The sequence below is a fragment of the Kitasatospora sp. NPDC002543 genome (assembly GCF_053594915.1).
Window position 1 is genome coordinate 1 of the sequence record NZ_JBSFWR010000062.1, and the last position, 50,025, is coordinate 50,025.

The 50,025-nt window shown below is 73.0% G+C and carries 47 protein-coding genes; 12 read left to right on the forward strand and 35 right to left on the reverse strand.

The features are described 5' to 3' along the window. Positions 1-72 precede the first annotated feature (72 nt). Entirely contained in the window at positions 73-1,503 is a 1,431-nt protein-coding gene (gene pyk / locus ACWD4P_RS23965) for a pyruvate kinase (protein ID WP_449780991.1), read from the reverse strand. Between the two features lie 334 nt (positions 1,504-1,837). Between pyk and ACWD4P_RS23970 the strand changes: the two genes are divergently transcribed. From ACWD4P_RS23970 to ACWD4P_RS23990, 5 genes are all read left to right on the forward strand, one after another. Continuing rightward, entirely contained in the window at positions 1,838-2,932 is a 1,095-nt protein-coding gene (locus ACWD4P_RS23970) for a hypothetical protein (RefSeq protein WP_449780992.1), read from the forward strand. Continuing rightward, the gene (locus ACWD4P_RS23975; RefSeq protein ID WP_449780993.1) at positions 2,929-4,581 is read left to right on the forward strand and encodes a VWA domain-containing protein; all 1,653 of its coding nucleotides are present in this window, start codon (positions 2,929-2,931) and stop codon (positions 4,579-4,581) included. The genes ACWD4P_RS23970 and ACWD4P_RS23975 overlap by 4 nt, the downstream gene beginning before the upstream one ends. Then, entirely contained in the window at positions 4,568-5,185 is a 618-nt protein-coding gene (locus ACWD4P_RS23980) for a hypothetical protein (RefSeq protein ID WP_449780994.1), read from the forward strand. The genes ACWD4P_RS23975 and ACWD4P_RS23980 overlap by 14 nt, the downstream gene beginning before the upstream one ends. Positions 5,186-5,415: 230 nt before the next feature. After that, positions 5,416-7,251 (forward strand): bifunctional metallophosphatase/5'-nucleotidase, encoded by a 1,836-nt coding sequence (locus ACWD4P_RS23985; protein ID WP_359818999.1) that lies wholly within the window; start codon positions 5,416-5,418, stop codon positions 7,249-7,251. A 77-nt stretch (positions 7,252-7,328) separates the two neighbouring features. Continuing rightward, positions 7,329-7,898: a Uma2 family endonuclease gene (locus ACWD4P_RS23990; RefSeq protein WP_449780995.1), complete on the forward strand. Its 570-nt coding sequence runs from the start codon at positions 7,329-7,331 to the stop codon at positions 7,896-7,898. Between the two features lie 56 nt (positions 7,899-7,954). Here ACWD4P_RS23990 and ACWD4P_RS23995 read toward each other — a convergent pair whose 3' ends face one another. From ACWD4P_RS23995 to ACWD4P_RS24090, 20 genes are all read right to left on the reverse strand, one after another. Continuing rightward, entirely contained in the window at positions 7,955-9,412 is a 1,458-nt protein-coding gene (locus ACWD4P_RS23995) for an aldehyde dehydrogenase family protein (RefSeq protein WP_359818991.1), read from the reverse strand. Positions 9,413-9,461: 49 nt separating this feature from the next. Beyond that, the gene (locus tag ACWD4P_RS24000; protein WP_359818989.1) at positions 9,462-10,328 is read right to left on the reverse strand and encodes a helix-turn-helix domain-containing protein; all 867 of its coding nucleotides are present in this window, start codon (positions 10,326-10,328) and stop codon (positions 9,462-9,464) included. A gap of 334 nt (positions 10,329-10,662) precedes the next feature. Beyond that, a complete protein-coding gene (locus tag ACWD4P_RS24005; RefSeq protein ID WP_359818987.1) occupies positions 10,663-12,123 on the reverse strand; it encodes a glutamate synthase subunit beta in 1,461 nt (486 codons plus the stop codon). Beyond that, positions 12,116-16,717, reverse strand: coding sequence for a glutamate synthase large subunit (gltB, locus tag ACWD4P_RS24010; RefSeq protein WP_449781015.1), 4,602 nt, complete (start codon positions 16,715-16,717; stop codon positions 12,116-12,118). The genes ACWD4P_RS24005 and gltB overlap by 8 nt, the downstream gene beginning before the upstream one ends. Before the next feature lie 436 nt (positions 16,718-17,153). Further along, positions 17,154-17,891, reverse strand: coding sequence for a VIT1/CCC1 transporter family protein (locus ACWD4P_RS24015; RefSeq protein WP_359818984.1), 738 nt, complete (start codon positions 17,889-17,891; stop codon positions 17,154-17,156). Positions 17,892-18,040: 149 nt separating this feature from the next. Beyond that, positions 18,041-19,069, reverse strand: coding sequence for a prolipoprotein diacylglyceryl transferase (lgt, locus tag ACWD4P_RS24020; protein ID WP_449780996.1), 1,029 nt, complete (start codon positions 19,067-19,069; stop codon positions 18,041-18,043). Between the two features lie 119 nt (positions 19,070-19,188). Then, complete coding sequence (locus ACWD4P_RS24025; protein ID WP_359818979.1) at positions 19,189-20,052, reverse strand: DsbA family protein; 864 nt, start codon at positions 20,050-20,052, stop codon at positions 19,189-19,191. Positions 20,053-20,209: 157 nt separating this feature from the next. Beyond that, on the reverse strand, positions 20,210-20,719 hold the full coding sequence (locus ACWD4P_RS24030) for a MauE/DoxX family redox-associated membrane protein (RefSeq protein WP_449780997.1): 510 nt from the start codon (positions 20,717-20,719) through the stop codon (positions 20,210-20,212). 128 nt (positions 20,720-20,847) lie between these two features. Then, the gene (locus ACWD4P_RS24035; protein ID WP_359818974.1) at positions 20,848-21,051 is read right to left on the reverse strand and encodes a hypothetical protein; all 204 of its coding nucleotides are present in this window, start codon (positions 21,049-21,051) and stop codon (positions 20,848-20,850) included. 253 nt (positions 21,052-21,304) lie between these two features. Further along, the gene (gene trpA / locus ACWD4P_RS24040) at positions 21,305-22,114 is read right to left on the reverse strand and encodes a tryptophan synthase subunit alpha (protein ID WP_359818972.1); all 810 of its coding nucleotides are present in this window, start codon (positions 22,112-22,114) and stop codon (positions 21,305-21,307) included. Positions 22,115-22,116: 2 nt separating this feature from the next. Next, entirely contained in the window at positions 22,117-23,385 is a 1,269-nt protein-coding gene (gene trpB, locus ACWD4P_RS24045; protein ID WP_359818969.1) for a tryptophan synthase subunit beta, read from the reverse strand. A 71-nt stretch (positions 23,386-23,456) separates the two neighbouring features. Next, complete coding sequence (trpM, locus tag ACWD4P_RS24050) at positions 23,457-23,606, reverse strand: tryptophan biosynthesis modulator TrpM (protein ID WP_188296911.1); 150 nt, start codon at positions 23,604-23,606, stop codon at positions 23,457-23,459. 9 nt (positions 23,607-23,615) lie between these two features. Continuing rightward, complete coding sequence (gene trpC / locus ACWD4P_RS24055) at positions 23,616-24,422, reverse strand: indole-3-glycerol phosphate synthase TrpC (protein WP_359818967.1); 807 nt, start codon at positions 24,420-24,422, stop codon at positions 23,616-23,618. A 240-nt stretch (positions 24,423-24,662) separates the two neighbouring features. Next, complete coding sequence (locus ACWD4P_RS24060; RefSeq protein ID WP_449780998.1) at positions 24,663-25,112, reverse strand: DUF2752 domain-containing protein; 450 nt, start codon at positions 25,110-25,112, stop codon at positions 24,663-24,665. Between the two features lie 102 nt (positions 25,113-25,214). Beyond that, the gene (locus tag ACWD4P_RS24065) at positions 25,215-25,478 is read right to left on the reverse strand and encodes an HGxxPAAW family protein (protein ID WP_359818961.1); all 264 of its coding nucleotides are present in this window, start codon (positions 25,476-25,478) and stop codon (positions 25,215-25,217) included. Between the two features lie 136 nt (positions 25,479-25,614). Beyond that, complete coding sequence (locus ACWD4P_RS24070; protein WP_449780999.1) at positions 25,615-26,202, reverse strand: TIGR02234 family membrane protein; 588 nt, start codon at positions 26,200-26,202, stop codon at positions 25,615-25,617. Continuing rightward, complete coding sequence (locus ACWD4P_RS24075; RefSeq protein ID WP_449781000.1) at positions 26,199-26,834, reverse strand: Uma2 family endonuclease; 636 nt, start codon at positions 26,832-26,834, stop codon at positions 26,199-26,201. The genes ACWD4P_RS24070 and ACWD4P_RS24075 overlap by 4 nt, the downstream gene beginning before the upstream one ends. Positions 26,835-26,872: 38 nt before the next feature. Beyond that, on the reverse strand, positions 26,873-28,396 hold the full coding sequence (locus ACWD4P_RS24080; protein ID WP_359830983.1) for an anthranilate synthase component I: 1,524 nt from the start codon (positions 28,394-28,396) through the stop codon (positions 26,873-26,875). 37 nt (positions 28,397-28,433) lie between these two features. Beyond that, complete coding sequence (gene hisI / locus ACWD4P_RS24085) at positions 28,434-28,805, reverse strand: phosphoribosyl-AMP cyclohydrolase (RefSeq protein ID WP_359830985.1); 372 nt, start codon at positions 28,803-28,805, stop codon at positions 28,434-28,436. 164 nt (positions 28,806-28,969) lie between these two features. Beyond that, positions 28,970-29,539 (reverse strand): hypothetical protein, encoded by a 570-nt coding sequence (locus ACWD4P_RS24090; RefSeq protein ID WP_449781001.1) that lies wholly within the window; start codon positions 29,537-29,539, stop codon positions 28,970-28,972. An 800-nt stretch (positions 29,540-30,339) separates the two neighbouring features. Between ACWD4P_RS24090 and ACWD4P_RS24095 the strand changes: the two genes are divergently transcribed. The 3 genes from ACWD4P_RS24095 to ACWD4P_RS24105 all read left to right on the forward strand — a co-directional run bounded on the left by ACWD4P_RS24095 (position 30,340) and on the right by ACWD4P_RS24105 (position 33,448). Next, complete coding sequence (locus ACWD4P_RS24095) at positions 30,340-30,984, forward strand: TIGR03085 family metal-binding protein (protein ID WP_359828265.1); 645 nt, start codon at positions 30,340-30,342, stop codon at positions 30,982-30,984. A 136-nt stretch (positions 30,985-31,120) separates the two neighbouring features. Next, on the forward strand, positions 31,121-32,500 hold the full coding sequence (locus ACWD4P_RS24100; protein ID WP_449781002.1) for a hypothetical protein: 1,380 nt from the start codon (positions 31,121-31,123) through the stop codon (positions 32,498-32,500). 168 nt (positions 32,501-32,668) lie between these two features. After that, on the forward strand, positions 32,669-33,448 hold the full coding sequence (locus tag ACWD4P_RS24105) for a VOC family protein (protein ID WP_449781003.1): 780 nt from the start codon (positions 32,669-32,671) through the stop codon (positions 33,446-33,448). A 62-nt stretch (positions 33,449-33,510) separates the two neighbouring features. Here ACWD4P_RS24105 and hisF read toward each other — a convergent pair whose 3' ends face one another. From hisF to hisD, 8 genes are read right to left on the reverse strand one after another with little or no spacing between them, the layout of a single operon-like run. Then, on the reverse strand, positions 33,511-34,281 hold the full coding sequence (gene hisF / locus ACWD4P_RS24110) for an imidazole glycerol phosphate synthase subunit HisF (RefSeq protein WP_449781004.1): 771 nt from the start codon (positions 34,279-34,281) through the stop codon (positions 33,511-33,513). Then, positions 34,278-34,751, reverse strand: coding sequence for a RidA family protein (locus tag ACWD4P_RS24115; RefSeq protein WP_359828260.1), 474 nt, complete (start codon positions 34,749-34,751; stop codon positions 34,278-34,280). The genes hisF and ACWD4P_RS24115 overlap by 4 nt, the downstream gene beginning before the upstream one ends. Then, a complete protein-coding gene (gene priA / locus ACWD4P_RS24120) occupies positions 34,748-35,470 on the reverse strand; it encodes a bifunctional 1-(5-phosphoribosyl)-5-((5-phosphoribosylamino)methylideneamino)imidazole-4-carboxamide isomerase/phosphoribosylanthranilate isomerase PriA (protein WP_449781005.1) in 723 nt (240 codons plus the stop codon). The genes ACWD4P_RS24115 and priA overlap by 4 nt, the downstream gene beginning before the upstream one ends. A gap of 20 nt (positions 35,471-35,490) precedes the next feature. Then, positions 35,491-36,126 carry an imidazole glycerol phosphate synthase subunit HisH gene (gene hisH / locus ACWD4P_RS24125; protein WP_359828258.1) on the reverse strand — a complete coding sequence of 212 codons (636 nt, stop codon included), beginning with the start codon at positions 36,124-36,126 and terminating at the stop codon, positions 35,491-35,493. 54 nt (positions 36,127-36,180) lie between these two features. After that, positions 36,181-36,333: a hypothetical protein gene (locus ACWD4P_RS24130; protein WP_359828256.1), complete on the reverse strand. Its 153-nt coding sequence runs from the start codon at positions 36,331-36,333 to the stop codon at positions 36,181-36,183. Next, positions 36,330-36,923 carry an imidazoleglycerol-phosphate dehydratase HisB gene (gene hisB, locus ACWD4P_RS24135; RefSeq protein ID WP_049650368.1) on the reverse strand — a complete coding sequence of 198 codons (594 nt, stop codon included), beginning with the start codon at positions 36,921-36,923 and terminating at the stop codon, positions 36,330-36,332. Before hisB ends, ACWD4P_RS24130 begins: the two co-directional genes overlap by 4 nt. A gap of 4 nt (positions 36,924-36,927) precedes the next feature. Further along, on the reverse strand, positions 36,928-38,028 hold the full coding sequence (locus ACWD4P_RS24140) for a histidinol-phosphate transaminase (RefSeq protein ID WP_449781006.1): 1,101 nt from the start codon (positions 38,026-38,028) through the stop codon (positions 36,928-36,930). A gap of 41 nt (positions 38,029-38,069) precedes the next feature. Further along, a complete protein-coding gene (gene hisD, locus ACWD4P_RS24145; protein ID WP_359828252.1) occupies positions 38,070-39,377 on the reverse strand; it encodes a histidinol dehydrogenase in 1,308 nt (435 codons plus the stop codon). Between the two features lie 90 nt (positions 39,378-39,467). Between hisD and ACWD4P_RS24150 the strand changes: the two genes are divergently transcribed. From ACWD4P_RS24150 to ybaK, 3 genes are all read left to right on the forward strand, one after another. After that, complete coding sequence (locus tag ACWD4P_RS24150) at positions 39,468-41,048, forward strand: oxidoreductase (RefSeq protein WP_449781007.1); 1,581 nt, start codon at positions 39,468-39,470, stop codon at positions 41,046-41,048. A gap of 120 nt (positions 41,049-41,168) precedes the next feature. Further along, positions 41,169-41,897: an LON peptidase substrate-binding domain-containing protein gene (locus tag ACWD4P_RS24155; protein WP_449781008.1), complete on the forward strand. Its 729-nt coding sequence runs from the start codon at positions 41,169-41,171 to the stop codon at positions 41,895-41,897. Positions 41,898-41,910: 13 nt separating this feature from the next. Further along, on the forward strand, positions 41,911-42,405 hold the full coding sequence (gene ybaK / locus ACWD4P_RS24160; RefSeq protein ID WP_449781009.1) for a Cys-tRNA(Pro) deacylase: 495 nt from the start codon (positions 41,911-41,913) through the stop codon (positions 42,403-42,405). Between the two features lie 114 nt (positions 42,406-42,519). Here ybaK and ACWD4P_RS24165 read toward each other — a convergent pair whose 3' ends face one another. From ACWD4P_RS24165 to ACWD4P_RS24190, 6 genes are all read right to left on the reverse strand, one after another. Continuing rightward, a complete protein-coding gene (locus ACWD4P_RS24165; protein WP_449781010.1) occupies positions 42,520-43,260 on the reverse strand; it encodes a hypothetical protein in 741 nt (246 codons plus the stop codon). A gap of 63 nt (positions 43,261-43,323) precedes the next feature. Then, positions 43,324-44,133: an ABC transporter permease gene (locus tag ACWD4P_RS24170; protein ID WP_359828242.1), complete on the reverse strand. Its 810-nt coding sequence runs from the start codon at positions 44,131-44,133 to the stop codon at positions 43,324-43,326. Continuing rightward, positions 44,130-45,128, reverse strand: coding sequence for an ABC transporter ATP-binding protein (locus tag ACWD4P_RS24175; protein ID WP_449781011.1), 999 nt, complete (start codon positions 45,126-45,128; stop codon positions 44,130-44,132). The genes ACWD4P_RS24170 and ACWD4P_RS24175 overlap by 4 nt, the downstream gene beginning before the upstream one ends. Positions 45,129-45,215: 87 nt before the next feature. Further along, positions 45,216-46,544, reverse strand: a complete 1,329-nt coding sequence (locus tag ACWD4P_RS24180; RefSeq protein ID WP_449781012.1) for an NYN domain-containing protein — start codon at positions 46,542-46,544, stop codon at positions 45,216-45,218. 310 nt (positions 46,545-46,854) lie between these two features. Beyond that, complete coding sequence (locus ACWD4P_RS24185) at positions 46,855-47,883, reverse strand: aspartate-semialdehyde dehydrogenase (protein WP_449781013.1); 1,029 nt, start codon at positions 47,881-47,883, stop codon at positions 46,855-46,857. A gap of 103 nt (positions 47,884-47,986) precedes the next feature. Then, positions 47,987-48,874: a dihydrodipicolinate synthase family protein gene (locus ACWD4P_RS24190; protein WP_359830412.1), complete on the reverse strand. Its 888-nt coding sequence runs from the start codon at positions 48,872-48,874 to the stop codon at positions 47,987-47,989. 106 nt (positions 48,875-48,980) lie between these two features. On the opposite strand from ACWD4P_RS24190, the gene ACWD4P_RS24195 reads away from it, so the two are divergent. Beyond that, positions 48,981-49,868 (forward strand): LysR family transcriptional regulator, encoded by an 888-nt coding sequence (locus ACWD4P_RS24195; RefSeq protein ID WP_449781014.1) that lies wholly within the window; start codon positions 48,981-48,983, stop codon positions 49,866-49,868. Positions 49,869-50,025 lie beyond the last annotated feature (157 nt).

The following is a 50,025-nucleotide window of genomic DNA, read 5'->3' on the forward strand; positions in this document are numbered from 1 at the left end:
GCTCCCCCGCCGGCCCCCCTCTGCGCGGGGGGGGGGGCCCGCGGGGGGGCCGCGCCGCCGAGCAGTGGTCGCTCAGACGTCCAGCGTCCCCACGTGGTGGACGCGGACGAGGTTGGTGGAGCCGGCCAGGCCGGGCGGGGAGCCCGCCGTGATGACGACGATGTCGCCCTTCTGGCAGCGGCCGAGCGAGAGCAGGGCCGCGTCGACCTGTTCGACCATCTGGTCCGTCGTCGACGCGAACGGGCCGAGGAAGGTCTCCACGCCCCAGGTGAGGGCGAGTTGGGAGCGCACGGCCGGCTCGTAGGTGAAGGCGAGCACGGGGATGGGCGAGCGGTAGCGGGTGAGCCGGCGGGCGGTGTCGCCGGACTGGGTGAACGCGATCAGGTACTTGGCGTGCAGGAAGTCGCCGATCTCGGCGGCCGCGCGGGCGACGGCGCCGCCCTGGGTCCGCGGCTTGCTGCCGGTGATCAGCGGAGGCAGCCCGGCCGCCAGGATGTCGGTCTCGGCGGCCTCCACGATCCGGGCCATGGTCTTGACCGTCTCGACCGGGTACTTGCCGACCGAGGTCTCCCCGGAGAGCATCACCGCGTCCGTCCCGTCGAGGACGGCGTTGGCGACGTCGGAGGCCTCGGCGCGGGTCGGCCGGGAGGTGTTGATCATCGAGTCGAGCATCTGGGTCGCCACGATGACCGGCTTGGCGTTGCGGCGGGCGAGCTTGATGGCGCGCTTCTGGACCAGCGGGACCTGTTCGAGGGGCATCTCCACGCCCAGGTCGCCGCGGGCCACCATGATCCCGTCGAAGGCGTCGACGACGGACTCCAGGTTCTCCACCGCCTGCGGCTTCTCGATCTTGGCGATGACGGGGACGCGGCGCCCCTCCTCCGCCATGATCCGGTGGACGTCCTCGGCGTCCCGCCCGCTGCGGACGAAGGAGAGCGCGACGAGGTCGGCTCCGGTCCGCAGCGCCCACCGCAGGTCGGCGACGTCCTTGTCGCTGAGCGCGGGGACGGAGACGGCGACACCGGGGAGGTTGAGGCCCTTGTGGTCGGAGACCAGGCCGCCCTCGATGACCAGGCACCGCACGTGCGGCCCGTCGACGGCGACGACCTCCAGGGTGACCCGGCCGTCGTCGACGAGGATGCGCTCGCCGCGGCCGACGTCCCCGGCGAGGCCCGAGTAGGTGGTTCCGCAGCGGTCCTTGTCCCCCACGACGCCCTTGTCGGTGGAGATGGTGAACTCGTCGCCGCGTTCGAGGAGTACGGGGCCGTGGGCGAAGGTGTCGAGCCGGATCTTCGGGCCTTGAAGGTCGGCGAGGACGCCGACGCTGCGGCCGGTCTCGTCGGCGGCCTTGCGGACGCGGCGGTAGCGTTCCTCGTGCTCGGCGTGCGTTCCGTGGCTGAGGTTCAGTCGGGCGATGTCCATCCCGGCGTCGACCAGGGATTTGATCTGGTCGTACGAGTCGGTGGCGGGCCCGAGGGTACAGACGATTTTTGCTCGGCGCATAGTGCTGAGACTAGGCATTACCGACGCGTAACCACGACGCGGGTCCGGACTGCGGGATGACCGTTTCTGTAAGGCGAGTTGAACAATCTGACACATCCTCGGGCGGCCGCGTGAACACCCCCCGGCGCGCGCCTCCCGAACCCTAGTCGCGCCCCGCCGCACACCTCCCGTGCCGCCCGTCGATGCGATTCCGTGAAGGGGTGTTCACCCGTGGTTCACCGCCGCTTCCGCCCCCGCTCCCCACCCGGCGGGACGCTCGTCACCCCCGGGTGGATGCCGGGGCGCCCCGGGCGACCACCCGGACGAAGTAGCGGACGAGGGGGAGGCGTTCGGCATGCGACGCGCACTGGGGGTGGTTGCGGCCCTGGCCCTGTTGGGCGGGGTCGCCTTCGCGCTGATCCCCGACGACAAGAAGAAGGACGACACGGCGACGGTCACCGTCACCGGACTGATCGGCTCGGAGAAGCGCGCCTTCTTCGAGGACGAGGCGGTCAAGGCGGAGTTGGCGAAGAAGGGCCTGGTGGTCCGCGCGGACTCCACCGGTTCCTGGACGATGAGCGACCAGGCGGCCAAGACCCCGGGGCTGGACTTCGCCTTCCCGGCCAGTTCGGCGCCGGCACGGGAGATCCAGCGCATCTGGAAGCTGCAGGACTCCCCGCTGGTGCCGTTCTACTCACCGCTGGTGATCGTGGCCCACGAGCCGGTGGCCAACGTCCTGAGGGACAACAAACTGGCCGATCTGGACCCAGTCACCGGCGTCTGGACGTTCCGGATGGACGAGTACGTCAACGCCCTGAAGGGCAACCGCCGGTGGGAGGAGCTGTCCGGCGCCGCCACCCACCCGGAGCTGTCCGGCCAGCTGTTCGTGACCACCACCGACCCGGAGAGCTCGTCCTCCGGCGCGATGTACCTCGCGCTGCTCTCCTACATCGTCAACGGCCACCAGGTGGTGTCGGACGAAGCCGGTGTCGCCAACGTCAAGGACGTCCTGCACAAGGCGAACGCCCTGCAGGGCATCCAGAAGAGCAGCAGCGACGAACCGTTCCGGGACTTCGGCGCGGGCATCGGCAGCCCGCTGATCTTCGCGTACGAGTCGCAGGCCGCCGCCCTGCCGCTCCAGGGCAAGCCCACCGGGGACATGGTGGTGATGTACCCGGACACCACGGTCTACTCGGACCACACCGTCGTGGCCCACACCGACAACGGCCGCACGCTCGCCGACGTCCTCCAGAACGACGACGTGCTGCGCGGCCTGGAGGCCAAGTACGGGCTCCGGCCGCAGGCCAAGCCGGAGGCCTTCGCGAACCTGATGCGGGAGAAGAAGCCGACTTTCGCACCCGATCTGACCGCCGCCAGGATCAAGCAGGCGACGTTGCCCTCGCTGGACAACCTGCGCGAGCTGACCGCCGCGGCGAAGGGGACCAAGTGACCATCCCGATGAAGCGCCGCGGCCTGCTCGCCGCCGCGCTGGCCGCCGTGCTCGCCGCGGCGAGCGCCTGCACCTCCACCGGAGGGAAGCCCGTACCCGACCCCGACGGCTCGCCCGCCGCGACCGCCAAGCCGGGTGTGCTGCGCGTCCTGGCCGGCAGCGAACTCCAGGACCTGGCACCGGTGTTGGAGGAGGCCAAGAAGGCCACCGGGGTGACCGTGCAGTTCTCCTGGACGGGCACCCTGGACGGCGCGGACGCCGTCTCCTCGGGGCGGGCCGACGGCAAGTACGACGCCGTGTGGTTCCCGTCCAACCAGTACCTGCGGCTCGATCCGACCGGCAAGTCCAAACTGGTCTCCGAGACCCCGGTGATGGTCTCGCCGGTGGCGATCGGGGTGCGCTCCTCGGCGCTCGGCGACCTCGGCTGGGGCGACGGCTCCAAGGTGACCTGGGCACAGGTCGGCGAGGCGGCCTCGGCCGGCAAGCTGCCGTACGGGATGGCCGACCCGTCCCGTTCCAACTCGGGCTTCTCCACCCTCGTCGCGGTGGCCTCGGCCTTCTCCGGCGCGGGCGCGGCGCTGACCGACGCGGACGTGCAGAAGGCCAACCCGCAGCTGAAGCAGTTCTTCAAGGGCCAGAAGCTGACCTCCGGCTCCTCGGGCTGGCTGGCGCAGGCCTACGGCCGGGCCGAGTCGGGCACGGTGAGCGCGCTGGTGAACTACGAGTCGGTGCTGCTGTCGTTGAACAGGACGCTGTCGCCGGCCCAGCAACTGACCGTGGTGCGGCCGGTGGACGGCGTGGTGTCGGCGGACTACCCGCTCTCGCTGATGGCCTCCGCCGCGCAGGAGCAACGCGACTCCTTCCAGCGGCTGACCGCGTACCTGCTCAAGGAGGACGTGCAGAAGCGCATCTCCGAGACGACGCTGCGCCGCCCGGTGACGGCCGGCGCGGCCCCGGCCGCCGGGCTGCCCACGGACCGCCGCAGGGAGCTGCCGTTCCCGGGCACCCGGGCGGTCGCGGACGGCCTGCTGGCCGCGTACCAGAACGAGCTGCGCCGCCCGTCCCGGACGGTGTACGTGCTGGACACCTCGGGCTCGATGGAGGGCCCCCGGATCGCCGCGCTGAAGAGCGCGCTGGGCCGGCTGACCGGGGCGGACGACACCCGCGGGGTGCGCCGCTTCCGGGACCGCGAGGAGATCACGCTGCTCTCCTTCGCCTCCGAGGTGAAGTGGACCAGGACCCACGTGGTGCCGGCCACCGGCGGCCAGCCGGGCCCGCAGGCGGAGTTGGCGAAGATCGACGCGGACGTGCAGTCGCTGGCCGCCTCGGGCGGGACGGCGGTGTACTCCTCCCTGGAGGAGGCGTACCGGGTGATCGAGCGCCAGCAGGCCGCGGCCGCCGACGACCGGTTCACGTCGATCGTGCTGATGACCGACGGGGAGAGCAACGCCGGGGCGACGGACGGCGACTTCAAGCGCTTCCACGACGCCCTGCCGCCCGGGGAGAAGGCGATCCCGGTGTTCCCGATCAAGTTCGGGGAGGCGGCGGTGGGCCAGCTCCAGGGGATCGCGGACCTGAGCGGCGGCAAGCTGTTCGACGGGACGGGCTCGCTGGACGGGGTGTTCGAGGAGATCCGTGGCTACCAGTGACGGGTTCGGCCGCCGGGCCCTGCGCTACCTGGAGTCGGCGCGGAACCTGGTCGGCTGCGCGGGCGGCGCGGTCGGCCTGGGGCTGCACTTCGCCGGGCTGGGCGGGGTCTGGTGGCCGGGGGTCGTGGCCGGGCTGTACGGGGTGGGCGCGCTGCTGACGCCCGGCCCGCGGCCCGGCCCGGGCGCGGGCAGCGGCAGCGGCAGCGGCAGCGGCACGGGTCCGGAAGTCGAAGCGGGTAGGCCCCCGGGTGCGGCCGGGGCGCCGACCGCGCTCCCGACCGGCTACCCCACCGGCTCCGGAACGCACGAACCGGAGCCCGTCCCGACCCCGCCCCCCGCGCCCGACCCGGAGCTGGTGGCGCTGGCCGCCTACCTGGACACCGTGCCGCTGCCTCCCTCGGCCGGGGTGGAGGGCCTGCTGACGGCCCTGCACGCGGCCGGGCCGGGCCCGGTGGCGGAGCGGATCGTCCGGGACCGGCTGCCCGTCGCGGTGGCCGGCTACCTGCGGGCGCGGACCTGGCAGCCGTGGGCGGGGCCGGACGACCCTGACCCGGCGGTCCGGCTGGGCCGCGAGGTCGAGCGGCTGGTGGCCGAGCTGTCCTGACCGGCGGCGGAACGGCCCGCCCTACCACTCCGCACTCCCCCGTTCCCGTCACGAACGAGTCGCCAAGATCTCACCTCTTGGACAGGTCCGGGGGCTATTCAGCACCCCGGCCCGCACGGCACACTTCTACGCGCGTCCCTCTACGCGCGTCGACGCGTGGACGCACACTTTTGCCAACGAATGCCAGTTGACGGTCCATCCGCCGTCGGTCCCACTCGGGAGAGTCGTCCATGCCCCTGAACCGCCGTGACTTCGTCACCCGGTCCGCCGCCACCGCCGCCGGCGCCGCCCTGGCCGGTGGCGCCACCCTGGCCGCCGCCCCCTCCGCCGCGGCCGCCCAGCCGGAGCCGGCGGCCGCCAAGGGCGGGCGTCAGCCGCAGCACAAGCAGGCCTTCACCGTCATGGGCACCACCGACCTGCACGGCCGGGTGCTCAACTGGGACTACTTCACCGACGCCGAGTACACCGACAAGGGCCACAACGCGGTCGGCCTCGCCAAGATCTCCACCCTGGCCAACCAGGTGCGCGAGGAGAAGGGCTGGGACCGCTGCCTGCTGATCGACTCCGGTGACACCATCCAGGGCACCCAGCTGTCCTACTACTACGCCCGGATCGAGTCGATCGACACCGAGGCCAACACGGTGCCGGACCACCCGATGGCCGTCGCCATGAACCTCATGGAGTACGACGCCGCCGCGCTCGGCAACCACGAGTTCAACTACGGCATCCCGCTCCTGAAGGCCTACCAGGACCAGCTGGAGTTCCCGCTGCTGGGCGCCAACGCGCTGAACGCCAAGAACGAGAAGCCGGCCTTCAAGCCGTACGTGATCAAGGAGCTGCGGCTGGGCGGGGGCCGCCCGGTGCGGGTCGGCATCCTCGGCCTCACCAACCCGGGCATCGCGATCTGGGACAAGGCCAACGTGAGCGGCAAGATGGTCTTCCCGGGCATCGTCGAGACCGCCGCCGTCTGGGTCCCGAAGATGAAGGCCGCGGGCGCGGACGTCATCGTGGTCTCCGCCCACTCGGGCTGCGACGAGGCGACCACCTGGGGCGACCAGCTGCCCTGGGCCGAGAACGCCTCGGTCGCGCTGGCGGAGACCGTCCCGGACATCGACGCGGTGCTGGTGGGCCACGCCCACAAGGAGATCCCGCAGCGCCTGGTCGTCAACAAGAAGACCGGCCGGACGGTCGTGCTCTCCGAGCCGCTCTGCTACGGCCAGCGGCTGACCTGCTTCGACTTCGAGGTCGAGTTCGCGGCCGGCGTCTGGAAGGTCGCCTCGGTCTCGGCCCGGCTGCTGAACTCCAACACGGTGCCGGAGAACCCGGAGATCACCGACGCGATCGCCGAGCAGCACAAGAAGGTCGTCGCGTACGTCAACCAGAACATCGGCACCAGCAAGATCGCGCTGTCGATCGCCGAGGCCCCCTTCAAGGCCACCCCGATCATCGACCTGATCGGCAGGGTCCAGGCCGACGCGGTCAAGGCCGCGCTGGCCGGCGGGCAGTACGCCAACCTCCCGGTGCTGGCCCAGGCCGCCCCGTTCAACCGCACCGCGCTGATCCCGTCCGGCCAGGTCAAGCTGCGCGACGCCGCGGGCCTCTACATCTACGAGAACACCCTGGAGGCCCGCATCCTGACGGGCGCCCAGCTCAAGGACTACCTGGAGTACTCGGTCAAGTACTACAACCAGCTCGCCCCGGGCGCCCCGGTCGACAAGGACAAGCTGACCGGCGCCGAGGCCACCCCGGACTACAACTACGACTCGGTCTACGGCCTGAGCTACGACATCGACATCGCCCAGCCGAAGGGCTCGCGGATCGTCAACCTGTCCTTCCAGGGCAAGCCGATCGACCCGGCCGCCGAGTTCGTCCTCGCCGTCAACAACTACCGCGCCAACGGCGGCGGCAACTTCCCGCACGTCGCCAAGGCCAAGGTGGTCTGGGCGAACTCCGACGAGATCCGCAACACCATGATCGCCTGGGTGAAGGCCAAGGGCGTCATCGACCCCGCGGACTTCTTCACCGACTCCTGGCGCCTCGTCCGCGCCGGCCAGCCGGTCTTCTGACCCGCACCCCGCCACCGGAAGGCCGTCGCCCCGTCCGGCGACGGCCTTCCGGCCCGTCCGGGTGGAAGAATGGCGGCATGAGCGAGTCCCGGATCCCGGACCGCCACGCTCGGCTGCTGGCCTACGCGCAGAGTCTGACGCCGCCGAGCGGGTGGAAGATCGAGATCTCCGGCGACGAGATCATCGTGATGGCCGGGCCCTCGGTGATCCACCAGCGCAACCTGCTGCTGATCCGCAGGCAGTTCGAGGCCCACGAACCCGCCGGCCTGATGCCCAGCGAGAACACCGACCTCGCCGCCCCGAACGTCGGCAAGCTGCGCAACCCCGACCTGACCTACATCCCCCTCTCCGCCGTGGAAGAGGGCGGCAACCAGGTCCCCGCCGAGCAGGCGGCCATCGCCGTGGAGGTCGTCTCCCCGTCGAACCCGGAGAACGACCTGGTCGGCAAGGTCCGCGACTACCCGCTGATGGCCATCCCGCTGTACCTGGTGATCGACCCCCGCGAGGGCGATCTGACGCTCTACTCCGAGCCGTCCGGCAGCGGCTACCACCAGCAGTGGAACGGCAAGTTCGGCGACCGCGTGCCCCTCCCGGCCCCCTTCGGCTTCGAACTCGCCACCGACGGCCTGCTCCGCTACCCGGCCTGAGACGCACGGGCCTCCCGGCGGCTGCCGCCGGGAGGCCCGTGCGTACGAAGCCCCGGTCAGAAGGGGAAGACCGCGCGCTCGTGCTGGACGGAGATCCACTTCAGGGTGGTGAAGGCCTCCACCGTGGACTCGCCGTTGAGGCGGCCGACGCCGGAGTTCTTCTCGCCGCCGAAGGGCACGCCCGGCTCGTCGGCGATGGTGCCGCCGTTGACGTGGATCATGCCGGTCTCGATCCGCTGGGCGATCCGCACGCCGCGCTCGACGTCCCCGGTGTGGACCGCGCCGCTGAGCCCGAACGGCGTGTCGTTGGCGAGCCGGACGGCCTCGTCCTCGCCGTCGAACGGCACCAGCAGCACGACCGGGCCGAAGAGTTCGGTCCGCAGGATCGGCGCGTCCTCGGCCAGGCCGGTGAGCACCGTCGGCGCCATCAGGCTGCCGACCGTGCTGCCGCGCAGCAGCGCGGTGGCACCGGCGGCGACCGCCTGGTCGACCTGGGCGGAGAGGGCGTCGGCCTGGACGGAGTTGATCAGCGGGCCGATGTGGGTGGCCGGGTCCCGCGGGTCGCCGACGGTGAGCGAGGCGACCTTGGCGACGAACTTCTCGGTGAACTCGGCCTCGACGCTCCGGTCCACCAGTACCCGGTTGGCGGCCATGCAGACCTGCCCCTGGTGGACGAAGCGGCTGAACACGGCCGCGTCGACGGCGTGGTCGACGTCGGCGTCGTCCAGCACGATCAGCGCGCTGTTGCCGCCGAGTTCCAGGACCGTGCGCTTGAAGTGCGCGGCGGCGACGGTGGCGACGTGCCGGCCGACCTTGTCCGAGCCGGTGAAGGAGATCACCTTGGGCACCGGGTGCTCCAGGAAGCTGTCGCCGACCTCGGCGATGTCGGTGACCACCACGTTCAGCAGGCCGGGCGGCAGCCCCGCCTCCTCGAAGAGCTTCGCGATCAGCCCGCCGCCGACGATCGGGGTCTCCTGGTGCGGCTTGAGGACGACGCCGTTGCCGAGCGCGAGCGCCGGGGCGACGGCCTTGAGCGCCAGGAACAGCGGGAAGTTGAAGGGGCTGATCACGCCGACCACGCCGACCGGCAGCCGGTAGAGCCGGTTCTCCCGGCCCTGGGCGGGCGAGGTCAGCAGCCGGCCCTCGGGGGCGACCGACTGGTGGAGGCAGTCCCGCAGCACGTCCTTGACCAGCGAGAGTTCGAAGCCCGCCTTCAGCGCGGTGCCGCCGAGCTCCGCCATGATCGCCCGGACGATCTCCGGCTCCCACTCCTCCAGCAGCCGCAGCGCGCGCTCGAAGACGGTCCGCCGCTGGTACGGGTTGGTGGCGGCCCACGCCTTCTGGGCGCGCGCGGCGGCGCGGTAGGCCAGGTCGACCTCGGCGACGGTGGCGACGGTGATGGTGGCGAGCTTGTCGCCGGTGTAGGGGTCGACGTCGACGATGTCCCAGGAGCCGCTGCCACTGCGCCACTCGCCGTCGATGTACTGCAGCGCCAACTCGGAGAAGTACGACATCTGATCCCTCTCATGCACCGACCTGATGGGGACTCATCGTACTGACGTATTAGAGTTCTTGGCGCACCGCATGCAGCAGGTCGCGGGTCAGTTCCGGGCTCAGGCTGTCGGCGACCAGGTCGTCCATCGCGTGCCGGTACTCGGCCACCTCGGCGGGCTTGTCCAGGTAGAGCGCGGTGGTGAACTGCTCCAGGTACACCACGTCCGCCAACTCGGCCTCGGCGAAGCCCAGGACGGTGAAGGCGCCGCTCTCCGCGCTCAGCCCGGCGTTGCCCAGCGGCAGCACCTGGAGCCGGACGTTGGGCAGCTCGCCGAGCTCCAGCAGCCGGTCCAGCTGGCCGCGCATGAGCTCCGGACCGCCCCAGGGGCGGCGCAGCGCGGCCTCGTCCAGCACGGCGACCAGGTGCGGTGCCCGTTCGCCGGTCAGCACCGCCTGCCGTTTGAGCCGGACGTCGACGCGGCGCTCGATCTCCTCCGGTCCGCTGCCGTGGCAGCCGGCGGTGACCACGGCCCGGGCGTAGTCGGCGGTCTGGAGCAGCCCGTGGACGAACTGGACCTCGTAGCTGCGGATCTCGGCCGCGGCCTCCTCCAGGCCCAGGTAGTTCTGGAACCAGCCGGGCAGCACGTCCCCGTACTCGTGCCACCAGGAGGTGGCGTTGGCGTCGCGCAGCAGTCCGAGGACGGTGGCGCGCTCCTGTTCGGCCTCGACGCCGTACAGGGTCAGGAGGTCGGCGACGTCGCGTTCCTTGAAGCCGACCCGGCCGAGTTCCATCCGGCTGATCTTGGATTCGGAGGCCCGGATCGAGTACCCGGCCTCCTCCCGGCTGACGCCTCTGGCCTCGCGGAGTCTGCGCAGCTGGGTGCCGAGCAGCAGACGCCGTACGGTGGCGCCCCCGCCTGCCTGAGTCGTGCCCATCGAAGTCGTCCTCCGCACTCGCCCAGCCCCCCGGCCGTCGGCCGCAGTCTGCCACTTGGCACCGACGAACAACAGCCCACTGTCCGGTATCCCGCGGGGGTGGCGGACTCCGGCCGTTCGTCCGGGTCCGGAGCGTCCCGCGGAGGGGCGGCGGAGCGTCCCGCGGAGGGGCGGCCGTGCGGGAACGCGACGGCGCCCGCCCTCCAACTGGTCGGGGAAGAGGGCAGGCGCCAGGAGACCGCGTTGGCCCGGCGACGCTGGCGGGGGCAGCGGGTTGAGCTCCCGGCGATGCGGCGCCGGGCGTTCGGTGGGGGCCGGTCGGACCGTCCGTCCGTCAGACCACCAGGGGGCGGTCCGTGGGCCGGATCGGGGCGGGAAGCGGGGACTTGCCGCCCAGGTACTTGTCCACCGCGGCGGCGGCCGAACGGCCCTCCGCGATGGCCCAGACGATCAGCGACTGGCCACGACCGGCGTCTCCGCAGACGTACACGCCATCGACATTGGTGGCGAACCGGCCATCACGGGCAATGTTACCGCGCGCGTCGAGGTCCGCTCCCAGCTGCTCGACCAGCCCGTTCCGCACGTCCGTCCCGGTGAAGCCCATGGCCAGGGTGACCAGCTGCGCCGGGACGGCCCGCTCGGTGCCGGGCACCGGCTCGAACCGGCCGTCCTTGAACTCCACCTCGACGAGGTGCAGTTCCTGGACGTTGCCGTCCTCGTCGCCACTGAAGTGGGTGGTGTTGACGGAGTAGATCCGCTCGCCGCCCTCCTCGTGCGCGGAGGTGACCTTGTACGTCATCGGCATGGTCGGCCAGGGCTGGTGGCCGGGCCGTTCCTCGCCGGGCCGCGGCATGATCTCCAGCTGGGTGACGGAGGCCGCCCCCTGCCGGTGCGCGGTGCCGACGCAGTCCGCGCCGGTGTCGCCGCCGCCGATCACGACCACGTGCTTGCCCTTGGCGCTGACCGGCGACTCGACGAAGTCGCCCTCCTGCACCTTGTTGGCCAGCGGCAGGTACTCCATGGCCTGGTAGACGCCCTTGAGCTCGCGCCCGGGCACCGGCAGGTCGCGGGCGGTGGTGGCGCCGGCGGCGACGACCACGGCGTCGAAGCGCTCGCGCAGCTGCTGCCCGGTGATGTCCTCGCCGACGTGCACGCCGGTGCGGAACCGGGTGCCCTCCGCGCGCATCTGCTCGATGCGGCGGTTGATGTGGCGCTTCTCCATCTTGAACTCGGGGATGCCGTAGCGCAGCAGTCCGCCGATCCGGTCGGCCCGCTCGTACACCACGACGGTGTGCCCGGCCCGGGTGAGCTGCTGGGCGGCGGCGAGGCCGGCGGGGCCGGAGCCCACCACGGCGACGGTCTTGCCGGACAGCCGCTCGGGCACCTGCGGGGTGACCCCGCCGCGGTCCCAGGCCTTGTCGATGATGGTGACCTCGACGTTCTTGATGGTCACCGCGTCCTGGTTGATGCCGAGGACGCACGCGGACTCGCACGGGGCCGGGCACAGCCGACCGGTGAACTCCGGGAAGTTGTTGGTGGCGTGCAGCCGCTCGATCGCGCCGACGAAGTCGTCCCGGTAGGCGAGGTCGTTCCACTCGGGGATGAGGTTCCCGAGCGGGCAGCCGTTGTGGCAGAACGGGATGCCGCAGTCCATGCAGCGGCCGGCCTGCTCGGTGATGATCGGCAGGAGGCTGCGTTCGACGTAGACCTCGTTCCAGTCCTTGATCCGGACGTCGACCGGGCGGCGCTCCGCCAGCTGCTTGGGCGTGGTCAGGAAGCCCTTGGGGTCAGCCATTAGCCGCCTCCATCATCTTCGCGGTGGTCTCGGCCTCGGAGAGGCCATCGCGCTCAGCGGCGTCCTTGGCGGCGAGCACTGCCTTGTAGTCGGTCGGCATGATCTTGGAGAAGCGGGAGACCCCGCCGCCCCAGTCCGCCAGGAGTTCGGCGGCGACGGTGGAGCCGGTCTCCTCGTAGTGCTGCTGCACGGTGTCGCGCAGCCAGTCGCGGTCGGCGGCGGTGGGGGCCTCGATGCCGACCATCCCGTCGTTGACGTTGGCGGGGCGCAGGTCCAGGACGTACGCGACGCCGCCGGACATGCCCGCCGCGAGGTTGCGTCCGGTCTCGCCGAGGACGACGACCCGGCCGCCGGTCATGTACTCCAGGCCGTGGTCGCCCACGCCCTCGACGACCAGGGTGGCCCCGGAGTTGCGGACGGCGAAGCGCTCGCCGGCCTTGCCGCGCAGGTGGACGCGGCCCGAGGTGGCGCCGTAGCCGATGGTGTTGCCGGCGATGACGTGGTTCTGCGCGTCGTTGCCGATGGCGGCGGCCTCGCGGGCGGGGCGGACGACGATCACGCCGCCGGAGAGGCCCTTGCCGACGTAGTCGTTGGCGTCGCCCTCCAGCCGCAGCGTCACGCCGCGCGGCAGGAACGCGCCGAAGGACTGCCCGGCGGAGCCGGTGAAGGTGACGTCGATGGTCCCCTCCGGCAGGCCCTCGCCGCGGTACCGCTTGGTCACCTCGTGGCCGAGCATGGTGCCGACGGTGCGGTTGACGTTGCGGATCGGCAGCTGCACCCGCACCGACTCGCCGCGCTCCAGGGCGTCCTCGGCCAGGGTGATCAGCTGGTTGTCCAGGGCCTTGTCGAGGGCGTGGTCCTGGGTGGTGGTGCGGTGCCGGGCGGCCCCTTCGGGCAGCGTCGGCACGTGGAACAGCGGGGCGAGGTCCAGCCCGGCCGCCTTCCAGTGGTCGATCGCGGCGCGGGCGTCGATGTGCTCGGCGTGGCCGACGGCCTCCTCGATCGAGCGGAAGCCCAGCGAGGCCAGGATCTCCCGGACCTCCTCGGCGATGAACTCGAAGAAGTTGACGACGAATTCGGGCTTGCCGGAGAAGCGCTCGCGCAGCACCGGGTTCTGGGTGGCGACGCCGACCGGGCAGGTGTCCAGGTGGCAGACGCGCATCATGATGCAGCCGGAGACCACCAGCGGGGCGGTCGCGAAGCCGAACTCCTCGGCGCCGAGCAGCGCGGCGATGACGACGTCGCGGCCGGTCTTCAGCTGGCCGTCGGTCTGGACGACGATGCGGTCGCGCAGCCCGTTGAGCAGCAGGGTCTGCTGGGTCTCGGCGAGGCCGAGCTCCCAGGGGCCGCCGGCGTGCTTGAGGGAGGTGAGCGGCGAGGCGCCGGTGCCGCCGTCGTGGCCGGAGACCAGGACGACGTCGGCGTGGGCCTTGGAGACGCCCGCCGCGACCGTGCCGACGCCGACCTCGGAGACCAGCTTCACGTGGATGCGGGCCGCCGGGTTGGCGTTCTTGAGGTCGTGGATCAGCTGCGCCAGGTCCTCGATCGAGTAGATGTCGTGGTGCGGCGGCGGCGAGATCAGGCCGACGCCCGGGGTGGAGTGGCGGGTCCGGGCGACCCACGGGTAGACCTTGTGGCCGGGCAGCTGGCCGCCCTCGCCGGGCTTGGCGCCCTGGGCCATCTTGATCTGGATGTCGTCCGCGTTGACCAGGTACTCGGAGGTGACGCCGAACCGGCCGGAGGCGACCTGCTTGATCGCCGAGCGGCGCTCGGGGTCGTAGAGGCGCTCCGGGTCCTCGCCGCCCTCGCCGGTGTTGGACTTGCCGCCGAGGCGGTTCATCGCGATGGCGAGGGTCTCGTGCGCCTCCATCGAGATGGAGCCGTACGACATGGCGCCGGTGGAGAAGCGCTTGACGATCTCGGAGACCGGCTCGACCTCCTCGACCGGGATCGGCTCGCGGCCGAGGCCGTCCAGCCGGAACAGGCCGCGCAGCGTCATCAGGCGCTCGGACTGCTCGTTCACCCGGTCGGTGTACTGCTTGAAGATGTCGTACCGGCGGGTGCGGGTGGCGTGCTGGAGGCGGAAGACGGTGTCCGGGTCGAACAGGTGCGGCTCGCCCTCGCGGCGCCACTGGTACTCGCCGCCGATCTCCAGCGCGCGGTGCGCGGCCGGGATGCCGGAGGCCGGGTAGGCCTTGGCGTGCCGGGCGGCCGTCTCGCGGGCGATCTCCTCCAGGCCGATGCCGCCGAGCTTGGTGGTGGTGCCGGAGAAGTAGCCGTCGACCAGGTCCTGGGAGAGGCCGATGGCCTCGAAGACCTGGGCGCCGCGGTAGGAGGCGACGGTCGAGATGCCCATCTTGGACATGACCTTGAGCACGCCCTTGCCGAGCGCCTTGATCAGGTTCTTGATGGCCTTCTCGGCTTCGACGCCCTGGATGAAGACGCCCTGGGCGACCAGGTCCTCGACCGTCTCCATCGCCAGGTACGGGTTGACCGCCCCGGCGCCGTAGCCGATCAGCAGGGCGACGTGGTGCACCTCGCGGACGTCGCCGGCCTCGACCAGCAGCGACACCCGGGTGCGCTGCTTGGTGCGGATCAGGTGGTGGTGGACGGCGGAGGTGAGCAGCAGCGAGGGGATCGGCGCGTGCTCGGCGTCCGAGTGCCGGTCGGAGAGCACGATGATCCGGGCGCCGTCGGCGATCGCCGCGTCGGCCTCGGCGGCGATCTCGGCGAGCCGGGAGGCCAGGCCCTCGCCGCCGGTGGCGACCTTGTAGAGGCCGGAGAGGGTGACGGCCTTGAGGCCGGGCTGGTCGCCGTCGGCGTTGATGTGGACGAGCTTGGCCAGCTCGTCGTTGTCGATCACCGGGAAGGTGATGCCGACGGAGCGGCAGGAGGCGGCCTCGGCGGCCAGCAGGTTGCCCTCGGGGCCGAGGTTGGACAGCAGCGAGGTGACGAGCTCCTCGCGGATGGCGTCCAGCGGCGGGTTGGTGACCTGGGCGAAGAGCTGCACGAAGTAGTCGAACAGCAGGCGCGGCTTCTCGCTCAGCGCGGCGATCGGCGAGTCGGTGCCCATCGAGCCGAGCGCCTCGGCGCCGGTGCGGGCCATCGGCGCGAGGATGACCCGCAGCTCCTCCTCGGTGTAGCCGAAGGTCTGCTGGCGGCGGGTGACGGAGGCGTGGGTGTGGGCGATGTGCTCGCGCTCGGGGAGCGTGGCGAGCTGGATCTGCCCGCCGGCGACCCACTCCTCGTAGGGGTGCTCGGCGGCGAGGGCGGACTTGATCTCCTCGTCCTCGACGATCCGGCCCTCGGCGGTGTCCACCAGGAACATCCGGCCGGGCTGGAGGCGGCCCTTCTTGGCGATCCGCTCCTGCTCGATGTCGAGCACGCCGACTTCGGAGGAGAGGACGACCAGGCCGTCCTCGGTGATCCAGTACCGGGCCGGGCGCAGGCCGTTGCGGTCGAGCACGGCGCCGATCCGGGTGCCGTCGGTGAAGGTGACGCAGGCCGGGCCGTCCCAGGGCTCCATCAGGTTGGAGTGGTACTGGTAGAAGGCGCGGCGGGCGGGGCTCATGGTGGCGTGGTTCTCCCACGCCTCCGGGATCATCATCAGCACGGCGTGCGGCAGTGAGCGGCCGCCGAGGTGGAGCAGTTCCAGGACCTCGTCGAAGGAGGCGGAGTCGGAGTGGTCCGGGGTGCAGATCGGGAAGATCCGGCTGAGGCCCTGCCCGTTCGCGTTGTCCGGGATGAGGTCGGTGGCGAGCTGCGACTCCCGGGCCCGCATCCAGTTGCGGTTGCCCTTGACCGTGTTGATCTCGCCGTTGTGCGCGACGAAGCGGTACGGGTGGGCGAGCGGCCAGCTCGGGAAGGTGTTGGTGGAGAACCGCGAGTGCACCAGGCCGATCGCGGAGGCGTAGGTGCGGTCCGACAGGTCGGGGAAGAAGGGCTCCAGCTGGCCGGTGGTCAGCATGCCCTTGTAGACGATGGTGCGCGCGGACAGCGACGGGAAGTACACCCCGGCCTCGCGCTCGGCCCGCTTGCGGACCACGAAGGCGATCCGGTCCAGCTCGATGCCGGCCTTGCCGTCCTGCGCCAGGAAGAGCTGGCGGAAGCGCGGCATGACGCCGCGGGCGGTGGAGCCGAGCAGGTCGGGGGTGACCGGGACGTCGCGCCAGCCGAGGACGGTCGTCCCCTCCTCGGCCGCGATGCCCTCGATCCGGGCGACGGCGGCGGCGTCGGCCTCGTCCGCGTCGGGCAGGAAGGCGATGCCGACGGCGTAGGAGCCGGCCGCCGGGAGCTCGAAGGGGACGTTCCCGCGCAGGAAGGCGTCCGGGATCTGGGTCAGGATGCCCGCGCCGTCGCCGGAGTCCGGTTCGGCGCCGGTGGCGCCGCGGTGCTCCAGGTTGCGCAGCACGCTGAGCGCCTGCTCGACGATGGTGTGGTCGGCGATGCCGGTCAGCGTGGCGACGAAACCGACGCCACAGGCGTCGTGCTCGTTCCGCGGGTCGTACAGGCCCTGAGCAGCAGGTCGCGCATCCGGCACGAGCGCGTACGGCGGGCGGGCGGCGCCGGCCTGGGGCTCGTTGGCGGAGTGCATGGATGCAGACAGCATCGGCTCTCCCGTCGTCGTCTTTCGGCAAGTTGGTGCAAGGAGGGACGACGTTGGCCCTGATGCGATGGTGCGGTGTCGTGCGAGTTACATGATGCCCATGATCCCGGGTAACGGAAATGTCCCGTCCACATGGCGGGACGACGCGCAGGTCAGGGGGTGTGCGAGAGGACGCGCCACAGTGCGCGTCCCGACGATTGTGCCCAACCGTGCGCGCCCTGAAACAGGGGCGAAACCGGGCCGCCATGGAAGCCGATCATGGGCGCCTGCGAATCCATCCCGGGAGCCCGTCCGCGGATGCGAATCCGCGGCTCGGAGGCCCGAATGATGAGACACTGCCAGGCGCCACCGGGCGTCCATGTGTGAAACGTCACGCACTCGGCAGCATAGTCATGCACTCCCCCGGTCGGCCCGAGGGGGCCGGTCAGCCCAGGTGGCCGCCGATCAGCCACCCGAGCAGGTAGGTCACCCCGGCCGCCGCGCCGCCCAGCACCAGCTGCCGCAGCCCGCTGAACCACCAGCTGCGGGCCGTCACCCGGGCCACCACCGCGCCGCAGAGGAACAGCCCGGCCCCCGCCAGCAGCAGGGCGGGCAGCAGCGCCGTCGCCCCCAGCAGGTACGGCAGCAGGGGCAGCAGCGCACCGAGCGCGAAGCACAGGAACGAGGAGCCGGCCGCCACCAGCGGCGAGGGCAGGTCGGTCGGGTCGACGCCCAGCTCCTCGCGGGCGTGCACCTCCAGGGCCAGCTCCGGGTCCGCGGACAGCTGCCGGGCCACCTCGTGGGCCAGCTCCGGGTCCACCCCGCGCGAGACGTACAGCTGGGCCAGCTCGGCCAGCTCCCCGTGCGGGTTGCGGCTCAGCTCCAGCCGCTCGGCCTCGATCTCGGCCTGCACCAGCTCCCGCTGGGAGGCCACCGAGGTGTACTCCCCCGCCGCCATCGAGCAGGCGCCGGCCGCCAGGCCCGCCAGCCCGGTCAGGATCACCGTCCCGTTGGACGCCGCGCCGCCGACCACGCCGGTCATCAGCGCGAAGTTGGACACCAGTCCGTCCACCGCGCCGAACACGGCCGGACGCAGCCAGCCGCCGTTGACGTCCCGGTGGTGGTCGGCCGCGGGTATCCGGGGCTGCTGCCCGGCGTCGGCCTCCACAGCGATCGCACTCATCGTCTCTTCCCCTCCGTCGTCGTTCGTCAGCCCTGAACGTAGCCCGTCTGACCTGGGCATTTCCAGCAAAGTAAGGCTGTCCGAACACCACTGAGGCCACCCTTCGCAGCACGCGCGAAGGGTGGCCTCAGTCAGGGGAAAGCCCCAGGTCAGATCGGGTTCTTGGCGTCCTTGCCGGCCGTCTCGGCAGCCGCCTCGCCGTCCGCCGGCTCGGCCTGCTTGGTCAGCACGGGTTTGCCCGCGGGCTTCTCCCCGGCCTTCTTACCGCCGTTTTCGGCCTTCCCGGCGCCGTCGGCCTCGCCGGCCCCGCCGCTCGGCTCGCCGGACTCCGCGTCCTGCGCCGGGTGCGCGGCCGGGTCGATGCTCGCCGGGTCCTCCCGCCCGGGCAGCTTCTTCCCGACGAGCACGAAGTACGCCACCGCGCCCAGGAACACCGCGATGGACACCCAGTCGTTCAGCCGCAGGCCGAAGTAGACGTGCGCGTCGTCGATCCGCAGCCACTCGATCCAGAACCGGCCCACCGTGTACGCGGCCACGTACAGCGCGAACACCCGGCCGTGGCCCAGTGTGAACCGGCGATCCGCCCAGATCACCAGCAGCGCGACACCCACGCACCAGAGCGACTCGTACAGGAAGGTCGGGTGGTAGACGCCCTTCACGACCTCGCCGTTGGCCAGCGTCTTGTCGATCTCCAGGCCCCAGGGCAGGGTCGTCGAGCGGCCGTACAGCTCCTGGTTGAAGTAGTTGCCCCAGCGGCCCAGCGCCTGCGCGAGCGCGATGCCCGGCGCGATGGCGTCGGCGTACGCGGGCAGCGGCACGCCCCGGCGGCGGGCGCCGATCCAGGCGCCGACCGCGCCCAGCGCGACCGCGCCCCAGATGCCGAGGCCGCCCTCCCAGATCTTGAGGGCGTCCCAGGGGTTCTTCCCCTCGGCGAAGTACAGTCGGCCACCGTCGGTGATCACGTGGTACAGGCGTCCGCCGACCAGGCCGAACGGCACGGCCCACACCGCGATGTCGCCGACGGTGTGCTTGGCACCGCCCCGGGCGACCCAGCGCTTGCTGCCGAGCCAGACGGCCACGACGACACCGAGGATGATGCAGAAGGCGTAGGCGCGCAGCGGGATCGGTCCGAGGTACAGGACGCCCCGCGACGGGCTGGGAATGTAGGCGATATCCATGGCAGTTCCGACGCTACAGGGTCCGGCGGCCCGCTCGGACACGCTTGATGTCACAGAAACCGAACAACGGGCGGCGCCGCCCCCTCCGGACGGGGAGGGGGCGGCACGGCGGGACGGGCTCAGCCGGCCGCCGGCGACGGGTTGTTGGCCTCCGAAGCGGTGCTGGTCGGCGCCGGGGTCTGCCCGTGCGAGCCGGCCGTGCCCAGCTGCTTGCCCTCGTTCGCGGCGTCCACCCACTTCACCAGGTTGGCCGGGGTGATCTCGTCGCTGCCGTTCTTCGGGTAGATCGGCTGGCCGTTGAGCAGCACCGTCGGGGTGGACTTGAAGCTGGACTTGTCGAAGTCCTGCTGCACCGCGGACACCCACCCGCCGAACTTGTTGTCCTTGACGCAGGACTGGAACGCGGGCGTGTCCAGGCCGTTGACCTGCTTGGCCAGGCCGAGCAGCACGTTCTTGTCGCCGAAGGCGTCGTTGGTCTCGTCCGGCTGGTTGCGGTACAGCACGTCGTGGAAGTCCCGGAAGTGCCCGGCGTCCTGGGCGCAGCCCAGCGCGTTGGCGCCGCTCCTGGAGCCCTTGCCGGGGACGGCCCGGTCGATGAACGACACGATGTGGTAGTTCGTGTAGATCTTGCCGGCGTCCTCCAGCTGGTCGATCGTCGCCGAGAACTCGCGCTCGAAGGTGCCGCAGGCGGGGCAGCGCGGGTCCTCGTAGACGGTGAGGACGGAGGGCGCGTTCCCGGCGCCGACGGGGATGACCAGGTTCTTGTCCCCGATCGTTCCGGCCGGGGCGGCGGTGGGTGTCTCCGGCTTGGAGCGCTGGTTCTGCACCACGACGCCGACGATCACCGCGGCGGCGATCACCGCGAGCACGGAACCGCCCACGATCAGCTTCTTCTTGCGCTTGGCGGAGGCCTCGTCGGCCGCCCGCTGCTCCAGCATCCGCTCGCGGGCGGTGCGCTTGCCTTCTCGGTTCTTGTCGCTCATTGCCTTGACATCCACGGTCGGGGGGCCTTCGTCGGGTGCAGGAATGTGGGGGGGGTGCGGGGGTGCGGGGGTGCGGGGGTGCGGGGGTGCGGGGGTGCGGGGGTGCAGGACTGCGGGGGTCCGGGTGCGGGACTGCGGGGGTGCGGGGGTACGGAGGTCAGCTCGCCAGCCAGCCGTCCACCGACAGCCGGGTGCGGGGCCGCCACAGCAGGAAGCCGGCCAGCAGCAGGAACCCGGTGTCGCGCAGGATCTCCTGGAGGTACTCCGTCTGCGAGGCGTCGACGTGACCGCCGCCGCCGAAGCACCCGCAGTCGATCGAGATGCCGCGCGCCCAGGCGGAGGCGATCCCGGCGATGAAGACGAGCAGCAGCAGCGCGGAGACCCCGGCCACCAGCCGGACGCCGAGGCCCACCACCAGCAGCAGGGCCAGCGCCAGCTCCAGGAACGGCAGGCCGTAGCCGATCGGCTTGACCAGGCCCTCCGGCAGGATCTCGTAGGCCCGGACGGCCTGCGCGGCCTCCGCCGGGTCGGAGACCTTCGCCAGCCCGGCCCACCCCCAGACCACCGCGAGGCCGAGCCGGACGACCGTGCCGAGCCACTCACTCCGGGCCGACACCGGACGCCCCGCCGGCGGCGCGGGCGCGGAGCCACCGGGCTGCGCGGTCATCAGGGGGCCCTCCTCGGGAAACTCGTTCACTCCCTGATGAACCGCCAGGGCCGAGGAGTGGTTCCTCCGGATTCAGGAATTAAGCCGGATGAGTGACGTTCTGTCCGAATGGGCCGAACATTCGTTCATCAGTGGCACCCCGCCGGCCACCCCGCCTCGAACAGGTCGGGGTGCCGGGCCGCCTCCGCGCACGCCACCGCCTCCCGCTCGGCCCGCTCGGCCCCCCGCTTGGCCAGCGCCTGCCCCACCTCGACGTGCACTCCGACCGCACAACCGAGCACCAGGACGGCCGCCACCGCCCGGAGCAGGACGGCCCGCTGGAGACCCCGCACCGGCTCACCCCTTCCGCTCGCCCCGCAACCGTTCGTGCACTCCTCCCCTCCACTCAACGTCCGTCAACCCCGGCTGTTGCGTGTCCCCACCCCTTGTTCACTCGTTCGGGTCCGCGTCCCCGGTCGGAGCGCACGACGAAGCCGCGCGCCCGCACCCGCGCCCACCGGGAGACCGGCGACGCCCCCGGGAAGCCCGACGGCCCCCCGCTCCGCGAGGAGTGGGGGGCCGCCGGTCCGGCGTTCCTGCCGCGCGTCAGCGCCTGCGCACGCCCGCGGCCAGCTCCCCGGCCAGGGCCCGCACGGCGTCCAGCGCCGCCGCCTCGTCCTGGCCCGCCGCCAGGATCCGCTTCACGAACGCCGATCCGACGATGACCCCGTCCGCGAACCGGGCGACCTCCGCCGCCTGCACCGCGTCCGAGACCCCGAGCCCGACGCAGACCGGGAGGTCCGTGGTCGCCCTGGTCCGGGCGACCAGGTCCTCGGCCATCGACCCGACGGCCGACCGCGTCCCGGTCACGCCCATCACCGCGGCCGCGTACACGAAGCCGCTGCCCGCCGCGGTGACCTCCGCCAGCCGCGCGTCCTTGCTGCTGGGGGCGACCACGAACACGGTGTCCAGCCCGTGCTCGTCCGCCGCCTTGCGCCACTCCTCGGACTCCTCCACCGGGAGGTCCGGCAGGATGCAGCCGGCCCCGCCGGCGGCCGCGAGGTCCGCGGCGAACCGCGCCACGCCGTAGCGGTCCACCGGGTTCCAGTACGTCATCACGAGCACCGCGGCCGAGGGGTGCGCCGAGGCGACCTCCTGGACGGTCCGCAGCACGTCCTTGATCCGCACACCGCCCCGCAGCGCGATGTCGTCGGCGGTCTGGATGACCGCGCCGTCCAGCACCGGGTCGGAGTGCGGCAGCCCGACCTCGACCACGTCGCAGCCGCCCTCGATCAGCGCCTTGACCGCGCCGATGCCGCCGTCCACGGTCGGGAACCCGGCGGGCAGGTACCCGATCAGCGCGGCCCGGTCCTCCGCCTTGGCGGCCGCCAGAACACTGCTCAGCTTGGAAGCCATGATCACTTACCCCCCTCGGCGGAGCCGGCCGCCCCGGCGGACCCGGCACCCGGCTCGTCGTACAGGCCGAAGTACTCGGCCGCGGTGTGCATGTCCTTGTCCCCGCGTCCCGACAGCGAGACCAGGATCGTCGCCTCCGGCCCGAGCTCGCGCCCCAGCTCCAGCGCCCCGGCGAGCGCGTGGGCGCTCTCGATGGCCGGGATGATCCCCTCGGTGCGGGACAGCAGCCGCAGCGCCTGCATCGCGGCGTCGTCGGTGACCGGCCGGTACTCCGCCCGCCCGGTGTCCTTCAGCCAGGCGTGCTCCGGCCCGACCCCCGGGTAGTCCAGACCCGCCGAGATCGAGTGCGACTCGATGGTCTGCCCGTCCTCGTCCTGGAGGACGTACGTCCGGGAGCCGTGCAGCACGCCCGGGTCCCCCTTGGTGAGGGTGGCCGCGTGCCGGGGCGTCTCGGCCCCCTCGCCCGCCGCCTCGCAGCCGACCAGGCGCACCCCGGCGTCCGGGATGAACTCGTGGAAGATGCCCATCGCGTTGGAGCCGCCGCCGACGCAGGCCACGACCGCGTCGGGCAGCCTGCCGGTCCGCTCGAGCACCTGCTCGCGCGCCTCGACACCGATGATCCGGTGGAAGTCCCGGACCATCATCGGGAACGGGTGCGGCCCGGCGACGGTGCCGAACAGGTAGTGGGTGGAGTCGACGTTGGCGACCCAGTCCCGGAACGCCTCGTTGATGGCGTCCTTGAGCGTCCGGCTGCCGGACTTGACGGCCACCACCTCGGCGCCGAGCATCCGCATCCGGGCGACGTTGAGCGCCTGGCGCTGGGTGTCGACCTCGCCCATGTAGATGGTGCAGTCGAAGCCGAACAGCGCGCAGGCGGTCGCGGTGGCCACGCCGTGCTGGCCGGCACCGGTCTCGGCGATGATCCGGGTCTTGCCCATCCGCTTGGTGAGCAGCGCCTGGCCCAGCACGTTGTTGATCTTGTGCGAGCCGGTGTGGTTGAGGTCCTCGCGCTTGAGCAGGATGCGCGCGCCGCCCGCCTCGGCGGAGAAGCGGTGGACGTCGGTCAGCGGGCTCGGGCGCCCGGTGTAGTCCTTGAGCAGCGCGTCGAGCTCGGCGGCGAAGGCCGGGTCGGTCTTGGCCTTCTCGTACTCCTCGGCGACCTGCTCGACCGCGGCGACCAGCGCCTCGGGGATGAAGCGGCCGCCGTACGCGCCGAAGTAGCCGCGGGCGTCCGGCACCTGGGCACCGGGCAGGTAGTCCTTCTCGGACATGGTGGATTCCCTTGAACGGAGAGGAACGACGATGACGTCTTCCCGGCCGGGCTCCGACTGGTCGGTCGGAGTCAGCCGGACGTCACGCGCCATCGCCGTCCCGGCACCTGCCCGGGCTCGCACCCGATGACGTAGCGCACCCGACGCCCCAGCACCCGGCGTGCGGGTGCGCGGCAGCCGCGCGGGCGGCAGCCGGGGGCGAGTCGGGCGGCGATCTTCATCGGGTGGTGTCAGTCCTTGTGCCGGACGGCGGGGTGGGCCCCGGCGGCGACCAGGTCGGCGACCGCGGCGCGCGGGTCCTTGCCGGTCACCAGGGTCTCGCCGACCAGCACCGCGTCGGCGCCCAGGTTGGCGTAGTTGATCACGTCCAGCGGGCCGCGCACACCCGACTCGGCGATCTTGACGATGCCGTCCGGGATGGCGTGGGCCACGTTCTCGAAGGTGTTGCGGTCCACTTCGAGGGTCTTGAGGTTACGGGCGTTGACGCCGATGATCCGGGCGCCGGCGTCCACCGCGCGCTTGATCTCCTCCTCGTCGTGCACCTCGACCAGCGGGGTGAGGCCGATCGACTCGGCGCGCTCGATCAGCGACACCAGGGCCGACTGGTCGAGGGCCGCGACGATCAGCAGCGCGAGGTCGGCGCCGTGCGCACGGGCCTCCCACAGCTGGTACGCGGTGACGATGAAGTCCTTGCGCAGCAGCGGGGTGTCCACCGCGGCGCGGACGGCGTCCAGGTCGGCCAGCGACCCGCCGAAGCGGCGCTGCTCGGTCAGCACGCTGATCGCGGCGGCGCCACCCGCCGCGTAGTCGACCGCCAGGGCGGCCGGGTCGGCGATCGAGGCCAGGGCGCCCTTCGACGGGCTGGAGCGCTTCACCTCGCAGATCACCCGGACCCCGTCGCCCTTGAGGGCGGCGACGCCGTCCTTGGCCTCCGGTGCCCTGGCGGCGAGCTCCTTGAGCTCGTCCAGGGAGACCCGGGCCTGCCGCTCGGCGAGGTCCTCGCGGACCCCTTCGATGATCGAGTCGAGCACACTCACTCAGGAGCCCCCATCTTTTCTGCCAGTTGGCCGGCGTGAGCCGGCGGGCGACAGCCCACCGGCTCTTCGATGGTATCGGCACCCGGGGGCGGGGGGCGCATCGGTTCGAACCGCGTCTCGCGGACCGGACTCCCGCTCCGACGGCTCCCAGCTGCGGCTTCTCCGGGCCGCACCGGTTTTCGGACGTCCCGCGCACCGGTTTCGGACGGTCTTCGGGCCGACCGCGGACACGTGGCCGGATCAGACCAGCGGCGGTGCCAGCCCCGCGCCGACCGGCGAGTTCCGCACCACGGTGAACACCAGCACCAGCAGGGCGATCAGCGCCCAGCGCCGGGCCCCGACGGTGATCCTGGGCGGCGGCCCACCGGTCAGCGCGGCCCAGCTCCAGCGCAGCCAGAGCACCCCCAGCACGCCGAACAGCAGCACGGCGACGGCGTTGTCGTGCAGGGCGCCGGTGAGGTCCCCGTGGGCCAGCGCGTGGACGCAGCGCAACCCCCCGCAGCCCGGGCACCACCAGCCGGTGGCGGTCAGGAACGGGCACTCGGGGTAGTGCCCGGGGGCGTTCGGATCCACCACGGCGACGTACGCGGTGGGGACGGCCACCGCCGCCAGCGCGGCCAGCGGCGGGCCCAGCCGGCGCAGCACGGGCGGCGGGGCGGAGGTGGCGGAAGCGGTCGGCGCGGCGTTCACGCCCCGATTCTGCCCGGGTCGGGCCCGGACACGACGGAACGGCGGGCGCGGCGCGCCCGCCGTTCCGATGTACGACAAACGTGTGGTGCGACGAGCGAATCGTCAGGCGGTGACGGCGGCGCGGGCCTCGCGGGCCGCGATCTGCTCCTCGCGCGTCTTGTAGACGTTGGTGCTCGCCTGCTTGCCCATGCCCGCGGCGGACATGATCATGCCGACCACGCCGCCCGCCACGATGATCGCCGCACCGACGATGGTGAGCAGCACCGACGGAAGGATCATCGCGACGCCCGCGACGCCGAAGCCGACGAAGGAGATGATGACGCCGGTCCAGGCGGCGGGGGTGTGGCCGTGTGCTGCTGCTGCCATCTGAGTGGTGCTCCTTGGCTCTCGGGGCCCGGCCGGGCCTGCGGGGCCGCCGGCGGGTTGACGGGTTCCATTGTGCCGGGCCACACACCGGCGGCCCAAAGCGGGTGGTGGGTCTATCGCGTCACATGCGCGCCGCTCACACCGCGGTCGGGTCCTCGCCGCGGTCCAGCGCCTTCCACAGGTCACCCGGCGTCTCCGTCTTCGCCGGAGTCCGGCGGGTCGGCGCCTCGTAGCGGCTGCCCATGGCCGGCCAGCTCCGGCCGTAGCGCAGGGTGAGCAGTCCGGCCAGCGCCAGCAGGGCCCCGCCGACCAGCGCGACCCAGGGCCAGGCGGTGTGCGAGACCTCGGTCGCCGCCGAACCGGTCAGCGCCAGCTTGCGGGCCGCCTCCGCGTCCAGTGCGGCGGTGTCGCCCGACCCGGCCACCGAGGCGGCGGCCGCGCCGAGCCCGGCCAGCAGGGTCAGCGCGCCGACCGCCAGCCGGCCGACGCCGCGCACCGCGAACACCGCGACCGCCGCGGCGAGGCCCACCAGGGCCAGCCCGCCGGGCAGTTCGGAGATCTTGCCGCCGGTGACGGACACGTCCAGGGTGCCCGCCCGCCCCTCGGCCCAGGTCCGCCCGACCGCGGTCAGCACCAGCACGGCGCTCAGCACGGTCAGCAGCAGCATCACGCCGAGGGTGCGGCGGCCGGAGGTGGCGGGGGCGGGGGTCTGCTCAGCGGTCACCCGTCCACTATCCCCCGGCCGACGCCCGGGTCCGCACCCGGGGTGGGGGCCGGGGCCCCGGGCGGGGCGGGCGGCGCGGTCGCGGACCGGGCGGGGAAGTCGTCCGTCCGCAGCACCACCGTGCGGCCGCCCAGCGGCAGGAACAGGTCGTTGCCGAACGGCACCCGCTCGGCCTCCCGGTACACCCCCTCGGGGGACGGCGCGGTGTGCACCGTGCAGACCGCCGCCGCCGGATCGACCACCACGTACAGCGGCACGCCACCGCGCGCGTACGCCCTCGACGTCTCCCCCAGGCCCGGCCGGGCCACCTCCAGCACCGCCTCCACCCCGGCCGCGCCGAACCGGCCCCGGCCGCCCCGCGCCGCGTCCGGGGCCAGCACGGCCAGGTCCGGGGCGAGCACGGCCGGTTCCGGGGCGTCCCGCCCGTCCTGCTCCTGCCGTTGCTCCCGCCGTCGCGGGGCGGGGCCGCCGGGCGGCGCCGGGAAGTCGATCGCCACCCCGGACAGCACCCGGCCGTGACCGGCGGGCTGCTCGCCGAGCTGCCCGGCGGCGCCGAGCACGACCGCCCAGCGCAGTTCGTCGTACGGCACCTCGGGCATCCCGGCCGCCTCCTCGCGCGCTCCGGCAGTCACGACGCCGGTACGTACGGCCGCTGCGACCACCGCGGGCGCTACGACAGTTCCGGCGTCCGCAGCGTATTGGCGGTGGCGACGGCCCGCAGCACGGCGGCCGCCTTGTTGCGGCACTCGGTGTCCTCGCCGTGCGGGTCCGAGTCGGCGACCACGCCCGCGCCGGCCTGCACGTACGCGGTGCCGTCGCGCAGCACCGCGGTACGGATCGCGATCGCGGTGTCCGAGTCCCCGGCGAAGTCCAGATAGCCGACGCAACCCCCGTACAGACCGCGGCGGGTCGGCTCCAGCTCCTCGATGATCCGCATCGCCCGCGGCTTGGGCGCGCCCGACAGGGTGCCGGCCGGGAAGCAGGCCGTCAGCACGTCGAAGGCGGTGCGGCCCGGGGCGACCGTGCCGGTCACCGTCGACACGATGTGCATCACGTGGCTGTACCGCTCGATCTGCATGAAGTCGACCACCTCGACGCTGCCCGGCTCGCAGACCCGGCCCAGGTCGTTGCGGCCGAGGTCCACCAGCATCAGGTGCTCGGCCCGCTCCTTGGGGTCGGCGAGCAGCTCCGCGGCCAGCTCCGCGTCCTCGTGCGGGGTGGCGCCGCGGTGCCGGGTGCCGGCGATCGGATGCAGCATCGCCTCGCCGTCGGTGACCTTGACCAGCGCCTCCGGGCTGGAACCGACCACGTCGAAGCCGCCCTCGGCCCCGCCGTCCGGCCCGGGGAAGCGGAACAGGTACATGTACGGGCTGGGGTTGGTGGTGCGCAGCACCCGGTAGACGTCCAGCGCGGAGGCCGGGCAGGGCGCCTCGAAGCGCTGCGAGGGCACCACCTGGAAGGCCTCGCCGGCCCGGATCCGCTCCTTGATCACCTCGACCGCGGCCCGGTACGGCTCGCCGCCGAACGGCGAGCGCACCTCGCCCGGGCCGGCCGGGGTGAAGGTCGCCAGGCCCGGGTCGACCGGCTTGAACAGCTCGGCCTCCATCGCGTCCAGCCGCGCCACCGCGTCCGCCCAGGCCTCGTCGACACCGCTGGCCAGGTCGTTGTGGTTGACGGCGTTGGCGATCAGCAGCACCGTGCCGTCGGCGTGGTCCAGCACCGCGAGGTCCGTGGCGAACAGCATCGTCAGCTCGGGCAGGCCCAGGTCGTCCGGGTTCAGGTCGGGCAGCTTCTCCAGCCGGCGGACGATGTCGTAGCCGAGGTAGCCGACCAGGCCGCCGGTGAGCGGAGGCAGGCCGTCGTCCTCCAGCCGCGGGGTGTGCAGCGCCTGCAGCGTGGCGCGCAGCACCTCCAGCGGGTCGCCCTCCGTGGGGATGCCCACCGGCGGGGTGCCGAGCCAGCGGGCGCCGCCGTCCGGGCCGACGGTCAGCGAAGCGGCGCTGCGCACCCCGACGAAGGAGTAGCGCGACCAGCTGCGGCCCTGCTCGGCGGACTCCAGCAGGAAGGTGCCGGGCCGCTCCTCCGCGAGGCTGCGGTAGAGGCCGATCGGGGTGAGGCCGTCCGCGAGGAGCCTGCGGGTGACCGGAATGACCCGGGTGTCGACGGCGAGCTTGCGGAAGGCTTCGAGATCCATGACGGGCGGCACCTTCTGGAGTTGTGGACGGGAGGGGTCAGGACAGCGGGAGCACGTCGGCGTCGAAGCAGGTGCGGTCGCCGGTGTGGCAGGCCGCGCCGCTCTGGTCGACCCTGACCAGCAGGGTGTCGCCGTCGCAGTCCAGGGCCACCGACTTGACCGCCTGGACGTGACCCGAGGTGTCGCCCTTCACCCAGTACTCACGGCGGCTGCGGCTCCAGTAGGTGCAGCGGCCCGTGGTGAGGGTGCGGTGCAACGCCTCGTCGTCCATCCAGCCGAGCATCAGCACCTCGCCGGTGTCGTACTGCTGGGCGATGGCCGGGACCAGCCCGTCCTCGGTGCGCTTGAGCCGGGCGGCGATCTCGGGGGCGAGGGCGGTGCTGCCGGGAGCGGCGGGTGTGGTGGACATGCGCCCATTGTGTCAGCCCACCCCGCCACCCCGGCAGCACCCGCCCCACCACCCCCACCCGGCCCGGCACTCCCCACGTGCGGGCCCCGGCCGGGAACCCGAAGTCCGGCGCCGCCCCTCCGCGGGCCGGGGGCGGCGTCGGAGAGCTCCGACGACGAGACCCGCTACGGGCGCAGCTGCGCGGTGAGTTTGGGGCCGCCCTGCTTGTTGCTGGCGGCGAGGGTGCAGGTGTAGTCGCGCCAGCCCTGCTGGTAGTTGGCCATGGCGGGGCCGAACTGGCGGCCGTAGTAGGTCTTCCCGTCGCCCTGGCGGGCCTTGGCGGCGGCCTCGGCCTCCTTGCAGCCGTTCAGCATGGCGAGGGCGACCTGCATCTCGCCGGTCAGGCCGTCCGCGAGCTTGAGGTCGGCGATCACCTCGCCGTCGTGGTCGCCGGTGCAGGGCCGCTCCTCGGGCTTGGTGATCACCGGGCTCAGCTGCGGGTGGTCGAAGCAGGCGCCGACCGGGAAAAAGGCGTACGGCGGCTGCGGCGTGGGCGTAGGGGTGGGTGTCGGCGTCGGGGTGGCCGTGGGAGTGGGCGGGGGCGGAGGCGGCGCCGCGGCCGGCTTCTTGTCGTCCGGCCAGAGCACCGCGGTGGCCACCACCGCGAGCAGGACGACCAGCACGGCGGCGACGGTGAGGACCAGGCCGCGGGACGGGCGGGAGCCGGCTGCGGGCGGCGGCTGCTCGGAGGTCATGGCCAAGAGGATGGCCCACCAGCCCCCTCCCCGACAGCCACTTGCCCGAACTCGCCCCGCACGGGCCGCCACCCGCACCTGCGGCATCGCCGCGGGGCACGGCCCCGGCAGACCAGAAGCTCTTCAGATGGGCGGGATTTCGGTGTGGGCTCTCGGCAGGCGGAGAGCCCACACCGCGGTCAGTCCCGCCATGAATCAAGCATGAATCAAGGGAGACGCTCGGGCCGTCGCCGAGGTAGCCGATAGAGGTCTCGTTCATCGACGACCTGGAGGGGTTCGGCGCCGATGCCCTCCCCGAGTGCAGCGACGACAACCCGTGCCGACAGGACACCTCCCCGAAGGCCGACGGCCCTGCCGCTTCGCGCAGGCCCAGGCCCGGATGTGGGCCGACATCGCCGGAGCGGATCCGGACCCGTGGACTGCCGGGCTGAACCAGGCAGCCCAGCGGCGGGCGTCCTTCCGGCGGCGTTGAATCCGCCGCCTGGCACGGAGGTCCGGGGCGCCACCGCCCACGAACCGGCGACGCCGGGCCATCGGTCGAGGCCCGCACGGGAGGAAACGGCCGAGCAGGGCGGGCCCCGGGCCCGGCTGAGCGCCTAGGGCGTGTCTGACAATTGGCGTCGGATCAGCGTGCGGCGTTGGGGTGCGTGCATCGTAAGGCGGAGGAGGGAGCCACTGCGGTGGGGGCACCTCCCGGCCGGAGGCTGGGGGCCATTGGCGACCGACGACAACGCGGCGAGGTGCGTGCCCCGGCGTCGCACGCCCGGCGGGAATTGTCAGACACGCCCTAGGCTGACGGCATGTCGAACCACGCGCTCGCCGAACGTCACCGGCTCGCCCAGCTCCTCGCCGCCGCCGGGCCGGACGCCCCCACGCTCTGCGCCGGGTGGACCACCCGGGACCTCGCCGCCCATCTGGTGATCCGTGAGCGCCGGCCCGACGCCGCGGCCGGCATCCGGGTCGGCGCGCTGGCCGGGTGGACGCAGCGGGTGCAGGACGGCTACGCGGAGCGGCCGTACGAGGAGTTGGTGCGGCTGTTCCGCGGCGGCCCGCCGGTGTACTCCCCGTTCGCCCTGCCGGGGGCCGACGAGGCGGCGAACACCGTCGAGTACTACGTGCACGCCGAGGACGTCCTGCGCGCGGCCGGGGACTGGACGCCGCAGCCGGTCCCGCCGGGCCGCGCCGAGGCCCTCTGGCGCCGTCTGCCCCTCATCGCCCGCATGGAGGCCGGCCGCCGCTCCCCCGTGCGGCTGGCCCTCACCCACCCGGACGGCCGTTCCCTCACCGTCGGCCCCGCCGGCTCCCCCACCGTCCGCCTCACCGGCGAGCCCGCCGAGCTGGTCCTGTTCGTCTACGGCCGGGGGGAGCGGACGGCCCTCACCGTCGACGGCGACCCGGACGCCGTGGAGGCCCTGCGGCACGTCCTGCCGCTGCCCGCGAAGTAGAGGGCCCCGGGGGGTCGGGACGGGCACCGTGGTGTGCCTGATCGGCCAGGGAGGACTGCCCGTTGGCTGCTGGTGCCACCTACGGCTGACTGCTATCAGGGAGGTGTCAGGTCATTTCCGTACGGGAGGGGGGGCCATGCACGCCCACGGCGAGTCGAAGGATCGGGCAGAGAGCAGAGAGGCCGAGAGCGGCCACTCGTCGGCCGGCAGGTTGGCGGCACGTGGCACGACACCCCTGCCGCCGCTGTCAGCACTACAGCGCAGCGTCGGCAATGCCGCGGTCGGCCGGATGCTCCACGAGGCCCGCGACCACACGGCGGGCGGCGCCGCGGTCCAACGCATGTCCAAGGTGCCCAAGAAGGCCCCCAAGAAGGCGTCGCGCAGGCGTAAGGCGTCCACGAACGCATCGAATGCATCGAGTGCGCCCAAGAAGCCCAGGACGCCATCGGCCGCGGCCCTGAGGAACCAGGCGTTCGCCGAGGCGGTGAAGACCAAGCTCAAAGCGGCGGGATGGGTGGCTGAGGGATCGCACGAGGTGTGGTCGAGAATGACGTTCCACCGGGTATCCGGAGTCGACGCGACCGAGAAGGACTACCAGTCCGGAACCGCGGCGTACAAGGCCAATCCCGCGAACGCCATCGCTCGCGCGCCTTTCGACGACAAGCGCGACAAGCAGGCCATGCGTTGGATATCGACTGCGGTGATGGAGTACCTGAAGCTCCTCGGCAAACCGCCGATCGAGATCCAGGCCGCCGTCCACGACGGCACCCTCTACCTCTCCGCGAACAACAACGCGGCACTGGCCACTCTGGAGTCGCAGGCGGCGGGAAAAACCGGCGAGGTGTTCCTGACCGAGGTGATCGGAAAGGTCCGCGAGATCCCCGGATTCGGGGGCAGGGGTGACGACGACAGGCTCGCCCGGCACACCAGGAAGGCGCACACCCGGCTGACCGGTGCCGCCGGAACCGAGGCCGGACCCGAGACTGAGGCAGAAGCCGAGACCGCGACCACGAGGGACTACGCGGGGGACTACCGGAACGTCATCAATGCGCTGAAGAACCCGGTGACCGTGGTCACCGCGGGGGAGGACGGCTTCCACGCCGAACGCAGGATCGTCGGCCACCTCACCGCAGCGGCCGAGAAGAGGGCCGAGGAGGAGGCCCAGGCGGCAGGCCTGCCTCACGAGCCTGGGTCCGTCCCGCAGGTCGTCCCGGAGAGCCTGGCGGGAACGAAGCGTCCGTGCGTGTCCTGCTACATCAAGCTGTTCCAGGGGCAGGAAGGTGTCCGCCCTGGTCCGCATTGGATGTCCCGGGCCGCCAATATGGAAATGCCCGGATACGCGCTCCAGGACGCCGCCGGCTTCGCCGATTACCTGGTCGAGCGGATCTCGAACACCTACGCCACGCTGGTGTGGCAGTGCGACGAGAAGGTCCACGACACCAAGGTCACGACCGACTACGGAACGGATTCCGACTCCGACCACGAGGGCTACGATTCCGACATCTCGATGGATTGACGGAGCCGCGCCCGTGATGCCGGTTCCGTCCGGCGGGCCGCCTCCCGGCTGCGGATGCCGGTGCCCGGGTGCAGACTCGCAGGTGGCCGGGGAGCGGGCGGGCGCGCGCCCGACGGAACCGCCCCGGCCCCTCCAGGCCGGCCATGCCCCGTCGAAGGAGCCCTCGCCATGATCACCACCGACTTCCCCCTCGGCTCGCCCTGCTGGATCGACCTGGGCAGCCCGGACATCCCCGCCACTGCCGGGTTCTACCGCCAGGTGTTCGGCTGGACCTTCCTGGAGATCCCCGACGCGATGGGCTACGGCTTCGTCCAGCTGGACGGGAGGACCGTCGGCGCGATCGGCCCGCTCCAGGAGGGTGACCGCTCCTCCTGGACGACGTACTTCCGCACCGCCGACGCGGACGCCGCCGTGAACGCCGTCCAGCAGGCCGGCGGCAAGGTCCTGGTCGGGCCGATGGAGGTGATGCGGGAGGGCCGGCTGGCGCAGTTCTCGGACCCGCAGGGGGCCCGGTTCGCTGTCTGGGAGGCGGGCGACACCAAGGGCCTGGACGCCGTGTCCGAGGAGGCCGCCCTGGTCTGGGCCGAGCTGCACGCCTCCGACCAGGACGGCGCCTTCGCGTTCTACCGGGCGCTGTTCGGCTGGCGGGTGCAGAACTTCGAGCCGTCGCCGGGCATGAGCTACCGGGTGGTCTCCACCGCCGAGGGCGACCAGGAGGCCACCGGCTTCGGCGGCATCGCCCCGACCATGTCCCCGGAACAGCCGTCCGCCTGGACGCCGTACTTCGCGGCCGAGGACGTGGACGCGCGGGTGGCGAAGGCGACGGCGGCGGGCGGCTCGGTGCTGATGCCGGCCTCGGACGTGCGGAACGTCGGCCGGCTCGCCTGGCTGGCGGATCCGAACGGCGCCCCGTTCGCGCTGATCCACGGCGATCCGAACCAGGCCTGACCGGACGCGGCAGGGCCCGCCGTCCGGAGTCGGACGACGGGCCCTCGAACCGTACGGGACGGCTACCGCACCGGGTGCCCGGCCTCCCGCAGCGCGTCCTTGACCTCGCCGATCCGCAGGTCCCCGAAGTGGAACACGCTGGCGGCGAGCACCGCGTCCGCGCCCGCGTCGACGGCCGGCGCGAAGTCGGCGAGCTTGCCCGCGCCGCCGGAGGCGATCACCGGCACCGAGACGGCCTTGCGCACGGCCCGGATCATGTCGAGGTCGTAGCCGTCCTTGGTGCCGTCCGCGTCCATCGAGTTGAGCAGGATCTCGCCCGCGCCCAACTCGGCCGCGCGGCCCGCCCATTCGACGGCGTCCAGCCCGGTGCCCTGGCGTCCGCCGTGCGTGGTGACCTCGAAGCCGGACGGCGTCTGCGTCCCCTCGGGGCAGCGCCGGGCGTCCACCGAGAGCACCAGCACCTGCCGCCCGAACCGCTGGGCGATCTCGCGGATCAGCTCCGGCCGGGCGATGGCCGCGGTGTTGACGCCGACCTTGTCGGCGCCGGCCCGCAGCAGCTTGTCGACGTCGTCGACGGCACGGATGCCGCCGCCGACCGTCAGCGGGATGAAGACCTGCTCGGCGGTGCGGCGGACCACGTCGTAGGTGGTCTCGCGGTCGCCGGAGGAGGCGGTGATGTCGAGGAAGGTCAGCTCGTCGGCCCCCTCGGCGTCGTAGAGCTTGGCCATCTCGACCGGGTCGCCGGCATCGCGCAGGTTCTGGAAGTTGACGCCCTTGACCACCCGCCCGGCGTCCACGTCGAGGCAGGGGATGACACGTACTGCGAGGGTCACGGCTGTTCGCCTTCCGGAACTTCCTGGGCTTTCTGGGCCGCCAGGGTCTTTGCCAGTCCGGACCGGTACGCGTCGATCTCGACCTCGACCATCATCCGGGAGTCGATCAGGCCCTCGACCACCACCATGGTGGCCGCCGGGCGTGCGGCGCCGAAGAGTTCACGGTGGGCGCGGCCCACTTCCTCGGCGTCGCGGACGTGGGTGATGTACATCCGGGTGCGGACGACATCGTCGGTGGTCAGACCGTACGCGGCCAGGGCCTTGAGCCCGACGCCGAACGCGGCGAGGGTCTGCCGGTACGGGTCGCCCTCGTGCTCGATCCGGCCGTCCACCCAGGCGGTGGTGCCGGCGACGTGCACGTGGTCGCCCGCGGCGACCGCCCGGGAGTAGCCGAACTCGTCCTCCCAGGGGGAGAATCCGGCAACCCTGCCACGTACGACCTCGCCGCGCACGATCCGACCGTCCGTCATCCGGAAACCGCCTCCAGGGCCTCTTCGAGGGTGAACTTCTGCTCGTAGAGTGCCTTGCCCACGATGGCGCCCTCGACACCCTCGGCGACGAGCGAGGCGATGGCCCGCAGGTCGTCGAGCGAGGAGACGCCGCCGGAGGCGACGACGGGCTTGTCGGTCGCGGCGCAGACGTCGCGCAGCAGCTGGAGGTTGGGGCCGGTCAGGGTGCCGTCCCGGTTGACGTCGGTGACGACGTAGCGGGCGCAGCCCTCCTGGTCGAGGCGGGTCAGCACGTCGAAGAGCTGGCCGCCGTCGCGGGTCCAGCCGCGGCCGCGCAGGGTGGTGCCGACCACGTCCAGGCCGACGGCGATCTTGTCGCCGTGCTCGGCGATGGCCTTGGCGACCCACTCCGGGGCCTCCAGGGCGGCGGTGCCGAGGTTGACCCGGGTGCAGCCGGTGGCGAGCGCGCGGGCCAGCGACTCGTCGTCGCGGATGCCGCCGGACAGCTCGACCTTGATGTCCAGCTGTCCGGTGACCTCGCGCAGCAGCTCGTAGTTGCTGCCGGTCCCGAAGGCGGCGTCGAGGTCGACCAGGTGCAGCCACTCGGCGCCGGCGTTCTGCCAGGCGAGGGCGGCGGCGAGCGGCTCGCCGAAGGAGGTCTCGGTGCCGGAGGCGCCCTTGACCAGGCGGACGGCCTGGCCGTCACGGACGTCGACGGCGGGCAGCAGTTCGAGGCTCATCAGTTCCAACTCTCAGACAGTCAGAGGGTGTTGACCCAGTTGGTCAGCAGGGCGGCACCGGCGTCGCCGGACTTCTCGGGGTGGAACTGGGTGGCCCACAGCGGGCCGTTCTCGACGGCCGCGACGAACGGCTGTCCGTGGGTGGTCCAGGCGACCAGCGGCGGGTTGATCCGCGCGCTGTGGGTCTCCAGCTCCCAGTGCCGCACCCCGTAGGAGTGCACGAAGTAGAAGCGGGTCTCCGGGTCGAGGCCGGCGAACATCCGGCCGCCCTCGGGGGCGTCCACGGTGTTCCAGCCCATGTGCGGGACGACGGGGGCGTCCAGCGGCTCCACCGTGCCCGGCCACTCGTCGCAGCCGGCCGTCTCCACGCCGTGCTCGACCCCCTTCTCGAAGAGGATCTGCATGCCGACGCAGATGCCCATGACCGGCCGGCCCCCGGCGAGCCGGCGGCCGATGATCCAGTCGCCACGGACGGACTTGAGCCCGCGCATGCAGGCCTCGAAGGCGCCCACGCCGGGGACCAGCAGGCCGTCCGCGGCCATCGCGGTGTCGTAGTCGGAGCTGACCGTGACGTCCGCTCCGGTCCGCTCCAGGGCGCGCTGCGCCGAGCGGAGGTTGCCGGAGCCGTAGTCGAGGACGACGACGTTCTTGCCCATGTTCAGGTGTCCAGTCTCTGTGCGGCGGTCGGCGGGTGCGGGGTGTCCTGCGCCCTAGAGGCGCATGAGGCCGGAGGCCAGGCACATCACGGAGCCGAAGGCCAGCACCAGGATGACGCTCTTCGAGTGCTTCTGCTTCCAGAAGGAGATGACTCCGCCGGCCAGGAAGAGGCCGACGAAGATGAGGATCATCGCGGTATTGCTCACAGCGCACCCTTGGTCGACGGAAGGATTCCGGCCGCGCGCGGGTCGCGCTCGGCGGCGTAGCGCAGCGCCCGGGCCAGCGCCTTGAACTGGCACTCCACGATGTGGTGCGCGTTGCGCCCGTACGGCACGTGGACGTGCAGCGCGATCTGCGCCTGGGCCACGAAGGACTCCAGGATGTGCCGGGTCATCGTGGTGTCGTACGAGCCGATCATCGGCGCGATGCCCTCGGGCTCGGTGTGCACCAGGTACGGCCGGCCGGAGAGGTCCACGGTGACCTGGGCGAGCGACTCGTCCAGCGGCACCGTGCAGTTGCCGAAGCGGTAGATGCCCACCTTGTCGCCGAGCGCCTGCTTGAAGGCGGCGCCGAGCGCGAGGGCGGTGTCCTCGATGGTGTGGTGGGTGTCGATGTGCAGGTCGCCGTCGGTCTTGACGGTGAGGTCGAACAGGCCGTGCCGGCCGAGCTGGTCGAGCATGTGGTCGTAGAAGCCGACGCCCGTGGAGATGTCGGTCCTCCCGGTGCCGTCGAGGTCTATCTCGACCAGGACCGAGGTCTCCTTGGTGGTGCGCTCGACGCGTCCGATGCGGGACATGGGGTTACAGCTCCTTGATCACATTGCGGACGGCGTCCAGGAAGGCGTCGTTCTCGGCGGGTGTGCCGGCGGTGACGCGCAGCCACCCGGGCACACCGTTGTCACGGACCAGGACGCCCTGGTCGAGGATGGCCCGCCACACCGCCCGGGTGTCGGCGAAGCGCCCGAACTGGACGAAGTTGGCGTCCGAGTCGGTGACCTCCAGACCCATCCCGCGCAGCGCGTCGACCAGCCGGTCGCGCTCCTCCTTGAGCCGTCCGACGTACCCGAGCAGGGTGTCGGTGTGCTCCAGGCAGGCCAGCGCGGTCGCCTGGGTGACGGCCGACAGGTGGTACGGCAGGCGCACCAGCTGCACCGCGTCGACCACGGCCGGGTCGGCGGCCAGGTAGCCCAGGCGCAGCCCGGCCGCGCCGAAGGCCTTGGACATGGTGCGGCTGACCACCAGGTTGGGGCGGCCCTCGATCAGCGGCAGCAGCGAGGCGCGGTGCGAGAACTCGACGTACGCCTCGTCCACCACGACCAGGCTGGGCCGGGCGGCCTGCGCGGCCTCGTACAGCCGCAGCACGGTGGCGGCGTCCACGGCGGTGCCGGTCGGGTTGTTGGGCGAGCAGACGAACACCACGTTCGGCCGGTGCTCCGCGATCGCGGCGACGGCGGCGTCCACGTCGATGGTGAAGTCGTCGTTGCGCGGGCCGGAGATCCAGGCGGTTCCGGTGCCCCGGGAGATCAGCGCGTGCATCGAGTAGGAGGGCTCGAAGCCGAGCGCGCTGCGCCCGGGGCCGCCGAAGGTCTGCAGCAGCTGCTGGAGCACCTCGTTGGAGCCGTTGGCGGCCCACACCTGTTCCCGGCCGACCGGGAAACCGGTGGTCGTGGAGAGGTACCCGGCGAGGCCCTCGCGCAGTTCGACCGCGTCCCGGTCCGGGTAGCGGTTGAGCCCGCGGGCGGCCTCGGCGACCCGTTCGGCGATCCGGGCCACCAGTGCCTCGGGCAGCGGGTACGGGTTCTCGTTGGTGTTCAGCTGGACGGGCACGTCCAGCTGCGGCGCGCCGTACGGGGACTGGCCGCGCAGCTCGTCCCGGACGGGCAGGTCGTCGATGCGGGTCACCGCGGCCGGAGGGGTCGAGGCGTCCGAAGGGGTCGGAGGAGTCACGAGCCGGGAACCGTCCAGTCGAAACGAGCCTTGATCGCGTCCCCGTGCCCCGGCAGGTCCTCGGCGTTCGCCAGGTTGACCACGTGCGCGGCGACGTCCGCCAGCGCGTCCCGGTCGTACTCGACGACCTGGACGCCGCGCAGGAAGGTCTGCACCGACAGCCCGGAGGAGTGGCAGGCGCAGCCGCCGGTGGGCAGCACGTGGTTGGAGCCGGCCGCGTAGTCGCCCAGCGAGACCGGGGTCCAGCGGCCGATGAAGACCGCACCGGCGTTGACCACCCGGGCCGCGACGGCGTGGGCGTCGCGGGTCTGGATCTCCAGGTGCTCGGCGGCGTAGGCGTTGACGACGGCGAGGCCCTGCTCCAGGTCGTCGACCAGGATGATGCCGGACTGCTTGCCGCCCAGCGCCTCGGCGACCCGCTCACCGTGCTTGGTCCGCGCGACCTGCACGGCCAGCTCGGCCTCGACCGCGTCGGCCAGCGCCGGGGAGTCGGTGACCAGCACCGAGCCGGAGGTGGGGCCGTGCTCGGCCTGGCTGATCAGGTCGGCGGCGACGTCGGACGCCAGCGCGCTGTCGTCGGCGAGGACGACGATCTCGGTCGGGCCGGCCTCCGAGTCGATGCCGATCCGGCCGGCGAAGTAGCGCTTGGCGGCGGCCACGTAGATGTTGCCCGGGCCGGTGACCACGTTGACCGGCGCGCACTCCTCGGTGCCGAGGGCGAACATCGCGACCGCCTGGGCACCGCCGACGGAGTAGACCTCGTCCACGCCGAGCAGCGCGCAGGCCGCCAGGACGGCCGGGTGGACCCGGCCGCCGAACTCCTTCTGCGGCGGCGAGGTGACCGCGATGCCGCGCACGCCCGCCTCCTGGGCCGGCACCACGTTCATCACCACGGAGGACGGGTAGACCGCCAGCCCGCCCGGCACGTACAGGCCGACCCGCTCGACCGGCACCCAGCGCTGGGTGACCGTGCCGCCCGGCACCACCTGGGTGGTGTGGCCGGTGCGGCGCTGGTCCGCGTGCACGGTGCGGGCCCGGCGGATCGTCTCCTCCAGGGCGGCCCGCACCTTCGGGTCCAGCGTCTCCAGGGCCGCGGTCAGCTGCTCGGCCGGGACCCGGGTCGACTCCAGCCGGACGCCGTCGAAGCGTTCGGTGATCTCGATCAGCGCCGCGACCCCGCGATGGCGCACGTCCTCGGCGATCGGCCGCACCTTCTCCAGGGCGGCCGCAACGTCGAACTCGGCACGGGGCAGCAGGTCACGCGGGTCGTCCAGCGAGCCGCGGAGGTCGATTCGAGAGATCACGCCACCCAGTGTAGGGAGTGGCCGGAACCGCTGGTCCCGCATTTCAGTCCGTGATACGAAAGGCGAGACGACCGGGGGACGGGGGAAACCATGGCGGAGCGTGCTCCGGAGGGCTGGAGCGGGGTCGAGCAGCAGCTCTGGGAGGCGTACCGCCAGGGCCGGATCCTGGACCTGCGAACGGGCGACGCGGAGACCGACGACCCCTTCGGCGGGGCCGTCTGGGGCCCCGAGCGCACCGTCCGCGCCGAGGTGCTCGCCCACCTGCTGCTGGCCGGCCCGGAGCCCGCCCCCGGGCGGGTCGCCTCGCTGCGGTTCAGCGGCGTGCGGGTCACCGACTCGCTCAACCTGGCCGGCGCCGCCATCGGCCACTACATCGAACTCCACGAGTGCCGCTTCGAGCACAAGATCCTGGTCTCCGAGGCCTCGGCGCCGACGCTGCGCTTCGTGAACTGCCTGATCCCCCGGCTGGAGGCCTCCCGGCTCTCCACCACCGGCGACCTCCACCTGGCGCGCTGCCGCCTCCCCGAGGGCATCCGGCTCACCGACGCCAAGATCGGCACCGACCTGCTGCTCAACCAGACGCACGTCGGCGGCGACCGCTTCGGCCGGGCCGTCTCCGCCGACGGGATCACCGTCAACCAGGACTTCGAGGCCGAACGCCTGGAGACCCGGGGCGAGTTGAGCATACGCACGGCCCGGATAGGCGGCCGCCTCTCGCTGCGCGGCGCCCAGCTGCACGCCGACCGGCGGCACAACCGCACCTGCCTCAACGCCGTCCGGGTCGTCATCGGCCACACCCTCTACCTGACCGGCTCCGCCGACCTCGGCTGGACCGGCTCCCGCGGCTACTACGGCTCCGGCTACGGCCAGGTCCCGCCGTCCGACGGCCCGGTCACCCCGTTCCGCGCCCACGGCAGGGTCCGGCTGTCCGACTCCCGCTTCGACGGCGCCTGCCTGATCTCCGGGGAGTTCCACCTGGAGGACGACGACGAGCTCTCGCTGCGCCGCATCCAGACCCCCGAGCTGCGCTTCTCCTGCGACTTCCGCCCCACCGGCACCGTGTCCCTCTCCCGCGCCCGGGTCGGCAACCTGGTCGACAAGCCGGAGGCCTGGCCGCTCGGCAGGCACCTGGGCCTCACCGGCTTCGTCTACGAGAACCTGCGCCCGATGCGGCCCTTCTCCGTCCGGCAGCGGATCGCCTGGTTGGAGGGCTCCTCGGTGGACTTCCAGCCGGAGTCCTACGAGCAGCTCGCGGCCGCCCTGCGCCGCGACGGCGCCGACGACGACGCCCGCGAGGTGCTCTACGCCAAGCAGCGCCGGCGCCGGCGCACCCTGCCGCTGCCGGCCCGGGCCTGGGGCGCGGTCCAGGACGCCACCGTCGGCTACGGCTACCGACCCGGCCGGGCGGGCCTGTGGCTGCTGCTCGCCTGGATCCTCGGCAGCCTCTGGTTCGCCACCCACCCGCTGGAGCCGCTCAAGGCCGACGAACGCCCGCACTGGAACCCGGTGCTGTACACCCTCAACCAGCTGCTGCCGATCGTGGACCTCAACCAGGGCGGCTGGAACCCCGGCGGCCTCACCCAGTGGATCTCCGCCGGGCTGGTCGTGATCGGCTGGCTGCTCGCCTCCACCGTCGTGGCCGGCGCCACCCGGATGCTCCAGCGCGGCTGAGCCGGCCGCCGTCCGGCGCGCTCGGGCGGGGCCGCCCGGCCCGGTCGGACGGCCCCGCCGGACGGCCGGCCCCGTCAACCCTGCGACAAGGCCCCCGCCCGGGGAACTACGCTGTCCGCCGTGACAGAACGGCTGCCGCTCTTCCCGCTGAACACCGTGCTCTACCCGGGCCTGGTGCTGCCCCTGAACGTCTTCGAGGAGCGCTACCGCCGTCTCGTCGCCGACCTGCTCGAACAGCCCGAGGACACCCCCCGGCGGTTCGGCGTGCTCGCGATCAAGGACGGCCGGGAGGTCGCGCCGGTCCGGCCCGAGGAGGGCCCGGCCGGTCCGCTGGACGGCCTCGGCACCGTCACCGGGGACCCGCTGGAGGCGATCTTCCCGGTCGGCTGCGTCGCCGACATCGCCTCCGTCCAGCACCAGCCGGACGGCCGCTACGAGCTGCTGGTCACCGGCACCACCCGGTTCGAGCTGCACTCGGTGGACGCCTCCGGCCCGTACCTGACCGGCGGGATCGAGCCGATCGAGGAGCGTCCCGGCGAGGGCTCCGGCGCCCTGGCCTCCGAGGTCGAGCGGGCGTTCCGGGTCTACCAGAAGCGCCTGGCCGGCGCCCGCGAGGCCAGCACCGTCGGCCACCAGGAGCTCCCGGACGACCCCCAGGTGCTCTCCTACCTGGTCGCCGCCGCCTCGGTGTTCGAGACCCCGGTCAAGCAGCGGCTGCTCGCCTGCCCGGACACCGCGCAACGGCTGCGCACCGAGCTCGACCTGCTGCGCCGCGAGACCGCCGTCCTCAGCTGGCTGCCCTCGCTGCCCGCCGTCGACCTCACCCGCCAGTCCTTCAGCCCCAACTGACCGAGGACCCCGCATGGCCAAGAAGACGAAGAAGGGCGGCCAGGGCACACCCGCCACCGTCGCCCTGGAAGCCGCCGCCGTCCCGTTCACCGTGCACGCCTACGACCACGACCCGGCCGCCGCCTCCTACGGCGGTGAGGCCGCCGAGGTCCTCGGCGTCGCCCCCGAGCGGGTCTTCAAGACCCTGGTCGCCGACGTGGACGGCACCCTGACCGTCGGTGTGGTCCCGGTCGCCGGACAGCTCGACCTCAAGGCCCTGGCGGCGGCCGTCGGCGGCAAGCGCGCCGCGATGGCCGACCCGGCCGCCGCCGAACGCAGCAGCGGGTACGTCCTGGGCGGCATCTCCCCGCTGGGCCAGCGCCGCCCGCTGCGCACCGTCGTCGACGCCAGCGCGCTCGGCCACCCCACCGTCTACGTCTCGGCGGGCCGGCGCGGCCTCGAAGTCGAGCTGGCCCCCACCGACCTGGTCGCCCTCACCGGGGCCCGCACCGCCGCCATCGCGCGCTGAGCCGCGCCCCGGACCACCGGGAACGCCCTGAAAAAGCCCCGCGCCCCGGCTCCATGGGAGCGGGGCGCGGGGCGCGGCAGGTGCGTGCCGACGGCGACCGGCCGGGAGCGGGCGTCAGTGCCCCGTACCGCTCCCCGGCCCCGGCCCGGCCCACGGCCCCGCCGGAGCCCCCGCCGGAGGTGCCGCCAGCGGGTTCTGCGCCACCGGCGCCCAGTACGGCGGCGGGTCCTCCTCGCGCTTCCCGAACGCCGCCGAGAGCAGGAGCAGCACCACCATCGCCGCCATCGGCCAGACCAGCAGCGCCCCCAGCGCCCCCAGGTCGATGCTCGCGTCGAAGTGCCCGCCGTTGCCGACCCGCCGGGCCTCGCCGATCAGGTCACTGCTGGGCCCGAGACTGCGGCCGATCCGCCAGCCGCCGATCGATCCGAGCAGCCCGCCGACGGTCAGCCCCAGCGCGACCGCGATGCCGCCACCGCGCCGCCGGGTCACCAGGAAGGCCCCGAGCGCGGTCAGGATCCCGGCGCCCAGGCCGATGAGCACGAACACCGCGTCGGCCCCGGCCCGCTGCTCCCCCTCGGGGTCGGCGTAGAGGATGCGGTCCCCGTCCACCACCAGCGGCACCTTCGGCGCCAGCCAGGCCCACAGCCCGGCCACCACCAGTCCGGCCACCAGACAGGCGACCACGACACCGGCCCCGAGCCGCACCTCCGGCAGCAGCCGCTGCCCCAACGGGCTCGCCTCCGCCCCGAGGGCGGTGGCCCCGTGCGGCGGCGGCGCGAACGGATCGGACGCTGCGTCCGGCACCGCCTGCACATCGGCGGGGACGGGATCCGGAGGTGTGTTCGGTACGGTCACGGGGCCCATCGTTTCACGACGGCCACGCGAACGACCCACCACCGTACCGACGGAACGCGGACCCTAGCGGGAGACCGCCCGCCGGTACGCCCAGGTGGCGACGGCCAGCGACACCACGCCCACCCCCGCGCAGACCGCGAGGTCCACGAGCACCAGCGCCCAGTCCGGATCCGGCGCGAAGGTCCGCGCGAAGGCGTCCACCCCGTACGTGGACGGCAGCAGGTCCCGCAGCCACTGCACCGGCTGCGGCAGGTGGCCCGCCGGCAGCACGCCCAGCAGCAGGGCGGCCGACATGCCGAGCTGCCCGAGCATCGTCGCGATCTCCTGCCGCGGCGCCAGCAGCCCGCAGGCCGCCCCCAGCCCCGACAGCGCGGCCCCGGCCAGCGGCACGACCGCCAGCAGCACCCACAGCTGCCCGAGCGGCAGTCCGAACATCACCGCCCCGAACACCGCCGTGGCGAGCGTCCCGGGCAGGGTGAAGGAGGCGTACGCGGCGGCCGCCCCCAGCACAACCGAGGCGGCGGGCACCGGAAGCGTCGCGTAGTGGTCGAGCCCGCCGGTGGCCCGCAGCTTGCCGAAGTACTGGGCGAGCAGGTTCAGCGCGACGAACGCCACCACCAGCACGCTCGATCCGGCGACGACCGACCGCGCCTCCGAGGACTGCCCGGCGTCCACCACGCCCCGCATCATCACCAGGATGCCCACGGACTGGAAGGTGGCCACGAACAGCAGCGGGATGCGCGCCACCCGCGCCCGGGCGAGCTGCGCCCGGTACACGGCCGCGAGCGCCGGCAGCAGCCGGGCCGCGGGGGCGAGGGGGGCGGGGGCGGCCGTGGACCGGTCGGTCCGCGGGGGCACCGAGAGCAGCGTCACTTGGCCAGTCCTCCGTGGCGGCCGCCCAGCTTGAGGTAGGCGTCCTCAAGGCTCGGGGTGGCGAGGGTGAAGTCGTCGAGCGCGGCGAAGGCCGGGCCGGTGGTCACCGCGGCGACCAGTTCGCGGGCCTGTTCGGGGGTGGTGCGGACGGTCCAGCGGCGGCCGGTGCACTCGGCCCGTTCGCGCAGCGCGGCGACGGCGGGCACGCCGAGCGGCGCCTCGTCCCGCCAGACCAGGTCGAGCCGGACGTCGCCGTCCACCAGCGCCTTGAGCCCGCCGGGCGTGTCGCAGGCGATGACCCGGCCGTCGTCCACCACGGCGACCCGGTCGAGCACCGTCTCCGCCTCGATCACGTTGTGGGTGACCAGCAGCACCGTCGTCCCGTGCTCGGCGCGCCGCCGGTCCACGGCGCTCCACACGGCCCGCCGGGCGACGGGGTCCATGCCGGTGGTGGGCTCGTCCAGGACGAGCAGCGGCCGCTCCCCCACCAGGGTGGCCGCGAAGCAGGCGAGCCGCCGCTGCCCGCCGGACAGCTTGGCGAGCGGCCGGGCGGCGATCGGCTCCAGTCCGAGCTCGGCCAGCACGTCCGCAGCCGCGCCGCGGGCCCGCGCCCGGGTGAGTCCGCGCAGCCGTCCGGTGGTCTCGGCGGCGAGCGCCACCGTCAGCTCGTCCAGCGCGGTCGACTCCTGCCCGAGGTAGCCGAGCAGCCGGGCGGCCCGGTCGGGGTGCCGAACGATGTCGTGGCCGAAGAGTTCGACGGATCCCGAGTCGGGGCGCAGCAGCCCGGTGAGCTGGCGCACCAGCGTCGACTTCCCGGCTCCGTTGGGCCCGAGCAGGCCGAAGATCTCGCCGGTGCGGACGGTGAGGGTGATGCCGTCGTTGGCCCGGATCTCGGTGGCGGCCGCGCCGCGCCCGCCGCGGTAGGTCCTGACCAGGTCGCGCACGGCCACGCACGGCAGGGGTTCCTCGGGTGCTCGCCCCGCCGTCTCGTTCACGACCGAAGACTCTACGCGCTCGTACGGGCGAACCGGACAACGGGGCCCTCGGGCCCGTCCCGGGCCCCGGGGCGCCGATCGGCCGGCTCAGTCGTCGACGACCATCGAGCCGCCCGGGACCCGGGCCGCCAGCTCCTTCCAGAACCCGGCCCGGATGGCGTAGCGGTCGTGCTCGTCGATCTGGTCGTCCTTGTGCGCCAGCAGCCCGAAGCGGGCGGCGTAGCGCAGCAGCTCGCCGTCCACCCGGTGCGGGATGCGCGGGTAGTCGGGCCAGAGCACGGTCAGTCTTTCGGAGTCGCCGACGCGTTCGCTCCAGCGGCGGGCGAAGACCTGCCCGACCTCGTGGGCGTCGCCGCCGATGGAGGTGATGTCCTCCTCGCGGTCGGCCCAGCGCTGCTCGGCGGTGGTGAGGTGGGCGAGGGTGGGCAGGCTGTCGCCGGCGGTGACGGCGGGTTCGGGGGCGGGCCGGTCGACCCAGCCGCGGTCCGATGACCACCGCAGCACCGGCCCGGCCTGCGCGACGGCGCCGTGCCCGTTCGTCCCGTGCCCGGTGGCGGTGTGCCCGTTGGCGCCCGGCCCGTGGGGGCCGTGGCCGTTGCCGCCGTTCGCCGCCGCGGTGATCGGGGTGACGGAGGAGGCCCGTCCGGCCAGGTCCTTCGGTGTCGGTACGACCTTGAGCGCGGCGGCGGCCGGCTGCGGCCGGCCGTCGCCGGCGGGGGCGTCGCCCGCCCCGTCCCCGGCCGCTGCCGCCGGTCGGGCCGCCGGCGGCACCACGGTGGGCAGCGCGGCGGGCGGGGCGGCCGGCGGGGCGGAGAGGATCTTGGCGATCTCCTGCCGGGCGCCGGGGGCCGGGTACACGCTGGAGTGCTCCCGCAGCGAGAAGGACCCCTCGATCCACTCGCGGTCCAGCACCCGCCGCTCGTCCGCCTCGCCGACCAGGTCCTCGGACTGGTTGAAGTCACCGTCGGCGGCCTGCAGGGCCCACAGGTGGACGGCCACCCCGTGTTCCTTGGCGGTCATCATGCCGGGCAGCAGGTCCCCGTCGCCGGTGATCAGCACGACGTCGGCGCAGGCCCGGTTGCGGGCGAGCTCGGAGAGTTCGGCGTGCATCGCGGCGTCCACGCCCTTCTGCACCCAGCGCCCCTCGGCCCGGGTGAGCGCACCGAGCCGCACGGTGACCCTGGGCAGCACCCGCAGCCGCCGGTGCTCGGGCATCGGGCGCCGGTCGGGGGCGGCGTCGAACCAGTAGATCCGCAGCAGCGGCAGTCCGGTCTCGGCCTCGGCGCGCTCGCGCAGCGCGGCGATCAGGGCCGTGTGGTCGACGGTGACCTTGGAGCGGGACGGATCCCCCGCGAGCAGGCTGGCGGCGGCGCCCACCAGGTATCCGGCGTCCACCAGGACGACACAGCGGTCCATCGCGCACCTCTTTTCGCTCGCCCTCGGAGTCGGTCGGGTCGGTCGGTTCGGGAGTGGGCGGTCGGCCCGTCGTCCGGGCGTGCCGAGGTGAGGGGCCCCCGTCGCCGCCCGATCGTTGGGTCACCTTTTACCCGCGGTTCGCCTGCCGAACCTCGCCGGTTGTCCCGGTACCGCAACAGCCGTACCGGCGCGGAGCGGGGGAAAGCGAAGGCGGGCCCCGTACAACGACGGGGCCCGCCTCAGGTCACGCGGGGAGGGTGTTCCGGCCGGTGGACGCCCCGTGCCGCCGGGGCCGCCGGGGGCTCCGTACTCAGCCCTTGAGCTCGGCGGCGACCAGCTCGGCCAGCTGGACGGCGTTCAGCGCGGCGCCCTTGCGCAGGTTGTCGTTCGAGACGAACAGCGACAGGCCGTTGTCGACCGTCTCGTCCGCCCGGATGCGCCCGACGTAGCTCGGGTCCCGGCCGGCGGCCTGGAGCGGGGTGGGGATCTCGGACAGCTCGACGCCGGGGGCGGCGCCGAGCAGCTCGGCGGCGCGCTCGGGGCTGATCGGACGCTCGAAGCGGGCGTTGATCTGCAGCGAGTGGCCGGAGAAGACCGGGACGCGCACGCAGGTGCCGGCGACCTTCAGGTCCGGGATGCCGAGGATCTTGCGGCTCTCGTGGCGGAGCTTCTGCTCCTCGTCGGTCTCGTTGGAGCCGTCGTCCACGAGGGAGCCGGCCAGCGGCACCACGTTGAAGGCGATCGGACGCCGGTAGACCTTGGGCTCCGGGAACTCGACGGCGCCGCCGCCGTGGGCGAGCGCGGCGGCGCCGTCCACGACCTTGGCGGCCTGGTCCTGGAGCTCGGCGACGCCGGCCACACCGCTGCCGGAGACGGCCTGGTAGGTGGAGACGACGAGCGCGGCCAGACCGGCCTCCTCGTGCAGCGGGCGCAGCACGGGCATGGCGGCCATGGTGGTGCAGTTCGGGTTGGCGACGATGCCCTTGGGGCGGTCGGCGACGGCCTCCGGGTTGACCTCGGAGACGACCAGCGGGACCTCGGGGTCGCGGCGCCAGGCGGAGGAGTTGTCGATCACGACGGCACCGGCCGCGGCGACCTTGGGGGCCAGGGCCTTGGAGGTCGAGCCGCCGGCCGAGAAGATCACGATGTCCAGGCCGGTGTAGTCGGCCGTGGCCGCGTCCTCGACGGTGACCTCGGTGCCCTGCCAGGGCAGCGTGCGCCCGGCCGAGCGGGCCGAGGCGAACAGCCGCAGCTGCTTCACCGGGAAGTTCCGCTCCGCGAGGATCTCGCGGACCACGCCGCCGACCTGGCCGGTGGCGCCGACAATACCGATCTTCATCTCCGACTACTCCTCTGAATCGTGCTGTTCACGGCCGCACTCTGTCCATCATGCCTTGTCACAGGGGTCGGACGGCCCGGCGTTCCACGCTGTGAGAGCGCCACTACTGGTCCAGACCACTGGCGAGAGCCAGCGCGGCACGGACCTCCTCCGCACCGGCCGGCAGCAGCGGCAGCCGCACGTCCGGGGTCGGGATGCGGCCCTGGGCGTGCAGCACGCCCTTGGTCACCGACGGGTTCGGCGCCGTGAAGGCCGACAGCGCCAGCCCGGTCAGCCGGTGCCCGAGCTCCCGCGCCCGCGCCACGTCCCCGGCCCGCCAGGCCTCGACCAGCTCGACGAAGCGGGCGGTCGCCAGGTGGGCGGAGGCGAGGATGCCGCCGGCCGCGCCGAGCGCCAGCATCGGCGAGAGGTAGGCGTCCTCGCCGGTGAGGAAGGCGAACCCCTCGGGGGCGTCGGCGAGCAGCTCGACGGCGGTCTGGTCCAGCCCGCCGGTCGCGTACTTGACGCCCACCACGCCCTCGATCGCGGCGAGTTCGCGCAGCGCGGCGGTGGAGAGCTGCTGCCCGGTGCGGTACGGGATGTGGTAGACGACCAGCGGCAGCGGGCTGCTCGCGGCCAGGGCCCGGAAGTGCGCGACCGTCCCCGCCTCGCCGGCCCGGACGAAGGACGGCGTGGTGACCAGCGCCGCCGCCCGGGGCACCCGCGCGCCGAGCGCGGCCAGCGCCTCGCCGACGGTCCGGGTGTCGCCGCCGGAGGCGCCGACGGTCAGCTGCGCCCCGCGCTCGGCGCAGGCGGCCGCGGCGACGTCGACCACCGCGTCCCGCTCCCCGGCGGTCAGCGCGGCCGGCTCGCCGGTGGTGCCGAGGGCGACCAGCCCGGCCGCCCCGGCGTCCAGGACCTCGTGCGCGAGCTTCTCCAGCGCGTCGAGCGCGACGGAGCCGTCGGCGGCGAACGGGGTGATCAGGGGGACGTGGATGCCCGTGAGTTCCATGTCCCCGATCCTGCGCCCCTCCGATCACCCAGGTCCAGTTCACATTTCCGACGCTTCTCGTAAGCACAGCCGATGCTCGGTCGGCCGGCTGGACTACATTGGACCGATGCTGGACGTCCGACGCCTGCGCCTGCTGCGCGAACTCGCCCACCTCGGCACCATCGCGGCCGTCGCCGAGGCGCTCTCCTTCAGCCCCTCCGCGGTGTCCCAGCAGCTGTCCGTCCTGGAGAAGGAGGCGGGCGTCCCGCTGCTGGAGCGCACCGGGCGGCGGGTCACCCTCACTCCGGCCGGGCGCGGCCTCGTCCGGCACGCCGAGGCGGTGCTCGCCCTGCTGGAGCAGGCGGGCGCCGAACTCGCCCACACCAAGCGGGGGTTGGCCGGCCCGCTGCGGATCGGCACCTACCCCTCGGCGGCCCGGGCGATCATCCCCGCGGTGCTCGCCGAGCTGGCCGGCTGGCACCCGGGACTGGAGCCGATGGTCACCGAGGTGGACCCGGCGGCCGTCGGCGCGGCCCTGCGGGCGGGCGAGCTGGACGTGGCGCTGGTGCACGAGTACGACCTCGTCCCGACCGACCCGGAGCCGGGCCTCGCGGTGACCCGCCCGGTCTTCACCGAGCCCATGTACCTGGCCGCCCGCGCCCCGGGCACCCTCGCCGAGCAGCGCGACGCGCCGTGGATCATGGCCCCGCCCGACACCCTCTGCCACACCATGGCCGTCCGCGCCTGCGAGGCGGCCGGCTTCGCGCCCCGCATCCGGCACCAGATCGACGACTTCACCACGGTGCTCGCCCTGGTCGCGGCCGGTCAGGGCGTCGCCCTGGTCCCCCAGCTGGGCACGGCCGGGCTCCCGCCGGGCGTCGTGCTCACCCGCCTGCCGATGTACCGCCGCACCCGCGCCGCGTTCCGCGCCGGCGCCGGCTCCCACCCGGCCATCTCCGCCTTCGTCTCGGCCCTGCACACGGCCGTCCCGCCGGGGCTGGGCGGCGGCACCTGAGGAACGCGCGGGGCCCGGGGCGCCCACCGGAGTGGGGCGCCCCGGGCCCGTCGTCACCGCTGCCCTAGGGCGTGTCTGACAATTGGCGTCGGATCAGCGTGCGGCGTTGGGGTGCGTGCATCGCAAGGCGGAGGAGGGAGCCACTGCGGAGCATTGG

What these genes read in the sequence shown, in the direction of transcription:
- ACWD4P_RS24080 (WP_359830983.1), bottom strand. Translation starts at nt 28,396, where the DNA reads ATGGATCTCGAAGCCTTCCGCAAGCTCGCCGTCGACACCCGGGTCATT.
- ACWD4P_RS24005 (WP_359818987.1), bottom strand. Translation starts at nt 12,123, where the DNA reads ATGGCTGACCCCAAGGGCTTCCTGACCACGCCCAAGCAGCTGGCGGAG.
- ACWD4P_RS24180 (WP_449781012.1), bottom strand. Translation starts at nt 46,544, where the DNA reads ATGGACCGCTGTGTCGTCCTGGTGGACGCCGGATACCTGGTGGGCGCC.
- ACWD4P_RS24190 (WP_359830412.1), bottom strand. Translation starts at nt 48,874, where the DNA reads ATGGAACTCACGGGCATCCACGTCCCCCTGATCACCCCGTTCGCCGCC.
- ACWD4P_RS24195 (WP_449781014.1), top strand. Translation starts at nt 48,981, where the DNA reads ATGCTGGACGTCCGACGCCTGCGCCTGCTGCGCGAACTCGCCCACCTC.
- ACWD4P_RS23990 (WP_449780995.1), top strand. Translation starts at nt 7,329, where the DNA reads ATGAGCGAGTCCCGGATCCCGGACCGCCACGCTCGGCTGCTGGCCTAC.
- ACWD4P_RS24065 (WP_359818961.1), bottom strand. Translation starts at nt 25,478, where the DNA reads ATGGCAGCAGCAGCACACGGCCACACCCCCGCCGCCTGGACCGGCGTC.
- ACWD4P_RS24025 (WP_359818979.1), bottom strand. Translation starts at nt 20,052, where the DNA reads ATGAGCGACAAGAACCGAGAAGGCAAGCGCACCGCCCGCGAGCGGATG.
- trpA (WP_359818972.1), bottom strand. Translation starts at nt 22,114, where the DNA reads ATGGCTTCCAAGCTGAGCAGTGTTCTGGCGGCCGCCAAGGCGGAGGAC.
- hisI (WP_359830985.1), bottom strand. Translation starts at nt 28,805, where the DNA reads ATGTCCACCACACCCGCCGCTCCCGGCAGCACCGCCCTCGCCCCCGAG.
- hisH (WP_359828258.1), bottom strand. Translation starts at nt 36,126, where the DNA reads ATGGGCAAGAACGTCGTCGTCCTCGACTACGGCTCCGGCAACCTCCGC.
- ybaK (WP_449781009.1), top strand. Translation starts at nt 41,911, where the DNA reads ATGGCCAAGAAGACGAAGAAGGGCGGCCAGGGCACACCCGCCACCGTC.
- gltB (WP_449781015.1), bottom strand. Translation starts at nt 16,717, where the DNA reads ATGCACTCCGCCAACGAGCCCCAGGCCGGCGCCGCCCGCCCGCCGTAC.
- ACWD4P_RS24115 (WP_359828260.1), bottom strand. Translation starts at nt 34,751, where the DNA reads ATGACGGACGGTCGGATCGTGCGCGGCGAGGTCGTACGTGGCAGGGTT.
- ACWD4P_RS24105 (WP_449781003.1), top strand. Translation starts at nt 32,669, where the DNA reads ATGATCACCACCGACTTCCCCCTCGGCTCGCCCTGCTGGATCGACCTG.
- pyk (WP_449780991.1), bottom strand. Translation starts at nt 1,503, where the DNA reads ATGCGCCGAGCAAAAATCGTCTGTACCCTCGGGCCCGCCACCGACTCG.
- ACWD4P_RS24015 (WP_359818984.1), bottom strand. Translation starts at nt 17,891, where the DNA reads ATGAGTGCGATCGCTGTGGAGGCCGACGCCGGGCAGCAGCCCCGGATA.
- ACWD4P_RS24090 (WP_449781001.1), bottom strand. Translation starts at nt 29,539, where the DNA reads ATGACCTCCGAGCAGCCGCCGCCCGCAGCCGGCTCCCGCCCGTCCCGC.
- lgt (WP_449780996.1), bottom strand. Translation starts at nt 19,069, where the DNA reads ATGGATATCGCCTACATTCCCAGCCCGTCGCGGGGCGTCCTGTACCTC.
- ACWD4P_RS23995 (WP_359818991.1), bottom strand. Translation starts at nt 9,412, where the DNA reads ATGTCGTACTTCTCCGAGTTGGCGCTGCAGTACATCGACGGCGAGTGG.
- priA (WP_449781005.1), bottom strand. Translation starts at nt 35,470, where the DNA reads ATGAGCCTCGAACTGCTGCCCGCCGTCGACGTCCGTGACGGCCAGGCC.
- trpM (WP_188296911.1), bottom strand. Translation starts at nt 23,606, where the DNA reads ATGAAGATCGCCGCCCGACTCGCCCCCGGCTGCCGCCCGCGCGGCTGC.
- ACWD4P_RS24095 (WP_359828265.1), top strand. Translation starts at nt 30,340, where the DNA reads ATGTCGAACCACGCGCTCGCCGAACGTCACCGGCTCGCCCAGCTCCTC.
- ACWD4P_RS24185 (WP_449781013.1), bottom strand. Translation starts at nt 47,883, where the DNA reads ATGAAGATCGGTATTGTCGGCGCCACCGGCCAGGTCGGCGGCGTGGTC.
- ACWD4P_RS24000 (WP_359818989.1), bottom strand. Translation starts at nt 10,328, where the DNA reads ATGGGCACGACTCAGGCAGGCGGGGGCGCCACCGTACGGCGTCTGCTG.
- ACWD4P_RS24150 (WP_449781007.1), top strand. Translation starts at nt 39,468, where the DNA reads ATGGCGGAGCGTGCTCCGGAGGGCTGGAGCGGGGTCGAGCAGCAGCTC.
- ACWD4P_RS24030 (WP_449780997.1), bottom strand. Translation starts at nt 20,719, where the DNA reads ATGACCGCGCAGCCCGGTGGCTCCGCGCCCGCGCCGCCGGCGGGGCGT.
- hisB (WP_049650368.1), bottom strand. Translation starts at nt 36,923, where the DNA reads ATGTCCCGCATCGGACGCGTCGAGCGCACCACCAAGGAGACCTCGGTC.
- ACWD4P_RS23970 (WP_449780992.1), top strand. Translation starts at nt 1,838, where the DNA reads ATGCGACGCGCACTGGGGGTGGTTGCGGCCCTGGCCCTGTTGGGCGGG.
- ACWD4P_RS23985 (WP_359818999.1), top strand. Translation starts at nt 5,416, where the DNA reads ATGCCCCTGAACCGCCGTGACTTCGTCACCCGGTCCGCCGCCACCGCC.
- trpB (WP_359818969.1), bottom strand. Translation starts at nt 23,385, where the DNA reads ATGTCCGAGAAGGACTACCTGCCCGGTGCCCAGGTGCCGGACGCCCGC.
- ACWD4P_RS24100 (WP_449781002.1), top strand. Translation starts at nt 31,121, where the DNA reads ATGCACGCCCACGGCGAGTCGAAGGATCGGGCAGAGAGCAGAGAGGCC.